At 64.1% G+C, this 57671-nt stretch carries 43 protein-coding genes (2 of these 43 only partly in view); 23 read left to right on the top strand and 20 right to left on the bottom strand.

The features are described from left to right. Positions 1-1150, bottom strand: partial view of a terminase family protein gene (locus KA354_06865; protein MBP7934354.1) — the 5' portion only. The gene continues 203 nt to the left of window position 1, outside the view; only the first 1150 of its 1353 coding nucleotides appear in the window; the start codon lies at positions 1148-1150; its stop codon lies off the left edge, out of view. Between the two features lie 485 nt (positions 1151-1635). Between KA354_06865 and KA354_06860 the strand changes: the two genes are divergently transcribed. The 11 genes from KA354_06860 (at position 1636) to KA354_06810 (ending at position 16160) form a co-directional block, all read left to right on the top strand. Continuing rightward, a complete protein-coding gene (locus KA354_06860) occupies positions 1636-2511 on the top strand; it encodes a TIM barrel protein (protein MBP7934353.1) in 876 nt (291 codons plus the stop codon). 238 nt (positions 2512-2749) lie between these two features. Continuing rightward, on the top strand, positions 2750-4354 hold the full coding sequence (locus tag KA354_06855) for a hypothetical protein (protein MBP7934352.1): 1605 nt from the start codon (positions 2750-2752) through the stop codon (positions 4352-4354). Between the two features lie 111 nt (positions 4355-4465). Next, on the top strand, positions 4466-6247 hold the full coding sequence (locus tag KA354_06850; GenBank protein MBP7934351.1) for an exo-alpha-sialidase: 1782 nt from the start codon (positions 4466-4468) through the stop codon (positions 6245-6247). 29 nt (positions 6248-6276) lie between these two features. After that, on the top strand, positions 6277-7233 hold the full coding sequence (locus KA354_06845) for an SDR family oxidoreductase (protein MBP7934350.1): 957 nt from the start codon (positions 6277-6279) through the stop codon (positions 7231-7233). Between the two features lie 107 nt (positions 7234-7340). Then, positions 7341-9548, top strand: a complete 2208-nt coding sequence (locus tag KA354_06840) for a response regulator (protein ID MBP7934349.1) — start codon at positions 7341-7343, stop codon at positions 9546-9548. Continuing rightward, positions 9545-10225 (top strand): response regulator transcription factor, encoded by a 681-nt coding sequence (locus KA354_06835; GenBank protein ID MBP7934348.1) that lies wholly within the window; start codon positions 9545-9547, stop codon positions 10223-10225. Before KA354_06840 ends, KA354_06835 begins: the two co-directional genes overlap by 4 nt. Positions 10226-10438: 213 nt before the next feature. Then, positions 10439-11107: a hypothetical protein gene (locus KA354_06830; GenBank protein ID MBP7934347.1), complete on the top strand. Its 669-nt coding sequence runs from the start codon at positions 10439-10441 to the stop codon at positions 11105-11107. A 79-nt stretch (positions 11108-11186) separates the two neighbouring features. Continuing rightward, on the top strand, positions 11187-12350 hold the full coding sequence (locus KA354_06825) for a hypothetical protein (protein MBP7934346.1): 1164 nt from the start codon (positions 11187-11189) through the stop codon (positions 12348-12350). Between the two features lie 483 nt (positions 12351-12833). Then, positions 12834-13502, top strand: coding sequence for a hypothetical protein (locus KA354_06820; GenBank protein ID MBP7934345.1), 669 nt, complete (start codon positions 12834-12836; stop codon positions 13500-13502). A gap of 79 nt (positions 13503-13581) precedes the next feature. After that, positions 13582-14748 (top strand): hypothetical protein, encoded by a 1167-nt coding sequence (locus KA354_06815; protein MBP7934344.1) that lies wholly within the window; start codon positions 13582-13584, stop codon positions 14746-14748. Between the two features lie 281 nt (positions 14749-15029). Further along, on the top strand, positions 15030-16160 hold the full coding sequence (locus KA354_06810; protein MBP7934343.1) for a hypothetical protein: 1131 nt from the start codon (positions 15030-15032) through the stop codon (positions 16158-16160). 61 nt (positions 16161-16221) lie between these two features. On the opposite strand, the gene KA354_06805 is transcribed toward KA354_06810, so the two are convergent. Together KA354_06805 and KA354_06800 are read right to left on the bottom strand one after the other, a co-directional pair. Continuing rightward, positions 16222-17091 carry a 4-hydroxy-tetrahydrodipicolinate synthase gene (locus tag KA354_06805; GenBank protein MBP7934342.1) on the bottom strand — a complete coding sequence of 290 codons (870 nt, stop codon included), beginning with the start codon at positions 17089-17091 and terminating at the stop codon, positions 16222-16224. Between the two features lie 190 nt (positions 17092-17281). Beyond that, positions 17282-18001, bottom strand: a complete 720-nt coding sequence (locus KA354_06800) for a pyridoxine 5'-phosphate synthase (protein ID MBP7934341.1) — start codon at positions 17999-18001, stop codon at positions 17282-17284. A gap of 259 nt (positions 18002-18260) precedes the next feature. Here KA354_06800 and KA354_06795 point away from each other — a divergent pair, with 259 nt between their 5' ends. Next, positions 18261-19271: a hypothetical protein gene (locus KA354_06795; GenBank protein MBP7934340.1), complete on the top strand. Its 1011-nt coding sequence runs from the start codon at positions 18261-18263 to the stop codon at positions 19269-19271. A gap of 143 nt (positions 19272-19414) precedes the next feature. Here the strand turns inward: KA354_06795 and KA354_06790 are convergent, their stop codons facing one another. The 11 genes from KA354_06790 to KA354_06740 all read right to left on the bottom strand — a co-directional run bounded on the left by KA354_06790 (position 19415) and on the right by KA354_06740 (position 34188). After that, positions 19415-20431, bottom strand: a complete 1017-nt coding sequence (locus tag KA354_06790) for a sugar phosphate isomerase/epimerase (protein MBP7934339.1) — start codon at positions 20429-20431, stop codon at positions 19415-19417. A gap of 4 nt (positions 20432-20435) precedes the next feature. Continuing rightward, a complete protein-coding gene (locus tag KA354_06785) occupies positions 20436-21431 on the bottom strand; it encodes an SMP-30/gluconolactonase/LRE family protein (GenBank protein MBP7934338.1) in 996 nt (331 codons plus the stop codon). Between the two features lie 86 nt (positions 21432-21517). Further along, complete coding sequence (locus KA354_06780) at positions 21518-22600, bottom strand: DUF362 domain-containing protein (GenBank protein MBP7934337.1); 1083 nt, start codon at positions 22598-22600, stop codon at positions 21518-21520. An 18-nt stretch (positions 22601-22618) separates the two neighbouring features. Further along, positions 22619-23902: a DUF2088 domain-containing protein gene (locus tag KA354_06775; protein MBP7934336.1), complete on the bottom strand. Its 1284-nt coding sequence runs from the start codon at positions 23900-23902 to the stop codon at positions 22619-22621. A 239-nt stretch (positions 23903-24141) separates the two neighbouring features. Further along, on the bottom strand, positions 24142-26175 hold the full coding sequence (locus tag KA354_06770) for a prolyl oligopeptidase family serine peptidase (GenBank protein MBP7934335.1): 2034 nt from the start codon (positions 26173-26175) through the stop codon (positions 24142-24144). A 299-nt stretch (positions 26176-26474) separates the two neighbouring features. After that, complete coding sequence (locus KA354_06765) at positions 26475-27893, bottom strand: MFS transporter (protein MBP7934334.1); 1419 nt, start codon at positions 27891-27893, stop codon at positions 26475-26477. A gap of 75 nt (positions 27894-27968) precedes the next feature. After that, the gene (locus tag KA354_06760; protein ID MBP7934333.1) at positions 27969-29471 is read right to left on the bottom strand and encodes a glycerol-3-phosphate dehydrogenase/oxidase; all 1503 of its coding nucleotides are present in this window, start codon (positions 29469-29471) and stop codon (positions 27969-27971) included. A 113-nt stretch (positions 29472-29584) separates the two neighbouring features. Beyond that, the gene (locus KA354_06755) at positions 29585-30430 is read right to left on the bottom strand and encodes an HAD-IIA family hydrolase (GenBank protein MBP7934332.1); all 846 of its coding nucleotides are present in this window, start codon (positions 30428-30430) and stop codon (positions 29585-29587) included. 10 nt (positions 30431-30440) lie between these two features. Beyond that, complete coding sequence (locus tag KA354_06750; protein ID MBP7934331.1) at positions 30441-31883, bottom strand: MFS transporter; 1443 nt, start codon at positions 31881-31883, stop codon at positions 30441-30443. Then, on the bottom strand, positions 31859-33238 hold the full coding sequence (locus KA354_06745; protein MBP7934330.1) for a sn-glycerol-1-phosphate dehydrogenase: 1380 nt from the start codon (positions 33236-33238) through the stop codon (positions 31859-31861). The genes KA354_06750 and KA354_06745 overlap by 25 nt, the downstream gene beginning before the upstream one ends. Before the next feature lie 26 nt (positions 33239-33264). After that, positions 33265-34188 (bottom strand): glycerophosphodiester phosphodiesterase family protein, encoded by a 924-nt coding sequence (locus KA354_06740; protein MBP7934329.1) that lies wholly within the window; start codon positions 34186-34188, stop codon positions 33265-33267. 261 nt (positions 34189-34449) lie between these two features. On the opposite strand from KA354_06740, the gene KA354_06735 reads away from it, so the two are divergent. Next, positions 34450-35049, top strand: a complete 600-nt coding sequence (locus KA354_06735) for a glycerol-3-phosphate responsive antiterminator (protein ID MBP7934328.1) — start codon at positions 34450-34452, stop codon at positions 35047-35049. Between the two features lie 20 nt (positions 35050-35069). On the opposite strand, the gene KA354_06730 is transcribed toward KA354_06735, so the two are convergent. Both KA354_06730 and hemL read right to left on the bottom strand, forming a co-directional pair. After that, on the bottom strand, positions 35070-37088 hold the full coding sequence (locus tag KA354_06730) for a PAS domain S-box protein (GenBank protein MBP7934327.1): 2019 nt from the start codon (positions 37086-37088) through the stop codon (positions 35070-35072). A gap of 75 nt (positions 37089-37163) precedes the next feature. Continuing rightward, positions 37164-38486, bottom strand: a complete 1323-nt coding sequence (gene hemL / locus KA354_06725; protein ID MBP7934326.1) for a glutamate-1-semialdehyde 2,1-aminomutase — start codon at positions 38484-38486, stop codon at positions 37164-37166. A gap of 281 nt (positions 38487-38767) precedes the next feature. Here hemL and dnaA point away from each other — a divergent pair, with 281 nt between their 5' ends. The 4 genes from dnaA to gyrB all read left to right on the top strand — a co-directional run bounded on the left by dnaA (position 38768) and on the right by gyrB (position 44531). After that, positions 38768-40096 carry a chromosomal replication initiator protein DnaA gene (dnaA, locus tag KA354_06720; protein MBP7934325.1) on the top strand — a complete coding sequence of 443 codons (1329 nt, stop codon included), beginning with the start codon at positions 38768-38770 and terminating at the stop codon, positions 40094-40096. A 330-nt stretch (positions 40097-40426) separates the two neighbouring features. Continuing rightward, positions 40427-41527 carry a DNA polymerase III subunit beta gene (gene dnaN / locus KA354_06715; protein MBP7934324.1) on the top strand — a complete coding sequence of 367 codons (1101 nt, stop codon included), beginning with the start codon at positions 40427-40429 and terminating at the stop codon, positions 41525-41527. A 2-nt stretch (positions 41528-41529) separates the two neighbouring features. Further along, positions 41530-41907 (top strand): DUF721 domain-containing protein, encoded by a 378-nt coding sequence (locus tag KA354_06710; protein ID MBP7934323.1) that lies wholly within the window; start codon positions 41530-41532, stop codon positions 41905-41907. 2 nt (positions 41908-41909) lie between these two features. Next, entirely contained in the window at positions 41910-44531 is a 2622-nt protein-coding gene (gyrB, locus tag KA354_06705; GenBank protein MBP7934322.1) for a DNA topoisomerase (ATP-hydrolyzing) subunit B, read from the top strand. Positions 44532-44917: 386 nt separating this feature from the next. Here the strand turns inward: gyrB and KA354_06700 are convergent, their stop codons facing one another. Together KA354_06700 and KA354_06695 are read right to left on the bottom strand one after the other, a co-directional pair. Then, complete coding sequence (locus tag KA354_06700; GenBank protein ID MBP7934321.1) at positions 44918-46450, bottom strand: sugar ABC transporter ATP-binding protein; 1533 nt, start codon at positions 46448-46450, stop codon at positions 44918-44920. Then, entirely contained in the window at positions 46425-46697 is a 273-nt protein-coding gene (locus KA354_06695; GenBank protein MBP7934320.1) for a helix-hairpin-helix domain-containing protein, read from the bottom strand. Before KA354_06695 ends, KA354_06700 begins: the two co-directional genes overlap by 26 nt. Positions 46698-46885: 188 nt before the next feature. Between KA354_06695 and KA354_06690 the strand changes: the two genes are divergently transcribed. From KA354_06690 to KA354_06675, 4 genes are read left to right on the top strand one after another with little or no spacing between them, the layout of a single operon-like run. Next, entirely contained in the window at positions 46886-48271 is a 1386-nt protein-coding gene (locus KA354_06690) for a sugar porter family MFS transporter (GenBank protein MBP7934319.1), read from the top strand. Further along, complete coding sequence (locus tag KA354_06685; GenBank protein ID MBP7934318.1) at positions 48268-51804, top strand: PAS domain S-box protein; 3537 nt, start codon at positions 48268-48270, stop codon at positions 51802-51804. The genes KA354_06690 and KA354_06685 overlap by 4 nt, the downstream gene beginning before the upstream one ends. A 13-nt stretch (positions 51805-51817) precedes the next feature. Further along, positions 51818-52888, top strand: coding sequence for a response regulator (locus tag KA354_06680; GenBank protein ID MBP7934317.1), 1071 nt, complete (start codon positions 51818-51820; stop codon positions 52886-52888). A gap of 18 nt (positions 52889-52906) precedes the next feature. Continuing rightward, a complete protein-coding gene (locus tag KA354_06675) occupies positions 52907-53230 on the top strand; it encodes a DUF962 domain-containing protein (GenBank protein ID MBP7934316.1) in 324 nt (107 codons plus the stop codon). On the opposite strand, the gene KA354_06670 is transcribed toward KA354_06675, so the two are convergent. Both KA354_06670 and KA354_06665 read right to left on the bottom strand, forming a co-directional pair. After that, complete coding sequence (locus tag KA354_06670) at positions 53202-53987, bottom strand: type II secretion system protein (protein MBP7934315.1); 786 nt, start codon at positions 53985-53987, stop codon at positions 53202-53204. The two genes, KA354_06675 and KA354_06670, sit on opposite strands and share 29 nt — an antisense overlap. Positions 53988-54003: 16 nt before the next feature. After that, a complete protein-coding gene (locus KA354_06665) occupies positions 54004-55020 on the bottom strand; it encodes an NAD(P)/FAD-dependent oxidoreductase (GenBank protein ID MBP7934314.1) in 1017 nt (338 codons plus the stop codon). 428 nt (positions 55021-55448) lie between these two features. On the opposite strand from KA354_06665, the gene KA354_06660 reads away from it, so the two are divergent. Next, a complete protein-coding gene (locus KA354_06660) occupies positions 55449-56390 on the top strand; it encodes a ParB/RepB/Spo0J family partition protein (protein MBP7934313.1) in 942 nt (313 codons plus the stop codon). A gap of 49 nt (positions 56391-56439) precedes the next feature. Beyond that, positions 56440-57671 carry the 5' portion of a Gfo/Idh/MocA family oxidoreductase gene (locus KA354_06655; protein ID MBP7934312.1) on the top strand. It continues 37 nt past the right edge of the window, so the window shows 1232 of its 1269 coding nt (coding positions 1-1232); it begins with the start codon at positions 56440-56442; its stop codon lies off the right edge, out of view.

The raw sequence follows: 57671 nt of genomic DNA, 5'->3' as shown, positions 1-57671 counted from the left end.
ATTCGTCCGCCGGAATCCGAATCGTGCCTTCCTCAACACGCAGACGAAGACCACTCGCCAACGAGTCCTTGACCATCGCGCTGAACTGCACCGCCTCCACCCGCCCCGACCCAAACCGCTCCATGACCGCCTCGGCCAGCGGCATCCCCATACCCCCGGCGTCGATGCAGCACCGGCAGACACGCCGCAGCTCCAGCAACCGGAACAAAACCTCAACCTGCCCCCGGAAAAGCTCTCCCCGGCTCTCACGCACGCCACGCGTGATCAGTACGCCTTCGCATCGCTCCACAACCCACATCACCGTCAGGTCGCGATGCCGACCAATGTCCACGCCGACATACAGCGGCCCCTTGCAGGCGGCCAGCAAGCCCTGGTCGAAACCCCTCTCCAGCCCCGGATCCTCAACCCGCTGGATCTGCTCATAGGTCAGAAAGGCCGACTCTTCGTCAAGAAACTCGCACCCGAACTCCTGGCGGTAAAGCTCGTCATCGTGCATCGAGCGACGAATCTGCCCGGCGTCGATCTCGAGCCCCGCGGCAATGGCATCATCCAGCGTCACGATCGAATGCGCAAACTGGTCGTTGTCACGCAGCTCCGCAAACAGGTTGTCACGCCCTTTGGGCGTCGAGGCCACGTCAAGCTCCCCACCACCGCGAAGCACCGTCGGGAACACGGCCGCCCAGATCTCCCGGTCCTCACGGTGCATCGCAAACTCGTCCAGAAAAACGTCACCGGTGAATCCCCGGGCCGTGATCGGATTCGCCGGCAGGCCAATGACCCGAACACCATTGGGCAGCTCGATCGTCAATTGCCGAAAACGGGTGCCCGCGAAATCACGACTCCCCTGGAAACTGGCGGCCAGATTGAGCGCCCGGCAATGCTGCCGAACCTTCAGCATCAGCTCCCGACTCTGACGCTCACCGGCCGAAAGAAAAACCTGCGTCCGCCGCCGCTCAATTCCCCGCAACAAACGGCGAAGCGACTTGGTGAAGCTCTTGCCAATCTGCCGCGACCAGCAGCACCAGCTGAACCGGGCAGGTGATTCAATGTCCCGCTTCTGGTACTCCAGGAGCGGGAGGAGCGGCCGAACAACACCCGACTCCCGGACCAGCCGGCTTGTTGTCAGCGCGTCGGAGGTGCCTTCGGTCATGCCTGTATGCCTCAGCAGCAGACAACACACCGGCCGTCCCCTCGCCTCGGCAAACCGCGGACCGCCCAGACGTGGACCACCCCATTGGCTTCGTTTGGCGCTGGCGCTTTTCGGCATCTGAGCTCGAAATCGCGGATTCGACCACTGCGTCCACCCATTGGCTTCGTTTGGCGCTGGCGCTTTTCGGCGTCCAGACCCTCGAACACGAGCCGTGAACGAACCCGTCACCGCCCCAGTGAAAAACAAGCCATGAATAACACGACGCCCGTCCCGGAAAACCACCCCCCGACCCTGACACCCCTCCACGTCGTTCCGCAACCGTCGCCCCGCTCCACGACGACCCCCCGCACTACCCTCGGCTTGCCTTTCAGTGCGAGTCCGAGCATAGTGATACGCGTGAACCGGAGCGGGTATGAGGGATACCCTGGCAGAGCCGGCCGGAACCGGCAAATCCGGCCTCCGCAAGAACCCCTTCGAGGTGAATCATGTCCAAGACTCGCGTTTCGCGTCGGTCAGTGATGGGTTGGATGGCCACCGGGATCGCCGGCGGAGTGGTCGCGGCCCAGGCGGGCGCGGCTGACGAGCCGCCAACCGCAAAACCCAAGGGACGGATCCGCCAGTCCGTCTCCCGGTGGTGCTACAACGGCAAACTCAGCTACGAGGACCTGTGCAAACACGCCGCCCGCATCGGCTACCAGGCAATCGACCTGATCGGCCCCGACGAATGGGCCATGGCCAAAAAACACGGGCTGACCGCCTCCATGGTGCCCGGCGCCGGCAGCATCGGCGACGGACTCAACCGCCGCGAAAACCACCCACGCCTCGAGGCCGAGTTCCGCAAGAATATCGACCTCGCCGCCGACGCGGGCCTGCCCAACGTCATTACCTTCTCCGGCAACCGCAAGGGACAGGCAGACGACGAGGGCATCCGCAACTGCGTCGAGGGCCTCAAGCGAATCATCGGCTACGCCGAAAAGAAAAAAATCAATATCTGCATGGAATACCTCAACAGCAAGGTCGATCACAAGGACTACCAATGCGACCACATCGCTTTCGGTACGGCCATCGCCAGACAGGTCGGGTCCCCCCGCTTCGGCATTCTCTACGACATTTACCACGCCCAGATCATGGAGGGCGATATCATTCGCACCATCCGGGCCAACCACGAGTACATCCTCCACTACCACACCGGCGGCAACCCGGGACGCAACGAGATCGACGAAAGCCAGGAAATCAACTACACCGCCGTCATGAAGGCCATCGCCGACACCGGCTACAAGGGTTTCGTGGGACAGGAATTCGTCCCCAAAGGCGATGCCCTGAAAGCCCTCGAACAAGCGTTCAGGATCTGCGACGTCTGATGACCTCGATGCAGACCGTCCGGCACAGTGACCGGCCACGCGCGACGCTCCCGTCCAACCGGCAGCGCCGCCCAACCTCCGCAAGCCTTGCCACAGGCCCGACCGCCGGTCCCCCCGACGCCTCGGCTCAGACCCCGCCGGCGAAAACGGGAACCGGCGGCCGGCTGCGACCACCGAACCCGAACGCCCGACTTGCCGGCTATCAAGCCTTCGACCCGATCCGCAAAAGGAGAAAAGAATGAACCTCCTCACCTCCGCCTCCTCGTCCCTGATGCTCTCCTGGCTCTGGCTCACCCTCGCTCCAGCAGCCAACACCGACCCCCCCCCCACCCCGGCCAACAGCCCCCTGGACATCGCCGACCGCCGGCAGGTCTTCATCGACCAGACATTCCTCCAAAACGCCCGCGGCATCGAACTGTGCGTCCACCCGCCCCGCAAGACCGGCGAAATGACCATCCGGCCCGAACATCCCTGGGAAAAAGGCGGCATCGGACCCTACAGCAGCGTGATGAAACTCGGCGACACCTACCACATGTGGTACCACGCCATGGACACCGCGCACTGGGACACCGGCAAGACCAACGGGGCGGTCTGCTACGCCCGGTCCAAAGATGGTATAAAGTGGGAAAAAACTGTAATCGGACTCACCGAGTACCAGGGCCGAAAAGACAACAACATCGTCTTCGGACACGGGGCTTCCGGGGTACGCATCGGCCAGGACGGCGGAATGGTCTTCCACGACCCGCTCGCCCCAAAGAACGAACAGTTCCGCCTGGCCATCCGCTACGGCGAGCTGGGCGAGGGCGTCCACCTGTTCTCCTCACCCGACGGAATCCACTGGAAACCCACCCACCAGGCCGTGCTCAACGCCCGACCGCAAACCAAGGGCCACCATCTCGACTCCCAGAACGTCATCTTCTGGGACGACCAGATCCGCAAGTACGTGGCCTACATGCGCAAGAACGTCACCGAGAAGGGCTCCCAGGGACGATCCATCGCCCGCGGCGAGTCCGACACCCTCGCCTTCCCACCGGTGCAGGATCTGCCCGTCGTCCTCGGACCGGACCGCAATGACCTGTTCCACGGCGAAAACCAGGTCGTGGACTACTACATGAGCGCCACAATCAAGTACCCTTGGGCCGAAAACGCCTACTACATGTTCCCCACCGCCTACTACCACTACATCGGCGGAGTCCTCGCCGAGTTCCCCCGGGAGCTGCCCATGAACGCCGGGCCGCTGGATACGCAGTTCGCCGCCAGCCGCGACGGCGTCCGCTGGGAACGGTACCGCCGCCGGGCATTCGTCCCCCTGGGCATCAAAGGCGATTTCGACTGGGCGTCGGCACGGGTCGTCTGGGGCCTCGTGCCCGACCTGAGCGGCCGCGAAATGTTCCTCTACTACCGGGGCAGCGACTGGCTCCACGGCTGGGACCGCAACGAACGCAACAAGCAACTGCTCACCGAGGCCGGACTCGGCGCCGATCAGAACATCGCCGTCCTCAGCCGCCTCGTGCTTCGCCGCGACGGATTCGTCTCCGCCCGCGGAGCCTACACCGGCGGCGAGTTCACCACCTGCCCGCTGATCTTCAAAGGCAGCCGGTTGCTCCTCAACGTGGATACGTCCGCCACCGGCATCGTCCAGGTCGGCCTCCTTGACGCCGACGGCTCCGCCCTCGATCACTTCGCCCCCGAGAAATGCGACCTGATCCACACCGCCAACGAGATCAGCCGCGTGGTCACCTGGCAACGCCACAGCGATGTGAGCTCCCTGGCCGGCAAAAGCGTCCGGCTGCGATTCCAGGTCCGAGACGCGGACCTCTATGCGTTCCAGTTCCAGCAATGAACGCCAAACGAGAGAAAAGCCCGGGCCCCGCGCCCAAGGGCTTCCAGAGGAGTGTTATGGTGGGTATTGGAGGTAACACAACGTGACCAGGACAACGGAGATGGCGACGTCATGAAACCCCCACGCCCATGGATGGCCGCGTGCCTGCTGCTGCCAGCCGGCTGCAGCCTCGGCCCAGACCCTCGCGATATCCGCTATGGGTCGCCCATCCCCGACGAGGGCTACTGCGACCAGCCCTACGTCATCGTCACCCGCGAGGGCCACTGGCTCTGCGTGCTCACCACCGGCAAGGGCGAAGAAGGCCAGGGCGGACAACACGTCGTCTCAACCATCAGCACCAACCACGGATCCAGCTGGTCGAAACTCACCGACATCGAACCCGCCAACGGACCCGACGCCTCGTGGGCAACACCACTCATCACCCCCACCGGCCGGGTCTACGCCTTCTACAACTACAACGGCGACCGCGTCGGACCCCAAACCCTCGGCGGCAAGAAGATCAACCGCTTCGACATGCTCGGCTGGTACGCCTTCAAGTACTCCGACGACGGCGGCCGGACCTGGTCCAAGGAACGTTATCGCCTCCCCGTCCGACTCACCGATTGCGACCGGACCAACGACTGGAAAGGCAAAGTCCAGATCCTCTGGGGCATCGACAAACCCGATACCTGCGGACCCTCCGCGCTCTTCGCCTTCACCAAGCTCGGAGCCTACTTGCTCGACCAGGGCGAAGGATGGCTGTTCCGCTCCGATAACATCCTCACTGAACCCGACCCCAACAGCATCAAATGGCTCATGCTCCCCGAGGGAGAACAAGGTATCCGCGCCCCCGAGTTCGGTTCCGTCCAGGAAGAACACAACATCGTCCCCCTCGCCAACGGCGACCTCTACTGCATCTATCGCACCACCACCGGCCGGGCCGTCCATACCTACAGCCGCGACCGCGGACGAACCTGGAGCAAACCCGAGATCGCCACCTACACGCCCGGCGGCCAGCCCATCAAACAGCCCCGGGCCTGCCCGCGACTCTTCCGGGCCCGCAACGGTCACTACCTCCTCTGGTTCCATAACCACGGGGGCCGAGACTTCCTCGACCGCAATCCGGCTTGGATCTGCGGCGGCATCGAACGCGAAGGACACCTCCTTTGGTCACAACCGGAAATCCTGCTCTACGACCGCGACCCGGCCACGCGAATCAGCTACCCCGACCTGATCGAACAGGAAGGCCGCTATTGGATCACCGAAACCCAAAAGAGCATCGCCCGAGTCCATGAAATCGACCCGACCCTCCTCCACGGAGCGTGGAACCAGCAAAACAACCGCCAGGTCGCCCGCAGGGGCTTGATCCTCGACCTCGATCTGTCCGCCGGCAACCAGACCCAGGTCCACATCCCACTACTGCCCAACCTCGCCACCGGCGGCGGCTTCACCCTCGACCTGACCCTGAAACTCAACCGCATCACCCCAGGCCAAGTCATCCTCGAAACACAGAACCACCGCGGCCGAGGATTGACCCTGGTCACCGGTTCGGACGCCACCGTACGAATCGAGATGTGCGACGGCCTCAACCGGGCCACCGGGGAGTGCGATCCCGGCTCCCTCATCCCCGGCAGATACCACCACCTCACCGCCATTGTCGACGGCGGACCCAAAATCATCACCTTCGTCGTCGATGGCCGATTGTGTGACGGCGGCCCGACTCGGCGAAGCGGCTGGTCCAGGTTTCCATCCGAGCTGGCCAACGTGAACGGCGACCAAACCCTGCGCCTGGCCACCTCACTCGATGGCCAACTGTCCGTACTTCGCGTCTACGACCGATATCTGCGCACTTCAGAGGCGGTCGCCAACGCATTGTCATTCAATACGCGGGCCGCAGGTGCCGATAAACACTAAAATCCCTGTGTTGCCCTTGAGGATCGTCCATGGCTAAACAAACCATCCTGGTCACCGGCGGGGCCGGCTTCATCGGCTCGCACCTGTGCCTCCGGCTGTTCGAGGAGGGCTGCCATGTCATCTGCCTGGACAACTACTTCACCGGCCGGCGAGATAACTTCGGCGACCGATACCAGGAGTTGATCCTCAGCGGCCGCTTCGAATTCGTCCGCCACGACGTCATCGACCCCATCGTCCTGGAAATCGACCGCATCTTCCACCTGGCCTGCCCGGCCAGCCCGGTCCACTACCAGTACAACCCGGTCAAGACCATCAAGACCAACGTGCTCGGCACCTACCACATGCTCGGCCTCGCCAAACGGGTCAAGGCTCGCATCCTCCTGGCCAGCACATCCGAGGTCTACGGCGACCCCCAGGTGCACCCTCAGCCGGAAACCTACTGGGGACACGTCAACCCGATCGGCGTGCGGAGCTGCTACGACGAAGGCAAACGCGTGGCCGAAACCCTGATGATGGATTACCACCGTCAGCACAACCTCGCCGTTCGCATCGCCCGGATCTTCAACACCTATGGGCCGAACATGGCCGTTAACGACGGCCGTGTGATGAGCAACTTCATCTGCCAGGCCTTGCGCGACGAGGCCATCACCGTCTACGGCAACGGGGAACAGACTCGCAGCTTCTGCTACGTCTCCGACCTGGTCGACGGCCTGATGCGACTCATGGACAGCGACACCACTGAGCCGGTCAACCTCGGCAACGATCGCGAAGTGTCCATGCTCGACCTCGTCAAGGGAATCGAGACCACGCTCGGCCGGCCACTCAAGACCGTGAGCCGACCACTGCCGCCCGACGACCCCGCGCGGCGACGACCCGACCTGACCCGGGCCCGCACGCTGCTCGGCTATGAACCGCACGTGCCGCTCGAAGAAGGCCTGCGACGGACCGTCGCCTATTTCCAGCAGGTCTTGAGCGCGCCACGCTAACGAGCGGCCGCCAGACAGGCGATACTTGATTAGGCAGGATCCGCGCGCCCATCGCCATCAGCGTTATCGGGCGTCGCAGGCAGAACGCCGGGGACGGACAGAATCGAATGTCGCTGAGATGGAAAGTCGCTTCGCTCCTCACCGTGGTCTACGCATTGTTCGTGGTCACCACGGACCTCGTCCAGCGCGCCATCATCATGCCCAGCTTCGAACGCCTCGAAAACGAGGCGGCGATCACGGATATCAACCGGGCCAAGGACGCCATCCGCACCGAGCTGAACCACCTTTCCCTGTTCCTCGGCGATTGGGCCGCCTGGGACGATACCCGCGATTTCGTCAGCGGGCAGGATAATCAGTACCAGGCCAAGAACCTGATGCCTTCAACCTTCATCACCAACCGTCTGAACCTCCTCTGGATGGGCGACCTCAGCGGCCGCAAGGTCTGGAGCGGCGTCTACGAGGTCCCGTCCATGAAGGAGGTACGCCTCCGAGAATTCGCGGCGGAACGATTGGATTCGGACAGCCCGCTGCTGGGGCACCGCGATCCGGGCAGCCTGGTCACCGGACTCATGATCACCGAGCACGGACCCCTGCTGGTGGCGTCCCGACCCGTGGTCAGCAGCAACAACGAAGGACCCATTCGCGGCACCATGGTGATGGGCCGGTTCCTCGACCTCAAGTTGACCCAGTCCCTCGCCATCCAGACACAAGTGACATTCACCGCCCGGTCCGTCCAGGACAACCACCTCCTCCCGGCAGAACGAGAAGCCTTGGCTCAGTGCTCCAGAAAAGGCGCACCCACCCTGCAGATCAGGGACAACCAGCACCTCGACGTCTACGCCACCTTCCCCGACCTGCGTGGCCAGCCGGCGCTCCTGCTCAAGGCCGAGATCCCCCGAGCCATCACCTCCCGGGGACGGATCGCGATGGGCTTCGCCGCAGTCTCGCACGTCCTAGCCGGGGCGATCATCGTCCTCCTGGTCTGGATCACGTTTCAGCGCCTGGTGGTCAAGCCCGTGACCGCACTCACCGACTACGCCCTCCGAACTGGACAGGGCGCCGAGGGGCCGAAGAAGCCGCCCCTGACCTCCAAGGACGAGATCGGCACGTTGGCCCGCGAGTTCGGCACCATGGTCGCACGCCTGGACGAGCGCAATCAGCAACTCCTCCAGATGCAGAAAATGGAGGCGGTCGGCCAGCTGGCCAGCGGCCTGGCCCACGATTTCAACAACCTGCTCACCGTCATCCTCGGTTGCGCCGCCAGACTCCGGAGGTCCAATCCGACCGCCGCCGACCTGTCCGAAGCGGTCAACACCCTCGAGGAAGCCGCCCGCCAGGGCCAGACCATGACCCACTCCCTGCTCACCTTCGCGCATCGAATGCCGATCGAGAAACACCCCATCGATCTCCGGGCGGCGATCCCGGGCGCATCCCAGCTCTTCCGACATGTACTCCCGGCCTCCGTCAGGCTCTCCATCTCCGCCGACGGTAACGGGCCCCTGTGGGTCAACGGCAACGCGACCCACCTCCAGCAGGTGCTCCTGAATCTGGCCATCAACGCCCGCGACGCCATGCCCGACGGGGGAGAACTCGCCATCACCGTCGCCGGAGTGAAGCCCGGCGGGGATGCCGCCGCCAACACCGCGGAACAGCCGGAGCAAGGTTGGGCCCGCATCACGGTGGCCGACACCGGGACCGGCATCCCTCCGGAAATCCGCCCGCAGATCTTCGACCCGTTCTTCACCACCAAGCCGCGCGGCCACGGCACCGGCCTCGGCCTGGCCATCGTCCACGGAATCATCGAGGATCACAACGGCCGGGTCGAGGTCGAATCGGAAGCCGGCGTCGGATCATCGTTTAGGATCTTTTTGCCTCTAATTGAGGTCGAGCCCACCTTCTCGTCTGATGCCGAGCTCCAGGCCCTGCCCACCGGCCAGGGCGAGGCGCTCCTCCTGGCCGAGGACAACCGGCACGTTCGCGAACTGGCTTCATCCGCCCTGCGGTCCTTCGGCTACCAGGTCATCCATGTGGCCGAGGGCCCCTCGGTCCTGAGCCGCTATCGCGAACACGCTGACGAGGTGCGCCTCTGCATCCTGGACATCGATCTGCCGGGTTGCACCGGAACCGATTGCCTGCGCGCCCTGCGCCGGGCGGGAATCCGCACCCCCGCTATCCTCATCACCGGAAACCCCAACGCCGATCTGGACGACGACCTGGTGGAAAATGCAATCCTACTCTACAAACCGTTCAGCATGGCCGACCTGGGGCGACAAGTCCAGCGCATGCTGAAACGAGACCAGGAGTCGAAAGAATGAACCAGAGCCAGACCACAGTATCCAGCCATCGCAAGTCGATCCTGATCGTCGACGACCACGCCCTGGTGCGGAACATGCTCGCCGACTGCATCGCGGCCTCTACCGATCTGTGCGTCGCCGGCGTGGCCTGCGATGCCGAAACCGCACTCAACGAGGCCATCCGGCTGAAGCCCGATATCGTGCTCATGGATATCGATATGCCCGGAATGCTCTGCTTCGACGCCGCCCGCATGATCCGGACCCGTTGCCCCGATACCCGAATCCTCTTCCTCAGCGCCTTCTTCCACGACCGCTACATCGAACAGGCCCTGGCCGTCGAGGCCTCCGGTTATGTGACCAAGAACGAACCGCCCGAGGCCCTGCTCAAGGCCATCCGAACCGTCGCCGCCGGTGAATCCTACTACTCCGCCGAAATCCTGGCCCGCGTCGTGGTCACCTCCGACGGCGTGTCCCTGCCCGAGAGCCGCCACAGCCGGACTTCCACCCTCACCCAGCGCGAACTCGAGATCCTCCGCTACCTGGTCCGCGGCCTGGCCAAGAAGGAAATCGCCGAACTCATGCACATCAGCGTCAATACGGTGAATCGCCACACCGACAGCATCATGACCAAGCTCGACATCCACGACCGCGTCCAGCTCGCATGCTTCGCGATCCGCGAGGGCCTCGCCGAGGCGTGACCGATAAAAGCTCGGCGGCCGCATCGATGCGACGCGCGATATGGCCCATTTGCACTATTCCGCCCGCTAGGCCCTACATCGTAAGTTCTCACCGGTGTTCGTGTCCGCAACACCGCGCGGACGACAGCGGTCCAGGATGGACGATCGTCGTTCCTCGACGCCGGCGTTCGGACGCATTCGTGGGGCAACGGGCCTTTTGGGGAGGGAAAGAACATGGTGGGGAATAAGATCAACGGCATCGGGTCGAGCATGGGAGCACTCTCGGCCGGTCTCGCATTGGTGGCGGTCTTGTGGCCGGCACCCAGCGTGCTCTCCGTTCAAGAGTTCAGCGAGCCCGCCACCCGGGTCGAGGAGGACTGGGTCCTGGTGCTCAATGAGCCCGACGACGCCATCACCTCACCCCAGTTCCATACGGTCATGTCGCCGGTGGGCAACCTCGAGGGTTCCTACGCCCAGGTCCTGTGGAATTACCGGGAAGCCCCGGGGTTCGTCGCCGGCGGCCTCCAGCTCCAGGGCTGGAACGGCGAGCAGATAGTCAACAGCAAGACCGTCCGCGTCACCCCGCTGAGCACAACCGCGGAGACCATTCGATGGACGCAGGTCCTCGAAATCGTCGAAGGGGAACTGTTCTTCGACATCGTCAACGGCCAGTCAACCACCTGGGGCTGGTTCGGTCGGGACATGCGTCTCCAGCAGGCAGGCACGGCCTCCGACTTGAACGCCTACAACACCCAGGTCTCGGTGAACAACTCCTGCATCACCTACGGCAGCAACCGCGTGACCCAACTGGTCATCACCGAGGTGCGCTGGTACGGGGAGAGCGGCCTGCTCTATACCGACAGCACGCCCAAGGTCATTTCCGCCGTCTCTGCGGTCGAATGAGCGAGCCTCGAAGCGCCATCAGGCTCCTGTATCAGTCTGTAGGGACCGCATGATCGAAAGAAGCAAGGAGACGTCGAGAATGAAACCTCAAGCACCAAAGACCAGCCATCGAACCCATCGCCGCGGAACGGCTGTGGTCCTCACCGCGGTCAGCCTGACCACCCTAATCGGCTTCGCTGCTCTGGCTGTTGACATGGGCATCCTCTACAACGTCAAGGCCGAGCTCCAGCGCAGCGCGGACTCGGCGGCGATGGCCGCCGCCTGGCAACTCCTGGATCCGGAGAAGCTCATGGGCCTGCCGGACATGTCCGAGGAGATCAACGCCGCGATCAGCGAGGCTACGGCCTACGCGGCCAGGAACAAGGTGGCCGGAGCGGCACCCGGCCTGCGGAGTGCTGACGTAGTGGTCGGCCATCTCGACAATCCCAGCAACCTCGCCGAGCAGATGTCGACCGACGATCCCAACACCTACAACGCCGTGGAAGTCACGGTCCGCCGGGACGCTCTCCAGAACGGCCCCATACCGCTGCTCTTCGGCCAGATCTTCGGCTTGAACAGTGCCGACGTCAACGCCAAGGCGACAGCCGTTTTCAAGGACGGCGTGGTCGGCTTCAGGACCACCAGTTCAACGGACACCGTCCAGCTACTGCCCCTGGCCCTCCACCGAAATGTCTGGTACAACCTGATGGCCCGGGGAACCACCAACGACAACTACAAGTACGACGAGGAGACCGGAACGGTCCTGTCATCCCCCGACAACATCCTGGAAGTCAACCTGTACCCAGGTTCGGGTGCCGGTCAGCTCCCGCCGGGCAACTTCGGGACGGTGGACATCGGCTCCGCGAACAACAGCACCGCCACCCTGTCCCGCCAGATCCGCTACGGGATCAATGAGACCGACCTGGCTTACCACGGTGGCGAACTCAAGCTCAGCGAAAGCGGCACATTGCTGCTCAACGGCGACACCGGACTCAGCGCCGCCATCAAGGACGATCTCCAGTCCATCATCGGCAAGCCCCGCATCATCCCGCTGTTCACGGAAGTGACGGGTAACGGCAACAACGCCATGTACACGATCGTGGAGTTCGTGGGCATTCGAATCATGTACGTCAAACTGACCGGGGCAATGAACAACAAGGCCGTCATCATTCAGCCGGCCTATGTCACCGAAGAGGGAGCCATCACGACGACCGGCTCCGGCACCAGCTACTTCGTCTACCAGCCCGTCCGTCTGGCACGCTAAACCACCAGGCGACCGCGGTAGACTCTTCGTACCTGACGCTCCATACACACATGGCCTGACGGCACCGGGCGCGCTCTGCACCCGGTGCCATGCCATTGGGCTACCCTTCGGCCATGGCTCAGTCACGCCGCCGTGGCCGGTAGCGGACGACCCCGATCGAAGACCTGTCCGGCGCACTTCGAACGACGCGTTGCCGCTTCTCCTTTGAGGAGCTCGACATCACCAGGGGTTCAACTTACCCGTCTTACCACCCAAAGGGGGCTGGCCGAGGTGTGGCCGATAATACCGCGGCGGATGCGCTCGCGGCGCGCCCAGTATGGCCCATAGAGACTATTCCGCCTGCTGGACAACACATCGTATTTTAACACCGGTGTCTCGGACACCACGAGGACGACGAAACCTCGGGAAGACGTTCGATCGTCTCTCGGAGCAGGCGTACAGAGGCGTTGATAGGGCGACGAGCCTTATTGGGAGGGAATGAACATGGCGAGGAAGAACACAAGAGGTTTCTGGTCGAGAAGCAGGTCGATCTCGTCCGGCCTTGCGTTGATGGCGGCTTTCTGGCCAGCACCCAGCCTACTCTCCCTGACGCAGTTCACTGAATCCGTAACCCGCGTCGAGGAGGACTGGGTCCTGGTGCTCAACGAGCCCGACGATGCCATCACCTCGCCTCAGTTCCACACGGTCATGTCGCCGGTGGGCAACATGGACAGTTCCTACGCCCAGGTTCTGTGGAACTACCGGGAAGTCCCCGAGTTCGCCGCTGGCGGCCTTCAGCTCCAGGGCTGGAACGGCGAGCAGATGGTCAACAGCAAGACTGCCCGCATCATCCCGCTGAGCACGACCGCCGAGACCATCCGATGGACGCAGGTCCTCGAAATCGTCGAAGGGGAGTTGTTCTTCGACATCATCAACGGCCAGTCGACCACCTGGGGCTCGTTCGGCAAGGACATGCGTCTCCAGCAGTCGAGCACGACCTCCAACTTGAACGCCTATAACACCCAGGTCTCGGTCAGCAACTCTTGCGTCACCTACGGCAGCAACCGCGTGACCCAGCTGGTGATCATCGAGGTGCGCTGGTACGGAGAGGGCGGCCTGCTCTACACCGACAGCACGCCCAGGGTCATTTCCGCCGTGTCCGAGGTCGAGTGAGTGATCATGGGACTGTCACCGGATTCCCCTATCAGTCGGTAGGGACCGCGTGATCGAAAGAAGCAAGGAGACGCCGAACATGCAACCCCAGTCGCCAACCCCCGGTTGTCAGACTTCCCGCCGCGGAACGGCCGTCGTCCTCACCGCGATCAGCATGACCGTCCTGGTGGGCTTCGCCGCCCTGGCCGTGGACATGGGCATCCTCTACAACGTCAAGGCCGAGCTCCAGCGCACCGCAGACTCCGCCGCCATGGCCGCCGCCTGGCAGCTCCTCGATCCGGAGAGGCTCATGGGCCTGCCGGACATGTCCGAGGAGATCAACGCCGCGATCAGCGAGGCCAGCGCCTACGCGGGCAGGAACAAGGTGGCCGGGGAAGCGCCGAGTCTGCGGACTGCAGATGTGGTCGTGGGGTACATCAGCAACCCCAACAACCTCGCCGAGGAAATCACGACCGGAGATCCCAGCACCTACAACTCGGTGCAGGTCATTGTCCGCCGGGACTCCCTTCAGAACGGCGCCATCCCGCTGCTCTTCGGCCGGATCTTCGGCCTCACCAGTGCCGACGTCACTGCCAAGGCCACGGCGGTGTTCAAGGACGGCGTGATCGGCTTCAGGACCACCAGTCCGGCCGACACCGTCGACATGCTGCCCTTTGCCCTGCACATCGACTCCTGGAACAGCCTGATTCACCCGGCCGGAGCCATCCTCGACAACTACTCCTACGACAAGGCCGCCCAGACGGCGACGGCCACTTCTGACGGCATCCCGGAATTCAACCTGTACCCCGGGGCGGGTGCCGACCAGCTCCCGCCGGGTAACTTCGGGACAGTCGACCTGGGCGCGCCCACCAACGCCACCACCGCGATCGCCAGACAGATCGTCTATGGACTCAACGAGACCGACCTGGCTTACTTCGGCGGCGCAATCAAGCTCGGTGCCGACGGCACGTTGTTGCTCAACGGGGACACCGGCCTGAGTGCAGGGTTCAGCGATGAACTCGCCGCGATAGTTGGCAAGCAGCGAATCATCCCGATCTTCTCGCGCGTGGACGGCTACGGCGAAAACGCGATGTTCACCATCGTGGGATTTGGCGGCATCCGAATCCTCAACGTCAAACTGACCGGAGCAATGAATAAGAAGCAGGTGGTGATTCAGCCGGAGTATTTCGTCGAGGACGGGGCCATCGCGACTACCGGTTCAGGTACCAGTTATTTCGTCTACCAGCCTGTACGCCTGGTACGTTAGGCGGACGCGGTAGACTCATCGTATCCTGACGCTCCACACACATGGCATAGTGGCACCAGGCGCACCCTGCGTCTGGTGCCATGCCATTTTCGCCCCGGAGCCATGTTCGAACACGGCTCTCGGCGGCATGCCGACCCCCGCGGCACGGTACCCTCTCCTCGGCACCCGGCTCGGCGGTCGGCTACCCCGGAAGTGCCTGAACCGGCCTCCATGGTTATGATCCGGTTGGCCGGCCTGACATCGCCAGGATGCCAGCCTCGCCGAACCAGAGGAGGAACCTGATGCCTACACGGGCAGCCATCGAGCCTCTATCTGAGGCCCAGGAGTGGACAACCGCCCTCAAGCGATTCTGTCGGCCCCTCGAGTTCTGCCCCGACTTTCCCGACATCGCCCGACGGTTCGAGGCCTGGTGGGCTCATGATGCGATCGACCGCCCGATCTTCATAGCCACCGCCAACACCAACCCTGCCCGGCCGATCAACCGCCGACTCGATCTGCTCCATCAGCCGGATGACTGGCTCGAAGCCAAGCGGGCTGACCTTCGCCAGCTGCACCGCATCGGCGATGCCTTGCCGAGTGTCCGCGTGGACTTCGGACCGGTGCTCCTCGGAGCTCTGTTCGGCGGGCGGCTCGAGTTCGGCTCGGACACTGCCTGGACCCATGCCTTCATCGACGACGACTGGTCCAACGAGCCCGACTGGACCGTCCGCCAGGATAATCCCTGGTACCAGCTGCTGGGGAAGCTGGTGGATCTGGTGAGCGCCGATGCTGCGGGGCGCTACCTTGTCTGCACGCCCGACCTGGGCGGCTCGGCGGATGTGCTGCTCAACCTCCGCGGCGCGACCGGTCTGTGCCTGGACGTCATTGACCGGCCCGAGCGCCTTTGTGCCGCCATCAACCGGATCTACCCCGCCTGGCGTCAGGTGTTCTCCGATCTGTACCGGGGGGCGACCCGACGCGGGGCCGGCCTGATCCACTGGCTCGGTTTGTGGTCCGACCGCCCGTACGTGATCCCTGCCTGCGACTTCAACGCCATGATCAGCCCGCGGCAGTTCCGGGGCCTTTGCCTGCCGGATATCGCTCGCCAGGCAGCCACCGTGGGGCGGGCGGTCTTCCACCTCGACGGCCCCGACGCCGCCCGGCACATCGATGATATCCTCGAGGTACCGGACATCCAGGCCATCCAGTTCACGCCGGGCGCGGGCACACCCTCGGCCGTACCCTGGCTGCCCATGTTCCAGAAGATCCAGGCCCGCGGGCGTTCGCTGCTGGTATTCTGCCCACCGGGCGAGGTTCTCGAAGTCTGCCGCGGGCTCCGCTGGGAAGGGCTGGCAATCCTGTTGGAGGCCCCGTTGACGCCGCCCCAGCTCGACGATTTCCTCGCTCACACCCTCCGGAAGCTCACGAAATGAGCCCGGCGAGGCGTCCCCTCTCGTCGAACCGGGCAGCAATCGCGTTGTTCCAGGCAACGGCCTACAGGCCGTATTCGGTCAGGGCGGCGGCGAGCTTCTCTCGGTTGGCCGGGGCCATCTTGGTCAGCGGGAGGCGCATTTCGTCGGAAATCATGCCCTTGATGGCCATGGCCGTCTTGATCGGGATCGGGTTGACCTCGAGCGTGAGCAGGCCCTTGGCCAGCTTGAACATCTTGTGATGCCAGCGGCGGGCGATGTCCCAGTCGCCGCCCAGGGCGGCGTCGGTCAGGGCCTTGACATCCTTGGGAACGATGTTGGCCAGGACGCTGACCACCCCCACCCCACCGATGGCCATCAGCGGGAGGGTCATGGAGTCGTCGCCGCTGAGGATGGCAATGTCGCTCTTGCTCATCAGGTCGCTGGCCGAATCCATGGCACCGGTCGCGTGCTTGACCGCGACGATGTTGGGGAAGTCCTTCCGCAGCCGGGCGATGGTGTCTGCCGCGATCTCGACGCCGCAGCGGCCCGGGATGTTGTACAGCACATGGGGGAAGTCGACCGCCTTGGCGATGGCCGCGAAGTGCTGATAGAGGCCCTCCTGGGTCGGTTTGTTGTAGTAGGGAGCGACCTGGAGTGAGCCGTCGGCGCCGTTCTTCCTGGCCTCGAGGGTCATTTCGATGGCCTCGGCCGTACTGTTGGAGCCGGTTCCGCCGAGGACAGGGATGCGGCCCTTGGCCCGCTTGGCCACCTTAGCGATGACCTCGTTGTTCTCCTCGTGGGTCAGCGTTGGGCTCTCGCCGGTCGTACCGCAGGGTACGAGCACGTCGGTGCCGGCGTCCACGTGGAAGTCAACCAGGGCTTCCAGGGTCTTCCAGTCCACGCTGCCGTTTTTGAACGGCGTCACCAGGGCAACCATGCTTCCTTTGAACACGATCGGATTCCTTACGTTAGGGACATCCAGGGACAGCTTCGCCGGCCCGCGCCGGCCTCTCCCAGGTGCTCACGCACCGAGACCCTGCTGACAACCGATGAGCGTCCCCGGAAAACAAGCGGTGGCGGGGGTCGGCGACGCGAGGCACGACAGGGAGAGTTTGTACCGAATCGGGGCGAAAAGATCAATCTCAATCGTCGCCAATGAGAGCTTTCATTTCCCGCACGGCCTTGCGGAGCCCGACAAAGACTGCCCGGGCGATGATCGAGTGGCCGATGTTGAACTCCTCGAAACCCATCAGTGCGGCCACCGGCTTGATGTTCGTGTAGGTCAGGCCGTGGCCGCCGTGAACGAGGATATCTCGGGAGTGGCCGACCTCGATGGCGGTGTCCAGGTGTTTTAGGGCGGCGCGCACGGCCCGGGGGCCCTTGGCGTGGGCGTACTCGCCGGTCCAGAGTTCGACCGCGTCGCAGCCAGCGTCGGCCGCGGCCCGGACCTGGTCGGGGATCGGCTCGATGAAGGCGCTGACCTCGATGCCTTTGCCGCGCAGGGCCTCGACCGCCGGCCGGACCCGCCTGGCCAGCCGGACGACGTCCAGGCCGCCCTCGGTGGTCAGTTCCTCGCGCCGCTCGGGGACCAGGGTGCACTGGTCGGGCTTGAGCTGCCGGGCGATGGCCACGATCGCCCGGTTGATCGACATCTCCATGTTGAGCTTGCAGGTGACGACTTCCTTGAGCAGGCGGGCGTCGCGGTCGTTGATGTGCCGCCGGTCCTCGCGAAGGTGGAAGGTAATCCCGTCGGCCCCACCGAGTTGGGCCTCGGCCGCCGCCCAGACCGGGTCGGGCTCGTACGTGCGGCGGGCCTGGCGAACGGTGGCCACATGATCGATATTCACACCTAGTCGCGGCATGGCAGGCCATCCCATCGCAAAAGAGTACTCCTCGGAACGGCTCATGCAGAGCCGAGAAAACCATCCGACGAGCAGCATCATTATATGCCGCTAAGCCAGGCCGTAAACCGCCCCGCTGGCCGTGGGATCTAGACACAGGGAACAAGCGACACGATGATGACCGTCTTCACGCCTCCGGGATCGCCCTGGAGCAACGCCTCTCCCGGAATCGCCCGGTCGCGTGTATTGAGATCCAAGGTCGTTCTTTGAGGGGCCTTGCATGACCATGGTCAACTTCGAGTTGCGGTGCACTGGTTGCGGTGAGACGCTGGCGGGATTGTCGCTCGACGCCTGCTGCGGGAGGTGCGGCTTGCCGGCGAGCCGTTCGCTCAACGTCGCCGCCCTCGACCCCGCAACGGGAACCGTCAACACCAGCGTAGCCTGCGTCGCGTGCGGCTACAACCTTCAAACCCTGGCCCTGGACTCCGTCTGCCCGGAGTGCGCCGCCCCGGTCTGGAAGTCCCTGCGCCCCGACGATCTCCGCTTCGCAGACACCCGCTGGCTCCGAACCATCCGGCTCGGCCTGAGCCTGGCGGCCATGGCGTGCGCTCTGAGCCTCATCCTCCTGTACCTACCGGTGTTGCTCGTACGCTTCGGGGGTCCCGCGACGATCGCATGGTCTCACATCTTCCTCCTGACCTTAGGAGACCGCATCATCTGGTGCATCGGCCTCCTGCTCGTCGCCACGCCCGAACCAACTCGGGAACAGGACCCGCGGGGCTGGCGTCTGAAACACTGGATCCGAATCCTGGGGATCCTCGCCCCGATCGCATGGCTGGTGAACAGGGGCCTGAACCTGCTTCTCCTGCTCCTGAGCCAATGGCACAACCTAGGACCGGCAGTATCCCCGGGTTCCGGCGTGAACGGGTGGTTACTGGCCTGCTCCCTCCTCTTCACGCCACTACGAATCGTCGGCGAGGTGGGAGCGCTGCTCCTGGGTCTCTATCTCCGGGACCTCGCCCGCCGGGAACGAGTTCGGACATGGCCTTTCACCCTCTTTGTCGTCGTCTCCGCACTGGGTGCGGCCGCGCGCCTTCCGCTTGATCCGATCCTCTACCGCCATCTGGCGGCGGCTGGGCGGCTCGCACCATCCGGCAATCCGTGGGACTCCTGGCTGCTGATCACTTCGGGCAGCGCGCAACTCGCAGGGCTTGTTTTCAGCCTCGTCGGCCTGGTCGTGCTGCTCATCGCCCGCCAAATGGTCTCACGAGCCGTCAGGCAACAGGAGTGAGCCCTGCAGGACCGGCCTATCGGCCGGGTGGCGACAGAATCTGAGAAGCTTTTGGAGCCCGCTTCAGGGAACGTAGCCTTGGCGTCCCGCCGGTGCTGGTTCAAGCGGCTTGTCTGTCTCACGGAGTCTGCGGAGATGGGCTCCTATATGCGCTTCAGTGCCTTCTTGATCGCCTCGGATGTGCGACCGACTGCCTGATCGCGCGGCAGATCGCGCAGCGAGGCGTCGAAGGGCTCGGCCGCCACCGGGCCGTCGTAGCCCACCGCAAGGAGGGCCCCGAGGAAGGCACCGATGTCGATCACGCCGGTGGCCGCGGGCAGCGTGCGGCGGTTGTCCACCTGCTGATCGGTCGGAACGCCGGACGGGGCATCGTTGAGGTGCACTGCCACGATGTCCGCGTTGGCCAGGGCCTTGAGGTCGGCCGGTGTCTCGCCGGCGGTGTACCAGTGCCAGCTGTCCAGCAGCAGGCCGACGTTCGGGCAACTGGTCTCGGCGATCAACTCGCGCATCTCCCGCAGGGTGTGGATGAACGGGAAGCGCGAGCGGCTCCAACTGGTCCGCGGGCCGACGTATTCGAGACCGAAGCTGAGACCGCGGTCGCCGAGAATCCGGGCGATCTCCCGGACCCGACGGACGTGCCGCCGGAAATTCTCGAGATAGGTCAACTGCTTGTCCCCGGGCGTGATCCAGGTCCCCACACGCCTGGCTCCGGCACGTTGCAGGGCGAAAGCCGTCTCCGGCAGCTTGTCCAGCAGGCCTTTGAAGTCCTCGTCCGAACGCCCAAACGGCGAGTCGATGCTGGTGGCCCCCCAGACGAGGTTCCTGGCCGCCATACCGTTGCGCAACTGCTTGACGGCGTCCTCGGACATCGAGCCCAACTCGCCGGCCGCTGGCTCGATCGCCTCGAACCCGAATCGAACGGCCAGATCGATCGATTCGCTGAGGCTGGCCCGCACGCCGATCAGGCCCGGGCTCAGGCAGACCTTGAACTTGCGATCTTCGGCCCCGGTGGCCTTGGCATCTCCCGCCGCGGCCCCACCCGGCCTGCCGATACCCGCCGCGGCCGCCGTGCCGAAAGCCACGGCCGCCGAACCACGCAGGAATGCGCGACGAGTGGGAGCCACGGTGAGCGGTAATCCCGGTCTCGAGGTCAGGTGCATGATGTCACTTGCCCCCTTTCTCATTGGCCCCCTGGACGCGCATCTTGACCCTGTAGAGGCATTTACTGGCGTTAATAAACAGCGTCTTGCGGTCCGCGCCGCCGAAGCAGACATTGGCCGACCAGGGCTCGGGCACGTCGATGTGGTCGATCCTCTTGCCGGCCTTGTCGAACACGGTCACACCCTTGCCGGTCAGGTAGACGTTGCCTTCGCTGTCGATGGTCATGCCGTCCGACCCGAGTTCACAGAACAGCCGCTTGTTGGCCAGCGAACCGTTGGGGCGGATGTCGTAGGCGTAGGTGCGGTGCGAGCCGAGATCGCTGATGTACAGGGTCTTGCCGTCCGGCGTGCCGGTGATCCCGTTGGGCGTCTTGAGATCGTCGATGACCCGAATTGGCTCGCCCGGCTCATAGGGCAGGGCCTGGTCGGCATGCTCGCTGTCGTCCTTCGCGGCGGCAGCAGGCTTGTCGGCCGGCTTCGCCGGCTTGCGCCCGGGGAGGTAGTAGACCCCTTCGACATCCTGCTCCTTGGGCCCGCGCTTCCAATAGTCGCGCTTGTACCACGGGTCCGTGAAGTACAGCCCGCCCGACGGCCGGAGCCACACATCGTTGGGCGCGTTGAGCAGCTTGCCCTTGTAGCTCCTGACCAGCACCGTCGTCTTCTTGTCGGGGGTGATGATCCACAGCTCGTTCTTCTCGTCCGCGCACGAGATGAGGTTGCCGAGAGGGTCGAAGACCATCCCGTTGGAGCGTCCGGACGGCTTCATCCAGGTGGACAACTTGCCGTCCACGCTCCACCGGACAATGCGATCGTTGGGCTGATCGGTGAAGAACACGTTGCCGTCCCGGTCGCAGGTCGCCCCTTCGGTGAACTCGAACTCCCCGGAGAGCTTCTCGACCTTGGCACCCGGCGCGGTCACACCGCCCTCGGCGCCCAGGACGGGGGCAACGCAGATCACGGAGGTCAACACGATCCCGAGCGTCAATTTCACAGCGTTCATGTTCAATTCCCTCATGCAGCTTTCGTCGGCCTTTGCCCCGATTCTCCACTCTCCACTTCCCGGCGTGGGGATACGCAAAGCGGGAGTCACCCCAGCTTCTCCGGCACGTCCTTCATTTCACCCATCCAGCGCAGCTCACGCTCGATGTCCGCGTGCATCTTGTACTTGCGGGCGACGTCCGCGGGCTTGGCCCCGCGAATATCGATCTTGGCGAGATCCACGTGCCCGAGGCCGGCCTGGCCGCAGAACTGCAGGTACCCGATCCAGGACGGATCGATGCCCATCGCCTCGACGCCCACGCGGTCTGCGGCAACGTAGTCGGTCGACGCGATGGCCACGCGCGACGGAACCGGGGTCCCGTCGTTGGGCCCGTTGCCCTCCATCCCCTCGTAGCCGTCGATCACCGTTGCCCCCCAGCACGGCTGCAGCCGCTGGGCGGTCATCAGAATGCCAAAGTGCGTCTGGCGGACGCCGCCATGGTAGAGGCGCTTGTCGTTCCACCACTTGCCTTGCCCTCGGGTGCTGTGCAGCGGGGCACCCAGGGCCATATTCTTGATGGAGAGGGTCGCGATCACGGTGTTGTGCGTCTTGAGGATCGCCGAGCAGATGATGTACGCCTCGGGGTCCAGTAGCCGGGCGGCAAGGCGGACGGGGACGGCATGCAGATTGCCATCCAGGATGGTGCATGTCTGGAACTTGGCCTCCTCATTCAGGTCCACCAGGCTGACTTGCAGCGGCTTGTGCTCCGAAAGGGCCTCCGGGTAATGGAAGTGCTCGTAACCCTCCGGGGTGTGGGCGGCCGCCGACTCCGCAATGACCGCCGGCCCCTTGAATCGCGGGGCCAGGAAATCCAGGATGCCGTGGAGCGAATCCACGTGTGTCGAGGCGAGTTGGTTTCTCGTATTTACGATGTTCGGCTTGATGACCACGTACTTCTTCGTCTTGAGCACTGGCAGAATCTGGTCCTCGATCGCCACCAGCGCGTCGCAGACGTTCTGGCGCCGGCGGTCGCCCTTGACGATCGAGACCACCGGGCGGCGTTCGGTTGCGCCGGCCGGCGCCGGCAGCGGGGGTGCGACGGGTGTCTCCTGGGCCAGCAGAAACTTGCCAGACGCCGCCGCGGCCGCGGCGGACCAGATCACACTCCGGCGTGACAATCTGTGTTCCATGGTCGAATCTCCCGTCTGCTACGCAAGCGTCCCCACCGATTTGAACCTGCTCATATCGTTGAGTCGGAAGAGGGTCTCGCCCGCCTTGGACACCATGAGCACGCCCTCGTCCTCACGGCCCCGGTATTCATCGGGGTGGACCTTGGCCGGATCTATGTAGCCGAGGTTGATCTTCCGGCAGCGGGCCTCGGGGATCCGCGTGGCCAGTACGACGTTGACCCGCGGCGTCTCGAGGCCGTTCTCGAACCGACCGACGCCCTTCACGTGGGTACTGTGGGCCAGTACGCCCCAGGGGAAGTGCTTGAACCGGTGCCACTGCTTGGTGAAGTAGTCGCGCACATGGTAGCCGACTTGGTCGATGACCTGGCCATGCGAGTACGAAACCTCGTCGATGTGCGGGGCGTAGATGATCAGCGTGCCGCCGTCGGCCACGATCGGCTCGAGCTTGTACATGCACTTGCCGGCCGTCCAGATGTCGTCGTACATCGGGGGGGCACACGAGAGGATGGTCTTGAACGGCTTCTCGCAGTACTTGACGTGGATCCGGGCGCTGAGTTCGGTGGCTGCCCGCCAGGCCTCGCCCACCGGGCCGCCGAAGATGCCGACCACCTCACTGCCGCTGACCACGTAGCCCAGAAGTGTCCGCTCGATGGGAAGGAGATCGGCCGCGGCTTCGATAGCCGCCCGGACCGGCGTGTCGCGCGTGCCGTTGATGAGCGGGTTGGTGACCAGGGCGCCCAGCCAGTGGGTGAAGTTGATGACCTGCGGAGCAGCAATGCCGGGAAACAGGTACTTGTGCCCGCCAGAGAAGCCGACGACTTCGTGCGGAAAAACAGGCCCGGCGATCACCAGGTGGTCGTACGCCAGGACCAGCTTGTTGATCAGGACGGGAACCTCCATGCTCAACAGGCCGCCGGAGAGTTCCTCGACCCGCGAGCGGGTCAGCATGCCGATCGGGGTCAGGGCCTCAGGCGAGTTCCAGTGATGGTTAAAGACCTGGACCGACGCATATCTGGCGGCACGCTCGCCGCCGACCATCCCCAACAGCTCGTTGATCTTCTCCTCGCTCATCGGCGGGTGAGTGCCGAGGGCGATCAGGAAATCGATGGCCGCGGCCTTGCCCACGAGGGTGTCGGCGATCGCCCTGAACAGCAAGCCCGTCGGCCCGCTGCGCGTGTGGTCGGGGATGATGGCCAAGACCCGTTTGCCCGACAGCCGGGCCCCGCCCAGCGCCTTGGCGACCACCTGACAAATGTCGGCGTCGCTCAACCGCGCCGTTTCCGATCCCTGTGCAACGATCATCCGCGCACCCACCGATCGAACCACACCCGGCCTCACCCTTGGCGGCAGCAAGGAGACCCGGCCGTCACCAAGGCGGCGGTGCACCGCGCACGCCTGCGCCCCCGCCCCGCAGCCCCATCCACTTGCTCATGCCGGACCCCCACATGACCGCATCCCAGTGTACGTGATCGTTCTCCGGTTTGCCACGTCGGGGCGGCACTCGAACGGGCCATCCCCGTGTGGTGAAAGGGACTTGTCCCTCACGGTGATCTCAACACGAACTTGCCTGCCGCCCCCGCGGTCGCGTAGATCGCCCTGACCCGGTTCAGATCCTCATCTTCCTGGCCGATGATCGTGAGCCATCGCGGAGCGAGCATGCCGAGCGATTCGGGCAGGTCACACACGCGGAGCACGTTCAGGAACTGCGGTGCGTCGGGCCGCATGTGACTCAGGGGCGGAGCCACCAATGTCACACCCACAACGCCGGGTTGAAACAGAGCGGCATAGGCCGCCAGGACACCGGCGGCGCCCCGGCCCGCCAATTCGACCGACACAGATCGGACGGCCTGACCGCGAAGGTAACCGGCCGCGGCGGCGACGTCCAAGACCTGGCCGGTCTCGACCGTGTGGCCGATCAACACGTGCGCCCGGCGGACGTAATTCGGCGGACGCTTGGTCGTCCACCGTGTCTCGCCGACGCCGCGGGGGTCACACAACCAGACAACGGCATCCGCGGGGAGCACGTCCTTCACCCAGGCCGGTGGATCGGCGTTCGTGGCTTCGTCGGCGTTCCTCACCACCAGGATGAGCCGTTTCCCCGGGCCAGTCTTCGCCGTCCCATGAAGGCGGAACTCGACACCCTCCTCCGACTTCATCCGGAGCCAGCCGCCGGGCAATGGCTCCACCAGCGTTGCCTCCGGCAAGGTCGACGACAAACGATTGAAGCTGACCTCACGCAGCCTGGCAAGCAGGCCCTGCTTCCAGGCATCGAACTGCCCGCCGGCGGGCAGCTGCACCGTGGCCATGGGCACGAAGCTCTCGTCAATCCGGCCATTCAGGGCATCGGCGGGGATGTCCTTGTCTTCGGGAAAAACACGGAGCCTGGCCGGCTCGATCGGCAAGATGCGGCGGCCGTCCTCCTCCGTCACCAAGTCAACCTCGCTGTCGCCGATCGCCGCGGGATCGCCCTTCAGGTGCATGTTGATGAACCTGTAGGCCGCCTGGCGAAGGTCCTTGCGGTACGCGTGTCCGCCATTGCTCACCACGCTGTCCACGAGATCGCCGGCGCCGAAGTAGCTGTAGAGTTGCTCCAGGCGGTTGGTGATGCGGCGGTTGGCGTCCATGGGGAAGATGCGATCATTATCGCTGTTGACGAACAGGAGCGGCCGCGGGGCGATCAGGGCGGCGATCCGGGTCCACGGCCATCGGAACGTGTTGTAACAGAACATGCAGTCGCAGTGCCCGTTCACCGTGCGGTTGGGGACGTACGAAGCCAGGTCGGCCATACCGCTCACCGGAACGGCCACCTTGACGCGCAGGTCGGCGGCCGCGATCCAGAAGGTCGCCGCCCCACCACCGCTGATGCCAGTCACCGCGATTCGCTCCGCATCGACCTCCGGGCGACTGGCCAGGTAGTCGATGGCCCGAATGCCGTTCCAGCACTCGACACCTGCCGGTGTGTAACCGCGCGAGTGCCACCACCAGCGGCCCTCCCGATAGGTGCCGTGGTGGATGCCCTTGATCTCGCCGAGCTGCAGCGTGTCGAGCGTCAGGCACAGGTAGCCGTGCCGAGCGAACCAGATGCCGTGGGACTGGTACGCCGTTTTGTTGCCGTCCCGCCCGGCGTTGCTGTGGCCGCAGACGTAGAGCACCGCGGGCAGCTTGTCCCCCGGCTTGGCCGACGCCGGGCGGTACAGGTTGGCGGTCACGTACAGCTTCGGGCAACTCTGGAAATGGAGCTTCTCGACCACGTAACCTTGACCGTCGAGCGTGCCGGTGACGACCGGCTGCAGCGGCGTACGCTCCGGCATCGGCGACAGGCCGAGCATGTACAGGTATTGCTCCCTGAGCGAGGGAAGGGCTTTGTTCCAGTCGTCGACCGTCTTGACGCTCTCCAGGAATTGTCCGTCGAGCCGTTCGGCTTCTCGGCCCAGGTAGTCCTGGATCATCTTGTCGCCCGGCTGCTGAGCGTCGGGCGGATCGAACTGCTGAGCGATGAGCGCGGAGGCACAGGAGAGCAGAACCGCGCAAACGCGTGGAGAAAACACGTTCCGAGGCCAGTGACTCGAACGCACGACGGACCTCCTCTCGACCATAGGGCTCGGCACGAATGATAGCCGAATGCCGGGATCACTCCAGCCGCTTGAGGCCGCAAATGACCTCGGCGTCGGGCGAGAATACGTAATCGATCCAGAAAGGTACGCCGCGAGCATGACAACCGGCTGGTCATAACGCCCCGAAGCAAACCGACCACGACATCCGCCGCATGGCCCAACCAGGCAGCCGGGCATTTCCATACCCCAGATCGGTGCTTAAGGCAACGGGGACGACTCGGCCGGCACAACCGCCGGACGGCGGATGGGCGAACCAGGCTTCAGGCTCGGGGCCTGAGCTTCCAGGTGAATGCCAACAAGACGACCGCCAGAGCGGTGCACCCCAGGATGGAGTAAATCACGATTTCCCAGGCCGCCTCGGTTCCATATCGCGGCTTGAAATAGTCCAGCATCCAGCCGAAACCCTGGGCCTGGCAGGTGCGGCCAAGATAACCCAGCAAGCCAATGAAACCGGCGGCCGTGCCGATCGCCTTCTTGCTGGTCAGGTCGAGAGCCTGGATCACGATCAGGTTGATCACCGGATAGATGAAGAAGCCGATCAGGCCGAGCATGACCATGTCCAGCCACAGGTACCCGGCCGGGATAAACAGGATCGCGGTGAAGGCCAACAGGATGGGCGCCATCGAGAGCGTTGCGACCATGCCCCGCCGCCCGCCCACTCGATCGGAAACCCAACCCAGGGCAATCGTGGAGGCAATGCCCGCAAACTCCAGGACCATGACCGCCAGGCCACCCTTGACAAGCGTTGCGTCCTTGACCTCGCGCAGGTACTTGGGACCCCAGTCGAGCATGCTGTATCGGGAAACGTACGCGAAGAAGTTAGCGATGGCCAGCAGCCACACGTACTTGTTGGTCAAGACGTAGTCGACGAAAAGCTCGCCAAAACCCAGTTCTCGTTCGGCATCATCCGAAGCCGAAGCACAGCTCGCGACCGGAGCGGCCTCGTGCTGCTCGGTCTCCGTTGCGACGACCGGTTGGACAGGGAAGCCGCCGCCATGACCCGCGGCATACTCCTCAATCGGCGGCAAGCCGACCGACTGCGGGGTATCACACAACCGCCAGAAGAGGTACAGCGATCCGACCAGAGCCAGCAGCCCGGGCACGAAAAACGCGTACTGCCAGCCACCCAAGTGAAGTGCCGCCCAACCGGCCAGGTAACCCGCCACTCCCCCGCCGACGTTGTGGGCCGTGTTCCAGATGCTGAACGTCAGGCCTCGTTCCTTCTGGCTGAACCAGTGGCCCATCGACCGACCGCAGGGCGGCCAGCCCATACCTTGAAAGAAACCGTTGAGTCCCCAGAGCGTCAGGTGAATCCCGAAGCCCTTCACGCCCCCGAACGCAAAATTGCACAGGGCGGTGAGCAGCAGCCCGAAGGCCATGAAGACTCTCGGATTGCTGCGGTCGGACACCGCCCCCATGAGAAACTTGCCGAGCCCGTAGCTGATCGCGGTGATGGCCAGGATGCTGCCGATCTGGCCGTCGTTGTAGCCGAGGGCCACCTCCATGTCCTTGGAAACCACGGAGATGTTGTTCCGCACCAGGTAGAACGTGGCGTAGCCGAGGTAGGTGGCCTCCATGACCCGCCAGCGATAGCGCGGATAGAGCCGGCGAACCTCGCCGGCCGGCAATCGGGGAAGGTGCGGTGCGGCGGCAAAAAAGGCGCGGATCGCTGAGAACATCCGGGCGATTCTCCTGATTCGCGCCGAGATCAGCGCGGGCTGTCGACTCTGTCCCTCGGATCCGCAAAACGGCCATCACGCCGGGGTGCACGACCGGGTCCCGCCACCCATCGCTCGGGTGAAGGGCCCCTCGCACCAGCGGCCAACTCGGCCAACCGTTGCCCGGTAGCGAGCCAGCTCCTGTTCCTTGCGCTCCACGTTCCAGCCGAGCAGCTCCGCCATCCAGCCGGCCACCTGCTCACCGACCACCTTGGCGTCATGGCGATCGTAGTGCCACCCGCCCCGGCGGAGCATGACGTCGTCAAGGTGCACCGCCCATTCGTTGGAGCAGTAGTGCTCCACCGCCCGGCGGCTCACGTCCGGCGGCACTATACCACTGAGGCCCTCAGTCTCCCAGGACTCCAGGAGCGGAACCTCGGCCGTCCGGCACGCGGTTCGGCCCCGTCCAAGCTGGCCCTCGATACGGTCCACGGCCTGCTCGGCCATCAGTCGATACGTGGTCAGCTTGCCGCCGGCGATGTCCAGCCAGCCAGGCTCCGGCGACCGAATCTCATGGGCCCGGGAGATGTCCGACGGCCTGCCGTTCCGGTCCGCGATCAGGGGCCGCAGGCCGGCCCACGAACTGACCACGTCATGCTCGGAGAGCCGCGCCTCCGGAAAGGCACCGTTGACGACCTCAAGAATGTACCGGGCATCTCCCGGCTCGGTCTTCACGTCCTCGATCGCGCCTCCGTAATCCGTGTCCGTCGTCCCGAGGATCACGCGTTCACCCCAGGGAATCGCGAACAGAATGCGGCTTCCCTCGGTCATGACCACGGCGTCCGGTACGGGCAGCCGATCGCGGTCCACCACCAGATGCACGCCCTTGGTCAGACGCAGCTCGACCGAGCTGTGCTCAACACGATCCGCCCAGGGCCCGGTGGCGTTGACCACGCAACGGGCATCCACGCTCAACTCCTTGCCGCCCAACTGGTCCTGAAGGACACCTTGCCAGGAGCTGCCGCGCGGACGGGCTTGATCGAGCCGGCAGTAGTTGACCAGCACGGCGCCGCTCTTCGTGGCTGACCGCAACGTGTCGATCACCAGTCGGGCATCGTTGGTCAGGCCGTCGTAGTAGCGCACGCCGCCGGTCAGCCGGTTGGTGTCAATGCCGGGCAGGTACTGCTCCAGGCCACGAGCGTTGAACGCGTTGGACCTGCCCAGGTTCCGGCCGCCGCATAGCAGATCATACAGCTTGACGCCGATCCGCAACTTCCACAGGGCCCAGGCTCCCCACGGCGGGCAGCGGTACGTCGGGAACACGAACGCCAGGGGGCCGGACAGATGCGGAGCGATGGAATGGATCACCCGCTTCTCGATACTCGCCTCGCGAACCAGTCCGATGCGCCCCTGGGCCAGATAGCGCAACCCGCCGTGCAGCAGGCGGCTCGATCGACTGCTCGTGCCGAACGCGAAATCGTGCTGATCCACGAGCCCAACCTTCAGGCCGCGCTGGGCGGCGTCCCGGGCCACGCCGGCTCCCACGATCCCGCCGCCGACCACCAACACGTCCAGCGTCGCTCGGCTCAGCTGCGCCATGCGCTCGCCACGACTACCCGTCTTCGTCTCTTCTACGGTCATCTCCAATACTCCCATATCTGCCTGTGCGGCCCGATCCTTCCAGCATCCAGGCCCATCGCCCCCGCACGGCGTCAACTCGGTGACCCGGCCATGGCCCCGGCCTGCTCCCGGGCCTGGGCCAGCATCTCTCCCAGTTCCTTCAGGCTGGGCACGATCACGTCCGGCGGCTCGTGCAGATGCAGGGTGTCATCCACCGTCGCCTCTCCGGTCAGCACCAGCACACCCACGGAACCGGCCCGGCGGGCCATGACCATGTCGGTGTACAGACGGTCCCCGACCATGGCCAATTCGTGCGGCTGCAGCCGGTGCCGGTCCAGGATTCCGCGCAGCATCCACGGGTCGGGCTTGCCCAGAACCGCCTGGGGCGACTGGCCCGTCGCACTCTCAAGGCAGGCGCACACCGCCCCACAGTCCACCAGAACCGTCGGCCGATCCGTCGGACAGATCCGATCCGGGTGAGTGGCGATGAAAGGCTTGCCCCGCTTGATCCACCAGGCCGCCTTGCACAGCCGGGGGTACACCAGCCCGGTGTCAAATCCAACCACCACCCCCTCCGGCTCCTCCTCGTCGCCGACCACGGTGAAGCCGGCCATGGCCAGCTCGCCCTGCAGGCTCGGCGTGCCCAACACATACAGCCGCTTCACCGTCGGAAGCGCCTGGCGAAGGTAGTACACCGCACACCCGGTCGAGGTGAATACCTGTTCACGATCGGCCGGGATACCCATGCGCCCCAGGGACTGGAGGTAATCCACCACACTCTTGGAAGAGTTGTTGGTCAGGAATGTGTAGCCGATCCCCAGCTTGCCCATCCGCTCCAGGAACGGCAACGTGAATTCAAACACGGTCCCGCCCTTGTAGATCGTCCCGTCCATATCCAGGGCGAGATGTCGAACCGATGTCAGCTTCGTCGTACTCATGAGCGTCGACTCACCTCGCGGGGCCCACCGCCCGGCTCTCGCTCGGTCCGTGACCGGCGTTCCAGCACAGCGCGAACAGAACGCTCGCAATGAGACCCGAGACAATGAGCAGGCCGAAGACTGAAGACCACCCGGTATGCTCGGCCAGATAGCCCAAGCCCCAGCCGGAGAGGACTCCACTCAAATAACCGAACAGACCGGTCAGCCCGATGGCGGTGGCGGCCGCTCGCTGCGTCGCCAGATTGGCGGCGATCACGCCGACCAGACACTGCGGACCGTAAATGCAGAAACCCATGGCACCGAGCAGCGCCGCGTTGGCCACGGCCGAGTGAGAAGCGAGCTTCCAGAACAGGGCCACAAACACCGTACACATCAGCATGTAGACCAGACAAGTCCGCCCGCCGTGACTCCGAAAGACCCGATCCGTCAGCCACCCACCAAGCAGCATGCCGAAGACGCCGGCTACCTCGTAGCCCGCCACAGTCCAGCCCGCATGCTGAAGCTTCACCCCCTTCATCTCCGCCAGAATCGTCGGACCCCAGTCGAGCACGGCATACCGAATCGTGTAGACAAAGAAATTCGCCACACTGACCGTCCAGATCAGCGGATTGAGGAACACCTGCCGCACCGTGAACCGCCAGAGATCCCCATCTTCGGTCCCTCGTCTGCACCCGGCCTGCCCGACCGGGCAGGGGTCCAGACCGTCGCCACCCGTGCAAGCCACCACCTGGACCGGGAAACCTCCGGATGGCACTTGCCCGTACTCCTCAATCGGCGGCAGACCCACCGAGCCCGGCGTGTCCCGAAGCCGCTCGACGAGAAACACCGCACCGCCGAAGGCCAGAACCGCAGGCACCAGGAAGCACAGCCGCCAATCGGCGCTGACCAGAAAACTGCATAACAGCAGTGCGGCCGCCGCCCCGATCGAATGCGAGGTGTTCCAGATCGCAAAACGGGTTCCGCGCTCCTCCGGCGCGAACCAGTGAGTGAGACTGCGGGCACAGGGCGGAAAGCCCATCCCCTGGAACCACCCGTTGAGCAGCCAGAAGAAACCCAGCGTATAAACGGCGCTGCTCAGGCCGAAGCAGAGATTCATGACCGCCGAAAGAACCAGACCCAAGGCCATGAAGTACCGCGGGTTGGTGCGATCGCCGAGAAAGCCGTTGGCGAACTTCGAGAAACCGTAAAGAACCCCGTGCAACGTCAGGAACAACCCCAGGTCCGACTTCGTCACCCCCAGGTCTTTCTCCATCATCGGCATGGCCAGGGACAGGTTCTTGCGTACCAAATAGAACAGGGCATAGCCGATCAGACTGGCATACAGGATACGCCGTCGCCAATATCGGTAGTGAGCCTGGACCTCGGCAGCGGGCACCCTTCGCTCCGCAAGCCCCGCAGGCCGAAACAGGTTGACGGCGGCGGCCAACATCAGTGCCCCCCTCGCGTTCGGCATTCGTCCGATCCCACCACCGCCGCCGCCCCCTCACCCACCAGAGGAATGGCATCCAGGCAGCGAACCAGGCATCCGGTCAGTACGGCCACATCCAGCACCGTAAACCGACGCCGGATCTGCTGGGCCTCAATGTAGCTGCGCCGGAGACGAGTGGAATCGATGCCGATGTCCGCCGGATGGTTGGGCGCTCCGGCCGCGCGGAGCATGTCCCCGACTTCGTCAGCCGGGACGAGTTGTTCGTGAAGCTGATGCTGCAGCGCCGGCCAAGCCGTCCGTATCCGCTCGAGCAGGAGCTGCCAGGTCTCCCGATCCATGTGCTTGGCCTGGCTCTCGCGCCACGCCACGGCCCGCAAATCGGCCTTCTCATGGGTCAACTCGACCAGCCGCCTGAGCTCCTCCAGATCGGGCCAGCCGACCGAACCCCCACCGATCCCTGCCAGCGGCTCAGCCATCAGCCGTTCATACAGCAGCGTCACCGCCAAGGTGCCGATCCCGACCTTGTGGCCGTGCAGGGGTGTCCCCCCCCGATAGGTGTGGCCCTGCATGTCCCACAAGTGGCTGAACTGGTGTTCGGCGCCGGAGGCTGGCCGGCTCGACTTGCACCACTGCATCGCGAAGCCGGTCATCATGAGGCCCTCCACCAGCCCCACGATCGTGTCCCGGTCGCCGCGACGCACACACTCCGGATTGCCCGTCCAGTCATGAAGACGCCTGTGCACCAGATCCCACGCCCGGGCATCGATGGGCTCGATATCCAGAGCGTCCGCCAGCAGCCAGTCCGCCCCGGCCGTGGTCTTGGCCAGCAGATCCGCGTAGCCGGCCGCGTTCAGCTCGCCCGGGGCCGCGCAGATCACTTCCAGGTCGGCGATCACCGCCCGCGGCGCCGGGCAGAAAAACGTCTGCTTGGAGCCATCCCGGACCACCGACGCCCCGTACGCCGTGTAACCGTCCATCGATGCGGCCGTAGCCACGACCATGTAAGGCCGTCCACATTCGTGAGCGGCCAGCTTGCTCAGATCGTTGATCGTGCCCGAGCCCACCGCCACGGGAACGCCCCCGCGCGTCTCGATCGCCCGCTTCACCAACTCCACGTGCTCGTAGTCGGCGTGCAGCGAAGGCTCGTCGAATACCAGGGCTTCCGGCAATTCGATGCCCGCCCCGCGCAGCACGCCCGCCACCGCCCCACCGGCCGCCTGGAACGTGTTCGCGTCGGCGACCAGCAGGGCCCGGTCCTCATCAAAACACCGGCCAAAGACCTCCGCGGCCTCCCGCACCACACCATCGCCCAGCCGGAGATCCCGCGTGTCCGTGGCCATCGCCAAGGCCGCTGCAATCCGCTGTTGAATGAGCCTCATGTCCATGGCCGTGCCGCCAAACCCCTTCACTCCCGGCCCCGTGCCCGAAGATACGCCTTCACCGCCTCAACGGCGATCTTCGGATCGTCCGTCGCGAAGGAGTTCACCCCGAGATCCATCAGCCGATGAAAGGCCATCGGATCGCTGCTGCCGGATGGCAGCGTCTGAAAGAGGATCTTCCGTGCCGCCAACTCCTGGCCTACCGACTGCAGAAACGCCGACGAAGGTACGAATGGATCCTCCGCCTTCAGGTCGCCGACCTTCACATGGATCTGCAGCTGATCCACGTACGCGAAATCGACCGCCCGCAACTCCTCCAATCGTTTGCCGAGACTCGCCTCCGTACCCCCCATCCACAGCAATGTTCGAGAGGTCGGCGAAAGGGACTTCCACGCGCGCACCTCGTCGTACTTGGTCGAGGCCTGAATGAGCTGGCCCTCGACACCGTACTCCCGAGCCAGGGCAACCAGTTGGTCCAGCGGCACCTTCTTGATGTCCATGTACAACGACCGCGAAGGCCGCCCGCGCATGGCGGCAAAGACGTCCGCCATCCGCGGAACACGCTGCCCAACAAACTCGTCCCCCCTCCACGCTCCTACATCCAGGGCGGACAACTCCTGCCAGGTCAGGTCCGCCACCCCCTTCTTCTGCAGGACCGGCGAAGCGCCCTTCACCAGCCGACCAAAGTGGGTGTCGTGAAACGCCACCGGCACGCCATCCCGAGTGACGCGAATGTCGGCCTCCGGAACCGTGCCAATCCCCCAGGCCAGCTCGAACGTCGGAAGCGTATTCTCAGGGGCGAGGTTGCCCGCCCCGCGATGGGCTTGAATGATCAAAGCGAACCCGGAATCGCCAACACCCGACGGATGCCGTCCGCACCCGATCACAACGGCCGCCAGCAGAGCCATACCCAGGGCTCCCATCAACCGAATCCCGGTTTCACACCTCATGTGTACCATGACCTCACCCCGCCCCGTCTGCCCACCCGCCAGGGCAACAACCCAAAACCGAACACGCCACCTGCGACGGCCGCTCGACACCTGAACACCGTCGCCGTTCTCGATCCGGCGCGCGCAAAAAAACCCTCGCGATCGCGTCGCGAGGGCCTTTCTCTTTATTCTCTGGCCCACCAGGCGATAGACACTGGCTTCAAGTTGTCACTACTCATACACTAACACGCTGATCCATCAATGTCAACCTGGGACCACGCCATGAAGAAGGACCGCCGCCACCAGCCAATCGAGAGATGGTTCGCAAAGCCGATCATCCCAGTGGTCTGGGACGTCGGCCAGATGGACTGCACTTCCTTGGCCCAGGCCAGCCTCATTTTCCTGCAGGGCGGCGAGCTGGCGGCGCTGCCCGGCGTGCTCGAGGGTCTCACTCGCCCGCCCCTCACCGACATTCCCCTCATGCTGCACATCGATCTTCTTGCCGGCCTGACCAGCGATGAACCTGGCCTGCGCTACCTGGTGGGCCACAAGCGAATCGACGGCATCATTACCGTCCGCTCCCACCTCATCGCCGCCGCCCGGCGAATGGGCCTGGCGGCCATTCTCCGGCTTTTCCTTCAGGACGGACGGGCCGTTGACCGCGGCCTGCACATCATCGACCAGGCCCACCCCGACGTGATCGAGCTGATACCCGGCGTGGCCGCCATCGAAACCGCCGCCCAGTTCAGTGCCCTGCCCATTCCACGCATCGCCGGCGGCCTGGTCCGCAGCGCCGATCTGGCTCAACGCATCCTGGCGAGCGGCTGCCGAGCCGTCAGCACGAGCAACGAGCAGCTGTGGAACCTGAATACCACGCCGTGAGCCGCGCCCCCTCCGCCCGATCACGCCCCCTCCCTCGGCCCCCTGCTGTCCAGGATCGCCCGAATCGCCCTGGCCAGCGACATGAGCGTGAACGGCTTGTGCAGAAAACCCGCCACTCCCGGACGGCCTTCCGTATCGCTGATGCGCTCATCACCGGTGGTAAGCACCACGGCCACGTGCGGACAGCGCTCGGCAACGAACGCCGCAATCTCCCAGCCGTTGCGCTCCGGCATGCTCACGTCGCAGAGCACCAGATCAACGTCCTCGGCATTATGTTGCAGAAAAGCCAGCGCCCCGTCCGCGTTGCCGTGGGAGACCGCGCAGTATCCCAGCGATGACGCCATCTGCTCGATGGTCCGAGCCACCGGCGCCTCATCGTCAACGATCAGAATCGTCTCCGAGCCCCGTGGCGGCCGTTCCCGCCGGGGCAGGTCCGCCGACGCCTGCAGGGCCGTCTCCGGCTCATTCGAGGCCGGCAGCCACACCGAGAAGGTGGAGCCGCGGCCAAGCTCAGTCTCTACCGAGATGTGGCCACGGTGGCTCTCGATAATGCCGTGCGCGACCGAGAGCCCCATGCCCCGGCCCATCTCCCGGGTGGTGAAGAACGGTTCGAAGATCCGCTCGCGCAGCTCCAACGCGATACCGCATCCCTGGTCGACCACCTGAAAAAGGATGTACGGCCCGGCCGTCAACCTCAGCTCGCCGGCCTGGGCCTCGTCCAGGTCCACCGCGCGGGTCACGATCGCGATCCTCGCCGGCGGCTGGCTGGCCTGGACCGCGTTCAGGCAGAGATTCATGACGATCTGCTCGATGCGCGGCGGATCGGCCACCACCGTGGGCAGGTCGCCGGCCAGATCAAGACGGAATCCAATCCCGGACGGCGCTGCCCGCTCCAGCATCGGGACCATCGATCGAATCAGCCGGTTCAGGTCCGTCGCCACAGGCTTCTGCAAACCACCACGGGCATAAGCCAGCAAATGCCGGGTAAGCGATGAACCCCGCTCGGCAGCTTCGACGATATCAAGCATCGCCTCCCGGACTTTCGGCGGCAGAGACGACTCTCTCTGCACCACCGACGCATTGCCCAGGATCACCGCCAGGAGATTATTGAAATCGTGGGCTACTCCCCCGGCCAGCTGACCGATCGCCTTCAGCTTCTGAATCTGGTAAAGCTGGTTCTCCAGCCGGGCCCGCTCCTCCTCGGCTCGCCGCTGTTCAGTCAGATCCCGCAACGTCCCGATCACGCCAATCGCCCGCCCGCGCTCGTCCCGAAGAAACCACACCTCCATGTACGCCGGAAAAGGGGTGCCGTCGCGCCGCGCGTGCCAGATCTCACCCCTGAAAGAGCCCGCACGATCCGCCTCCTCGTTCGCGGCCAACACCGCATCCATCTGCTCCGGAGTGTGGAAGATCGCTATCTGCTCCCCGACGACTTCCTCCGGGGTGTACCCGTGGGCCAGCGCAAACGCCTGGTTCACGAAGAGAAGCCGCCGCTTGAGGTCAACGATCGCAATCCCTTCACCGACCTGCTCAATCGCGAGAGACAACAGACGACTGTGCTCCTCCGTCCGCGTCCGGCGAGTGATGTCCGTGATGTACCCCTCGATGGCAATGAGTTCCCCGCTCGGCGCGTACACCCCCTGCCCATTGTCCCATAACCACTTCTCCTCCCCATTCGCCGCCGTGATCCGAAAAGTGGTGTGGAATGGCTTCCGCACCTTCACGGCTTCCTGGACCACTTCCCAGATCCGCTCCCGATCCTCGGGATGGATCAGGTCCGCGCTGCTGATTCGGGCATTGCCGACCAGATCCGCCGCCGGATAACCAGTCAGCTTCAACACCTGCTCGCTCAGGTACAACATCGTCCGCAAGCGGTCGTTCCGGCAGCGATAGACCATGCCCGGCAGATTGCTGATCAGGGTCGACAGCACTCGCTGGCTCTCGGCCAGCGTCGCTTCAACTCGTTCCTGCTCCGCCAGCCGGGTCTGGAGCTCCTGAACACGAGCCTTCAGTTCCGCGATCGTCGGGTTACGCTTCACATCCAGGGCTTCCTTGTGACTTCAGTTCTCCGCCGAGGTGAGCATACGCCCCGCTGGCGGCTCAAAACCGGGTTTTCACGCCGCCCAACCCGCGACGCGGGCAAACGCCCTTTCCGCCGCCGCGAGGGTTTCGTCAATCTGCCTCTCGGTGTGGGTCAGGGATACGAACGCAGCCTCGAATTGGGCTGGTGGGAGGTAAAAACCTCTATTGAGCATCTCCTGGAAGAAAAGACCGTAAGCGCGGACATCGCTCTTTTTTGCACTCGCATAGTTCGTGACCGGACCCGCCTGAAAGAACACGGTGCTCATGCTGCCCACGCGGTTCTGACAGATGGGAACGCCGGCAGCCCGGGCCGCCGCCCCAAGGCCATCCGCCAGACGGGCGGAGAGACTCTCGAGCCGGGCATACACCCCCGGCTCGTGCAGCGCCTCCAGCGTGGCCAGCCCCACCGCCATCGCCAGCGGGTTGCCAGCCAGTGTGCCAGCTTGGTAGACCGGGCCCAGTGGGCTCAGCCACTCCATGATCTCACGCCGGGCCCCATACGCCCCCACCGGTAGCCCGCCACCGATGATCTTTCCAAGGCAGGTGATGTCCGGACGCACGCCGTATCGCCCTTGAGCACCCCCCAACCCTACCCGATAACCAGTGATGACCTCATCAAAAACCAGAAGAACGCCGTATTCGTCACACAGCGAACGCAGACCCGCAAGGTAACCCTCGGCCGGTGGAACACAGCCCATGTTGCCCGCAATCGGCTCCAGGATAAACGCCGCAATCGACCGCCCGTGGGCCGCAAACAGCGCCCCGGCTGAACCAAGATCGTTGTAGGGCACCCGCAACGTGCCCGCCGCCATCGCCGCCGGGACACCCGCCGATGAAGGCGCGCCGAAGGTCGTCGCACCCGAACCCGCTTCCACCAGCAGCCCATCGGCATGACCGTGGTAACAGCCATCACACTTCACAATCAGATCCCGCCCCGTAAACCCCCGAGCCAGACGAATGGCGCTCATCGTCGCCTCGGTACCCGAGTTCACGAACCGAATGACCTCGATAGACGGAATATCGGCAATGACCCGCTCAGCAATGGCCGTCTCCTGCGCCGTGGGGGTGCCAAAACACCACCCCTTGCAGAGAGCTTTGCCCGCAGCGGCCTTGGCCCGCTCATCAACGTGACCCAGGATCATTGGACCCCAGCCACCTACATAGTCAACGTACTCGTTCCCGTCGACGTCGACCAGAACCGCCCCTTGCGCCCGACTCATAAAGCGAGGAACACCCCCCACCGCCTTGAATGCCCGAACCGGTGAGTTGACCCCACCCGCCAGGACCTTCTGTGCCGCTGCGAAGGCGAAGGTGGATCCTCCCTCAGGCCGCAAGCCCTTCAAGCTCCCAGCCATACCCGAACCAGCGTCAACTGAATCTTCCCTCGGTTTCATTTGGGCAACATCATACCGTCCGACCGGCTAATTCGTGAAGATCCCTTATATGGAGGCCACACCCATTCCGCCCCCTATATTTTGTGGCTGGCTTTTTCGCATCGGACCGGTATAATCGCGCTCGGTGGCTGTCACGAGTCTTTGCAGCTTTAACTACTTACCTTATATACACTTAAGGATCATTGGCATGCCCGGCTCGGTTGACGCTGCTCAGATCGTAGACGGGGCTATTGAATCAAGCTATGGGGAACGTCAGCCCACGTATCTGGAGTGACATTCTCCTCGCGCTGCGCAGCGAGTGTCCCGAACTAGCCCGGCCCTGGTTTAACACGCTTGAGCCGACCGATCTCCAGTTCGGGGTCATGCGGGTTCGTACACCCACCGAAACCCAGCGGCAGTATCTCCGCCAGCAGTGCCAGGTCGCCTTCAACCAAGCTGCTCAGACGACGCTCAACCGCTTGGTCACCGTAGAGTTCGTGGCTCCTACTGAGACCACACCGCCCGACCGCCCTCTGTCCTTCGAGGAGGAGGGCGACAAGCCCATTCTCAACCCTGACTACACCTTCGACAACTTCGTGATTGGGCCCAATAACCGCCTCGCCCATGCGGCCAGCGTCGCCGTCGGGGACGCCCCAGGACGAGTGTACAACCCCCTCTTCCTCCACGGTAGCGTGGGCCTTGGCAAGACGCACCTCCTCCAGGCGGTCTGCCATCGTCTGTTCACCAATGGCAACGGCCACGGACCTCGCATCCTCTATCTGACCTGTGAAACATTCACCAACCACTTTGTCGAAGCCATCGAACGCGGCGCTCTCCATCAATTCCGCTATCGGTACCGTCATGTCGACGCTCTAGTCATCGATGACATCCAGTTTCTAGGAGCCCGCGAGCGCAGCCGGGAAGAGTTTTTCCACACCTTCAACACTCTCTACCAATCTCAGAAGCAGATCATCCTCTCCGCAGACGAGGCTCCCAATGGTATTAACGGCCTGGAAGACCGCCTCGTCAGCCGATTCAGCTGGGGCTTGGTGGTCAGGATCGACCCTCCTTGCCTTGAGACACGCATGGCGATTCTCCACAAGAAAGCCACCCTTCGGTGCGCCGAGCTCCCAGAAGACGTCATCCACTTCATCGCCGCCACCGTAGAGTCTAACACCCGTGAACTCGAGGGCGCCTTGACGAAAGTCCTCGCTACCAGCCAGCAATACGGCGGACTCGTCAACCTCGACATCGCCAAGAAGGCCCTTGGCGACCACCTCTCCACTTCCCGCCGCTTGATCGGGATTACCGATATCTTGGAAGTTGTGACCCAGCACTTCAACGTCCGGGCCGCTGACCTCCAGGGAAAACGCCGCAACCGATCTCTGGCGTTCCCTCGACAGATCTGCATGTACCTCGCCCGAGAGCTCACCGCTATGAGCCTGGAGGAAATCGGCGGCTACTTTGGAGGGCGCGACCATACCACCGTCTTGCACGCCACTCGTACCATTGCTGAACAGCGGACCCAACAGGCCGACCTCCACCACAGCCTGCTGCAACTCACCGAGGCCCTTCACCACCGTATCCCCTGATCCTTTCGAGCACACACCACGGGCCTCTTCAACGGTGGATAAACTGTCCCGTTTGCGGTATCCTGACACCCAAACTTGAGGAGCCCGGCAGAGCCATTGCTGCCGAACCGAATGCCGCTGGCAAACGCCACCTACTTGCCAACAGGTTATCCACAAGGCTCGTGGCCCGGATAAAATGTGCAAGTGATGATAGGAAAGATGGTTAGAGCTATCGTGGCCCTGGCTTACGCACAACTCACAGGCCCTACGACCCCTATCTTCCTTTCAATGAGCTTTAGTAGGAGATAGGGACGCTCGAGACCTCCACTTGATGGAAGGAGCCGGTACGTTATGCACGCCATCGTTAACCGCAGTGGGTTAGTGGAAGTCCTGAATCTGGCCACCAGCGTTGTGGCAAGCCGCACCCCTAAAGATATCCTTAAGTGTGTTCGCCTCACGACCACCGATGACGGGCTGCTCATCAGTGCAACAGACCTGGAAGTCGGCCTCCGAGGGGTGGTACGTCAAGTCGAGGTGAGGAGCCCTGGTGAGTCACTACTGCCTGCAGACAAGCTGATGCAGATTGCACGCGAGAGCGTGGACGAGACCCTGAGCATCGAGGACGATGGTGAGAAGTGTCATATTACAGGTCAGGACAGCGTCTTTGATATCTATGGACATGATCCTCATGAGTACCCGCCGGTGCCGGATCTCGAGGGGCCGGGGGACCTGGAGATCGACAGCCAAGTGCTCCACCGGTTGATTGAGCGGACGGTGTTCTCGGTAGCAAAGGAGAATACGCGTTACGCGATTAATGGTGTATTATGGGAGAAGCGTGGTCAGAAGCTTGCGTTGGTAGCGACGGACGGGCGGCGGCTGGCGTGGGCAACCGGTAGCGCAGAGCGAGTCAACGCCGACGATGATCGCAAGATGATCGTTCCAGCCAAGACGGTCTCGATCCTTCAGCGTGTTCTAGGTAGCATCGAGCGGGAAGTGGCTGTTCAGTTTAGTGATAATCAGGTTCTTGTGGCTGGGGCGGGGTACACGGTAAGCTCAGCGCTGGTTGAGGGGCATTTTCCGCCATACGAGGAAGTGATCCCTCAGGATAACGACAAGCGTATCGAGCTGCCGACGGAGAGCTTCTTGAGTGCTGTTCGGCGGGCCTCACTCCTGGCGAATGACCAGTCCAAGGGCGTCCGGCTGCGTTTTGGTGATGGCAAGCTGGTGCTCACCAGTCGGGCTCCCGAACAGGGTGAGGCAACCGTGTCGATGGCGGTCGACTATGCGGGTCCGCCTCTGGAGATTGGCTTTAATCCGGTGTTCCTGACCGAGGCACTTCGGGTGGCGGCGTCGCCGGTGGTGACCGCGGAGCTAAAGGACGGAACGCGCCCGGGTATCTTCCGGGTGGGCGGTGATTTCGTTTACTTGGTGATGCCGGTCAGTCTGGTGTGAGAATGCGTCGAGAGACACGCCGGCTGGGGTGGGTGCAGCGCAACCGCGGGGAGCGGAAGGGTGCGGAGGCAATCGGGGTATGGGCGGGACGGGTGGTGAGCCACCACCTGCTGGCCTTGCCGGCTTGGCGCCGTCGGTTGCTTGGCGTGCTGGAAGAGTGTCTGGGGGCGGATTGGAACAGCTGCGTGGTGGAGGTCGATCTGGGGGATGGAGTCCTGAGGCTTGGTGTGAGCGAGCCGGCTCGTTTGTATCAGCTTCGGCTGCGCTGGGAGCAACACCTCCTCGCGGTGTTGCACGCAGAGTTGCCCGCAGCAGGTATTCACACTATTAGGTGGTTTATAGTAGAACCGAGTGATGACGTGGAAGGACAGTTGGACTAGCGATGAGTGATGAGGTCAAGGAACCGCAAGGTACTGTCAACTCGAGGCCGGCGGCTGATTTGTCCGATGCCCCGGTAGAGCAAGCGGCGGCGCCAGCGGAGAGCGGCGGGCAGTACGATGCTGATAGCATCCGGGTTATGGAGGGCTTGGAGGCGGTCCGGAAGCGGCCGGCGATGTACATCGGCGACACGGGTCTGGCCGGACTTCACCATCTGGTCTATGAAGCGGTTGATAATGCGATCGATGAAGCGATGGCCGGGTACTGCAATCAGATCTCGGTCATCTTGGGGGCGGACGGCAGCTGCACCGTCGTGGACAACGGCCGCGGGATCCCTGTCGGCCCGATGAAGCATCAGGACCCGAAGATCAACGGCAAACCGGCGGTAGAGGTGTGTATGACCGTGCTCCACGCGGGGGGCAAGTTCGACCGCAGCAGCTACAAGGTTTCCGGGGGATTGCATGGCGTGGGGATCAGCGTGGTTAACGCTCTCTCGGAGTGGCTGCGCGTGCAGATTCGCCAGGCTGGTAAGATCCACGAGATGGCGTTCGCGCGGGGCAACACGGTGATGCCCCTCAAGGTGATCGGGGACGCGAGCGGAACGGGAACCCGGGTGCGGTTCAAGCCGGATGGGGAGATCTTCGAGGATTGTGAGTTCCGAAACGACACCCTCCGGGGTCGGCTGCGCGAGCTGGCGTACCTGAATGAGGGCGTTCGGATCGTACTCTCCGACGAGCGAACCGGGAAAGAGGAGACGTTCCACTTTGACGACGGGCTCCGGCAGTTCGTCGAGCACCTTAATGAAGGCAAGGAAGCCCTGCATCGCAAAGTGATTGCTCTGCATGCCGAGGACCCGGCGGCGCGCCTGGTGGCCGACATCGCTATGCAGTGGAACGATGGCTACAACGAGAACGTCTCATGCTTCGCCAATAACATCCGCAACATCGACGGCGGCACGCACCTATCGGGATTTCGGGCGGCCCTGACGCGCACGCTCAATGCCTATGCCAAGCGCGAAAACCTGATCAAGGGAAACCTCAATGCCACCGGGGAGGATTTCCGCGAGGGCCTCACCGCGATCATCTCGGTCAAGGTCCCGGAGCCGCAGTTTGAGGCCCAGACCAAGGTCCGGCTGATGAACCCCGAGGTCGAGAGCTTCGTCGAGAAAACGGTGAATGACCAGTTCGGGATCTTCCTGGAGGAAAACCCGGCGGATGCCAAGCGAATCGTGACCAAGGGCATCCAGGCCGCCACGGCTCGGGAGGCGGCGCGCAAGGCCCGCGATCTGACCCGCAAGAGCGCCCTCAGCTCTGGAGGAATGCCCAGCAAGCTCTGGGACTGCAGCTCGCGCGACGCGGACGCCACCGAGATGTTCATCGTCGAGGGGCAGAGCGCCGGCGGCAGCGCCAAGGGCGGCCGGGACTCCAAGTTCCAGGCCATTCTGCCGCTCAAGGGTAAGATCCTCAATGTCGAGAAAGCCCGAATCGACAAGATGCTGAGCCATGAGGAGATCCAGACACTGATCGTCGCCCTCGGCTGCGGGATCGGTGTGGATGAGTTCGACATCAGCAAGCGGCGCTACGGGAAGATCATCATCATGTGCGACGCCGACGTCGATGGCAGCCACATCCGCACGCTGCTGCTGACTTTCTTCTTCCGGCACATGCGACCCCTCATCGAGGGCGGCCACCTCTACGTCGCCCAGCCGCCCCTGTACTTGATGAAAAAGGGACGCAAGGTTGAGTATGTGCTCAACGACGCAGTACTCAACGCAAAGCTGCTGGAGTGGGGCCTCGACGGCACGTCATTGGTGGTCAAGGGCGATGGGCAGCGCGAGGTCACAGCTGCCGAGCTGGGCAGACTGTGCAAGCTGCTCGGCCGAATCGCGGAGAAGGCTCGAATCCTCCGTCGGCGCAACATCGAGCTGCGTGACCTGCTGACGCGCCACCTCGATGAGAACGGCCGACTGCCGTCGTATCGGGCTACGGTCTATCGGCCGAACGAGCCGGAGCCGACCGAGTACTTCGGCTACAGCGACGAGGAGTTTGAGGCCTTCTGCGAGGAGGAGCGCAGACGGCTGGGCGAGGTCGTCGTGGTCGAGACTGGCAGCGGCATCGGAACCGGAGGCAACGGTCACGGCACCGAGCACCGTATTCTCCGCTCGGATCTCAGTGAGTGCCAGGCCCTCGAGGAGATCCTCGGTGACCTGCGAGCGATGGGTTTCACCGTCGACGAGTACTTTCTGGAGCGGGTGGAGCAGGTGGACGGTACGCTACCCCCGGCGCGGTTCGTCCTCCAGCGCAGGGAAGACATGCCCATCGAACTCGAAAACCTCAGCCAACTGGTCAAGGCCGTGCTCGACATGGGAAGCCGCGGCGTCGAACTGAAGCGCTTTAAGGGCTTGGGCGAGATGAACTCCGACGAACTGGCCGAAACCACCATGATCCCCGAACGCCGAAGCATGCTGAAGGTGGTCGTCTCCAACGAGTCCGACGACCCGGAACTCTATGACCTGGACGCCCGGGAGGCGGACCGAATCTTCTCCATCCTCATGGGCGACAACGTGGACGCCCGCCGGGAGTTCATCGAGACCAACGCCCTCCAAGTCAAGAACCTGGATATCTGACCAAGCAGCGGAACGGCAACCGGTGGGCAGATTTACCCGCGCGTGGGAGAGGCTTCCGGGCACTATTCCCCAACTACGGACCGCAGGGACTCTCCCCAGGCTCGCGTTTCCCGCCATAAACCCGTGCCATATAACAATTTAATCGATTTAACAACATTATCGCCCCGGCTGGTACGGCACGTGCAATGATGGGGACCAGTAGGAGGCGAGAAGCTTCTGCGACGGACAGCTTCGCGGAAGGTTGTGGGCTGGTGAGGACTCGCTGGGGAGATGAGGTCTCGCCGTTCCCGGCTGGTCCGTGAAGCTGTCATTGGCTTCAACCGGTGAGGGTCGCAAGTTTGGGGAGAACTTGCGGCCCTCGCTCGTTTTGAAGGGGTCCGGACCCATTAGCGGGTCGCTGCGGCGGGCTCGGTAACGCCGGCCATCAAACGCATGATGGCCTCCTGGGTGGCTTGGCCGCGGGTAAGCTCGCCCATCCGTCGGCCAGCCCGCAGAACCACGATTCGCGTGCTCAGGTTCAGAATCTCCGGCAGTTCCGAAGAGATCAGGAGAATCGCCGCCCCATCGCGGGCGAGTTCATCGATGAGGGCGTGGATCTCCGCTTTGGCCCCGACGTCAACACCGCGCGTAGGCTCGTCGATGAGCAGGATGCCACACTCGCTGGCCAGCCACTTGGCCATGGCGATCTTCTGTTGGTTGCCCCCGGACAACGAGGACACGGCGGTGTCCATATGCGGGGTCCGCACCCGTAGTCGGTCGAAGTACTTGCGCGTGAGGAGACGCTCAGAGTTCGCCCTCACCACGCCCAACCGGCTCAACCGATCGAGGATCGGCAGGCTCAGGTTCGCCCGCCCGCCCATACTCAGCACCAAACCCTGGGTTTTGCGATCTTCAGGCAGGTAGCCGATTCCGAGGGCCATCGCTTGGCGAGGCGAGCGAACCACGCGTTTCCGACCGTCGATGAAGATGTTTCCACTCGACTTGGAGTCCAGCCCAAAGATGGCCTGGGCAATCTCGCTGCGTCCCGCGCCGACCAGACCGGCCAAGCCGACAACCTCTCCGGACCGCACACTGAAGGAGATACCCCCGAACTTGCCGGGCGAGGTGAGGTTCTCAACCCGAAGTCGCTCGGTGCCGGGTGAAGCCGCGAGGTGCTCGGGGAAGTAGTCCTTCACCGGTCGCCCGATCATCAGCTGCACGATTCGCTCCATGGTCATGCCGGCCACCGGTGCGGTTTCGATGTGCTGCCCGTCACGCAGCACGGTTACCGCGTCACACAGCCGGAAGATCTCCTCCAGACGGTGGGACACGTAGATCAGGGTGGCTCCGCGCCGCTTGAGGCGGTCGACCAGTTGGAAGAGGCGCTCAACCTCGGCGGTCGCCAACGAGCTGGTGGGCTCGTCCATCACGATGATGCGGGCCCCTGTGCCTACAGCCGCCGCGATCTGGACTATCTGTTCCTGGCCGGTGGAGAGGGAGGCGATGGGCAGATCGACGTCGATGTCGGCCCCAATTTCGGCGAGCATGGTCCGGGCGCGGCGGCGCATTGCCGAGTGGTTGAGCAGCCCGAACCGGGTGGGGAGATTGCCGAGGCAGAGATTCTCCGCGACGGTCAGGTTCGGACAGAAGCACAGCTCCTGGTGGACCATGCCGACGCCGGCCCGGACGGCGTCCAGGGGCGACGCGAAGCGCACCGGTTTCTCGTCGAGGTACAGCCCGCCTTCGTTGGGGAGATGAATCCCGGCGACAATCTTGCCCAGGGTAGACTTGCCTGCCCCGTTCTCACCGAGGAGAGCGTGGCAGTGCCCGGCTTGGATCTGGAAGCTCACCTGCCGGAGGGCGGTGACCCCGGCAAAGAACTTGGAGATGCCGTCGAACCGGAGGATCGGGACGCTAGCGGCGTTTTGAACCGGGGGCATGTGTGTCCTTCCAACTCCACCACTTGAGCAGCCTGGGCTCGTGTCGGTCGTGACTGGCAAAGTAGACCGCACACCGGAAGACGTAGAGCACGCAGCGATCGATGGGCGCACCCCGCAGCCGACCGAGGCGGCGGTACATCTCCTCGGGATCCTGCCCGCGAAGATCGCGCACTCGTCCGTATCCGAGCTGAATGAGGTCCTCGGCCATGCGCGGGCCGACGCCTGGGATCGTCCGTAAGTCGTGCATCCACCGGACATGGTAGCGCGAACGGCAGGCTTGTACAAGCACTGCCGGTTGCGGTACGCTGGTGGTCACTTACCTTGGAATGGCAGTACCCGGCCCAATGCGGCCCGACGCTTCGGAGGCCGTGGCCGCAGGTCGGATCTCCGCCGCCGGTTTGTCCTTCAGGTCAGGGAGCGGTAATCATTGTGGCCATGGAAACGCACCAACAAGAAGGGAATGCCAGTTACGTTTTCCTTCTGGTCCTCGTGGCGGCCATGGGTGGCCTGCTGTTCGGATATGATACGGCCGTCATCTCAGGTGCGATCGGCTTCCTGCAGCAGCACTTCGAACTGGATGAGCTGCAGAAGGGGTGGGCGGCGTCCTGCGCTTTGGTGGGCTGCATTCTGGGGGCGGCTGGCGCCGGCGTGCTGAGCGATTGGGCGGGTCGCAAGAAAGTGATGCTCCTGGCCGCAGGACTGTTTTCGGTTTCAGCCGTCGGGGCGGCGATCCCGGTTGACCTGACGACCTTCGTGGTGGCACGGGTGTTGGGCGGCATCGGCATCGGCGTCGCTTCGATGACCTCGCCTCTCTATATCGCGGAGATCTCCCCGGCTGGAGCTCGCGGCCGGCTGGTTTCAGTGAACCAGTTCGCGATCATCTCCGGCATGCTCGTGGTGTATCTCGTGAATACGCTGATCGCCCGGAGCGGAAATGAGCACTGGAACATCGCCCAGGGCTGGCGGTGGATGTTTGCGTCCGGTCTGGCACCGGCGGTGGTCTTTGGCCTGCTGGTGCTGTTCATTCCCGAGAGCCCGCGCTGGCTCACCAAACGAGGCCGGTCGGACGAGGCCTTGGTGGTGCTAACCCGCGTGGGCGGTATGGATCGTGCCCGTGCGGAGTTGGCCGAGATCAAGGATGCGATTGCCCATGAGGGCAGCGCCGTCGCCCTTCTGTTTCGCCCGGAGGTTCGAGCTCCACTGGTGATTGGGGTCGTCCTGGCGGTGCTTCAACAGGTCACCGGCATCAATGTCGTGCTCTACTATGCGCCGGAGATCTTCAAGAGCGCCGGCATGGAGACGTCGACGGCCCTGAATAACACGGTGATTGTCGGCGTCGTCAACCTGGTGTTCACGGTGGTGGCTATCTGGGTCGTGGACCGGGTGGGGCGCCGGCCGCTGCTGCTGGCAACTTCGATCGGCATGGGAGTGTCTCTCACCTTGCTCGGCGGGGCGTTTGTTCTTGGCCGGCTCGGAGGCCCGGGGGTCCTGGTCTTCGTGCTGGGCTACGTGGCCTCCTTTGCGGTGGCGATGGGGCCGGTGGTCTGGGTGGTGATGTCCGAGATCTTCCCGACCCGAATTCGCGGCGTGGCGATGTCCATCGCGACCGTGTGCCTGTGGGTGTCGTGCTTCGCAGTGTCGCAGTTCTTCCCGCTCATGCTTGCGTGGCTGGCGGGGTATGTGTTCTTCGTGTACGCAGCCATGTGCGCCGTGGCTTTCATGTTCGTACTGCTGTACGTTCCAGAGACGAAAGGCAAGTCGCTGGAGCAGATTGAACGCGGCTGGGTGCCTCGGTCGGGGTCTGAGGTGACCGTGGAATGACCGCCCTGTCGGCAAACCAGTTGGATCGCCAGCGGTTCCTGCAGGCGCTCGAGCAGCTGGGCCCGCACGAGCATCTCTGTCTGATCTACGAGACGCAGGAGGAGCAGTTCGGGGCGGCGATTCCGTTCATCCGCATGGGGATCGAGCGCCACGAGAAGTGCGTGTACATCGCCGATGAAAACAGCGCCGAGACCGTGCTGGCCGCGATGCGGGCCGACGGAATCGCGGTCGACGCGGCCACGCGGTCCGGCGCCTTGGTGCTGGCTACCCGCCAGGAGACATACCTCCGCGAAGGCGGCTTCGACCCCGACCGGATGATGGCCTTCCTGGCGGAGGCGACCCGAACCGCGTTGTCCGAGGGCTACACCGCCCTCCGCGTTACCGGGGAGATGACCTGGGTGCTGGCCGGCGATGTCGGTTCGGGCCGCCTGATCGAGTATGAGGCAAAACTGAACCGCCTCTTCCCCGTCGAGCCGTGCTTGGCCATCTGCCAGTACAACCGCTGGAAGTTCCCGGCAAATGTGATCGCGGGCGTCATTCGGACTCATCCGCTGGTAGTCTATCGCGAGACGGTGTGCCGCAACGCCTATTACATCCCCCCCGAGGAGTCCCCGGGCGAGCGGGGAACCGAGTGCGAAATCGAGCGGCTGTTGAACAGCATCCGCGATCGCGAAGCCGCGGAGATGGAATTGAGCCGTACCAGGCTCGAGCTCGAGGAAAGAGTGGCCCAGCGCACGGCGGAGCTGCGCGAGGCCAACCAGCAGCTGCGGCATGAAATCGTCAATCGCACCCAGGTCGAGTCCGCGCTCCGCGACAGCAACGAGTTGCTGGAGGCCATCTTCGCCCAGACCCACCAGGCCATCGCTTACCTTGATGTGGACCTGAAGCTGGTGCGGGTGAACGAGACATTCGCCGAGATTGGCGGACACGAACCGGACTCCTTCGTCGGCAGGAGTCTCTTCGATTTCTTTCCTGACCAACAGAGTGCCGAGCTGTTTCGCCGGGTCGCCGAGACGGGCGAACCCTACGCCGCCTCGGCTTCTCCGTATGTCTTTGCAGACCACCCCGAGCGGGGTACCACCTACTGGGATTGGACGTTGACGCCGATCCGCAATCCCACCGGGAAGGTGGTGGGGCTGGTCCTCTGCGTACTGGATGTGACGGCCCACAAGCTCGCCGAACTCCACCTCGTGGATAAGGAGCGGGACGTGACCGCCCTGGTCAGCGCCCCGACGGATGTGGCCATGCTGCTGGACGCCCGCGGCACCATCCTCGAGGCCAACGAGACCATCTGCCGGCGGCTGGGGCTGGAACGAGGCAAGGTCGTCGGCGCCTGCTTGTGGAACCTGGTCGCCGCCCCGATGGCCGCCGACTGGGCTAGGTGGGTGGAGGAGGTATGTAGATCTGGACGACCGGTTCGGTTTGAGGACGACCGTCAGGGCATATGGTACGACAATGTCCTGTGGCCGATCCGCGAGCCTTCCGGGCAGGTCGTGCGGGTGGCGCTGCTGGGCCGCGATATCACCGAGCGACGACGGGTGGAAATGGAGATCCGGCGGCTGTCGAGCTTCCCGCAAGAGGACCCCTCTCCGGTGATGGAACTGGGACCTGCCGGGGACATCACCTATCAGAATCCGGCCTGCGGGAGATACCTGGTGCATCTGGGGCTGCCGCTCGACCAGCCCGAGCTGCTGCTGCCGACCGGCTTCCGCGACTTCGTCCGGCAGTGTCTTGGCGAGCACCGCGATGTCGTGGTGCGAGAGCAGACGGTGAAAGACGTCACCCTGAGCTGGTCATTCCACCCCTTGGTGGGCCACGATCTGGTTCACGCCCATGGACAGGATGTAACCGACCGCAAACTGGCGGAGCGGACGCTCAGCAAGGCGCGCGACGAGCTCGAACGGCGCGTTCTGGCCCGAACCGCGGATCTGGAGGAAGCCAACCGTTTGCTGCGGATGGAGATCGCCGAGCGCCGCAAGGTCGAGGAGGCCCTGGAGGAAAGCCAGGAACGCTACCAGGTCATGCTGGCTTCGGTCAGCTCCTATCGGTACGCGGTCGATACGCGCGACGGTGTGGCGATCCGGACCGAGCACGGGGCGGGCTGCGCGGCCGTCACCGGCTACACCCCCGGAGACTATGCCCGCGACCCGCATCTGTGGTTCACCATGGTCCATCCCGAGGATCGCCCCGCGGTCCGCGACCACATCAATCGACTGCTGAGCGGGGAAGACGTCCCGCCTATCGAGCACCGGATCATCCACCGCGGAGGATCCGTGCGCTGGATCCGCGACACCATGGTGCCCCACCGCGACACCGAGGGACGGATGGTCCACTACGACGGAATCGTCGAGGACATCACTGAACGCAAACAAGTCGAGCAGGAGCGGGAGGCGACGCTCTCGCTGCTGGAAGCCACGCTGGAGTCCACCGGGGACGGTATTCTGGTCGTCGATCCGAACGGCCGGATCCGGCTGGCCAACAAGAGGTTTCTGGTTCTCTGGGGAATCAGCGCCGGATCACCACCAGCCCAGAACCTCGCCGCTTTCCTCGAACATGCCGGGCAGGAAGTCAGCGACCCCGGCGCGTTCCTGGCCCGGATGAGCGAGGTGAACGAGCGCTCGGCCCAGGACAATCGCGGGGCGGTGGAAACCGTCGACGGGCGGGTCTTCGAGTGCTCCTGCCTCCCCCAGTACATCGGCCGGCGGCGGGCCGGGTGGGTCTGGAGCTTCCGCGATGTCACCGACCGAACCCGGGCCGAGCGGGAAGTGGCCCGCCATCGGGCCAATCTGGAAGAGCTCGTCGAGAAGCGAACGATGGAGCTCGAAACCTCCCGAGAGCAGCTTGTGCGGGCGGAGCAGCTGGCGTCGATCGGCACCCTGGCCGCGGGAATCGCCCACGAGATCAACAACCCGGTGGGTATGATGCTGCTGGCGGCCCAGGCGGCAATGCGCTATCGCAGCCACCCCCGCGGACCGGAGCTCATCGAGCAGTCGCTGAACCGCATCGTGAGCAACGCCCGGCGGTGCGGACAGATCGTGCGCGGCGTCCTCCAGTTCGCCCGGCAGGAGCCGACCGAGAAGTGGTCCGCCAGCCTCAATTTGGCGGTCACCGCAGCGTGCCAGGCGGTGTCGGGTTACGCCCGGGATCGCGACACGGCCCTGGAGACCGACTTGGCCGCGGATCTGCCCAACGCGATCATCAATCCCATGCAGATCGAGCAGGTCGTGGTGAACCTGGTGAAGAACGCCGTCGAGGCGGCAGAGGCGGGCGGGCGGGTCAGCATCCGAACCGCCCGCGGATCGCTCGGCGCTCGATTGGTCGTGCAGGATTGGGGTCGGGGCATGACCGACGACCAACTCAAGCACCTCTTCGATCCCTTCTACACGACGCGCCAACACCGCGGCGGGACCGGTTTGGGCTTGAGTATCGTGCACGGTATCATCACCGAGCACGGCGGGTTGATCGCGGTGGATAGCCGACCGGGTCGCGGCACGACGTTCACCATCGATCTGCCCTGCGCGGCGGTCGTGTAGACGGAGGTTGCCCGTGGCGAAAGTCCTGATCGTTGACGATGAACGCGATTACCGTGAGCAACTGGAAATCATCCTCTCACATGCGGGCTACGAAACCCGCAGCGCCGGCAACGGACGCGACGCGATCGATATCGGCGCCCGATTCCGCCCCGATGTGCTGGTCGCCGATTGGATGCTGAAAGACGCCATTCACGGATTGCACGTGTCCGCGGCCCTACGCGTGGTCTGGGCAAGCCTGCGGACCATCTTGATCACCGGCTTCGCCTCGAACGATCTGCGGTCGGAAGCGAACCAGGCCGGCTTGTACGGCTTCGTGGAGAAACCCTTCGAGCTGGACGAGATCGTTGACGCCGTCCGCCAGGCGGTCGAGGCTCCGGAGCGACCGGTCACCATTCCCCCCGTCGGCGTCCTGGAGGTCGATCCGGCCGGATCGATCGTCTACGCCAACCGGCGAGCCCGGGAGCTCTTCCTGGACATCGACGCAGGCGTCGAAGCGGCCAGTCTCGCGGCCGTGTTCGGCGAGCAGGGCGTGCCCAATCTCGACGCGGCCATCGAGCGCTGGGTCGTCGCATGCCCCCGGTCCAGGCGGCACCTCAACTGGCACCTCCGCTCCCAAAGCCCCCGCGGCCCCGGAACGCGGCTGGTGGTGATGCTCCTGCCCGAAGACCCCCATCACCTCGGCAACCAGCTGGTCCAGATCCTGCTCGAGATCAAGGGTGAGAGGCCGAAACGGTGGCCGTTCAAGGGCCGGGTGCTGGCGATCGACGACGACCGCTTGATCCGGCAGCTTCTCCATTCCGTGCTCGAAGCCGCGGGCGCCGGGGGATATGTGGCCGAGACCGGGGCCGAAGCCATCCGCCTCCTGGAAACCGACCAGGGCATTCGCTATGTGGTGATCGACTACGAGATGCCAGGCGTCGACCTGCCCGGACTCGTGCAGAAGATGAAGAGTATCCGGCCCGATCTGGAGCTGATCGGAAGCAGTGCGACCGAGCGGCGGGCCGAGTTCCATGCGCTGGGCATCGATCGGTTCATCTTCAAACCCTGGCGGCTCGGAGACCTGGTCGCCGTCCTGGAGCCGTAGGACCCGAGGGGAGACGACATGGCCGAGTGGTGGACACGGTATCTGCAACGTCATCAGCATGTGGCATCGCGGATTCTGCACGCGATCGGCATTCCCACGACCCTCGCCGCCCTGGTCCTGGCCGGTGTGCAGCTCGCCCAGTGGCGCTGGGACCTGTGGTGGCGACCGGCCACCCTGCTCGGGCTGGGCTATCTGCTACAGTACGTCGGCCATCTGATCGAAGGCAACGACATGGGTGAGGTCGTGCTGCTCAAGAAGTGGCTCGGCAAGCCCTACGTGGCCGTGTCGCCGCGCTTCCAGGGCCGGCCGGGTTTCACTCCTCAATCCACCCCCAGATCCTGAAGAAATCCTTCACGTTCCAGCCCGGGCCGGAGAGCTTGCGCGGATCCATCGAGACCTCCGCCGCATGGAAGTCGAGAAAGCCGACATTGAAACGGTTCTTGCGACCGTGCCAGCCCCTCCCCTGCGACGCCGCCCGTCCCGCAGGCCACGGCAGGGTGCGCGGATCACCCAGTAGAAAATGGAGGTTCCCCTCCTCGTACATCACGATCGTGGCCGGGTGAGACCGTGATTTCTGGCTCTTGCGGGCGAACTCCCCGTGGGTGTTCATGTAGTAGCTGTTGCCGCATATGTGGTAGATGCTCCGCCCCATGGTCAACTCGTAGAGCGGCGTCCCCTTGTCCGAGGGGCATTCGAACACGCCGACCCGGTCCTCGGAGGGAACGCCGGCGTACATGAACTTGCTCAGCGGGCGGTTGTACCATTCGACCTGCGGGAAATGCAGCGAGCCGCGCCGTCCGCCCCAGATGCAGTTCCCCTCGATGTAGCGGTAGGTCTGGCGGTTGTCCGTGAACGCGAAGATCTTATCGGCCGGACCGATGGGATACCAGTCGCGGTTCTGGCTCATGTACATCCCGGTGGCCGAACCGATCTGCTGGAGATGCGAAAGGCAGACCACCGTCCGGCTCTGCTCGCGGGCCCGTGTCAGCGCGGGAATCAGGATGGCAATGAGCAGCGCGATGACGGAAACCACGACCAGGATCTCAATGAGCGTGAAGCCTCGATGCGGGTGCCGCTGGCGATGAGTTGTCCCGGGCATGCCTCACCTGCTTCCGTTAGCCCACTGCCTTCCGCTGCTTGGGCACCAGGGCCGACGAATGACCGGGAAAACTCTTGCTCGCCGGGTCAATGAAGGCCTTCGCGTGGTTCACCGCCGTCGCCGCCTCGCCGAAGCCGGTGACGATGAGCTTGAGCTTGCCCGGATAGCTGGCCACGTCGCCGGCCGCGAACACTCCGGCCATGCTGGTCTCCATCCGGCTGGTCACCACGATGCCGCTCTTGTCGAGATTCAGACCCCATTCGCGAATCGGCCCGAGCGAGGTGCTGAACCCGATGCTGATCAGTATTTCGTCAACTTCTAAAAACCTCTCCTCGCGGGTCCGGTTGTCGTAGATCGTGGCGGCCTCGACACGGTCCCGGCCGTGTACGGCCTTGAGTTCGTGAAACGTCAGCAGACGGACCGGCGATGCCCGCAGCTTGGCGACACTGTCCTCGTGGGCCCTGAAATCGGCCGCCCGGTGAATGGTGGTGATGTCCTGGGTCACGCGCAGCAGGTTCAAGGACCAGTCCACCGCCGAATCCCCCCCGCCGATGATCAGAACCCGCCGGCCACGCCAGTCGGCCAGGTCCCGTACGAAGTAGCTCACTCCCTTGCCCTCGTATCCGTCGAGATCGAAGCCAGGCAGCCGCTTCGGCGTGAACGCCCCGGCACCCGCGGCAATCACCACGCTGCGGCTCGGGTAACCATCGCGATCCGTGTCCAGCCGCAGAAGGCCAGGCTCTCCGTGGGTCAGGCGGAGAACCTGCTCCCCCAGCACGACCGTGGGCCCGTAAGCGGTCATCTGGCGAATGAGCTCCTCCACCAGCGTCTTCGCGAGGATGGCCGGGAAACCAGCCACATCATAGATGATCTTGTCCGGGTACAGGGTGGTCAACTGCCCCCCAAGCAGCTCCAGGCTGTCGATGATCCGCACCCGCATGCCGCGGAGCCCCGCGTAGAAGGCGGCAAAAAGACCCGTCGGCCCCCCGCCCACAATGGTGACGTCAAAAACCTCGCCTGAACCTGCCGACATGGGCCCGCCCGCGTGGAACCAAGACGCCCGGCCCCGGACGACATATCCGGGCGTCCGAGCCATCCCGGTATTCTAAGGGTCGGCGGCCGGGGAATCGACCCGCCCGTTAGCCTCTTAGTGTTATTTAGATTCTTAAAGATCTATATGCGGCGAGGGAGGGCCCGCGCCCCCCACCGTCTTTTCCCCCCTTCTTCACTGTTTCACGTGAAACAAACCAGCACACCGGCCCCGGGAACGGCCCATCCGAGGACAAACCCACGCCAAACGCCCTCGCCGACGCCTTACCCCGGGAATCAGGTTGCCCTCGTCTTCCATGTGAAACCAGCAGATTCTGTCTTGATCGACCGATCTCGCTCAGTTAGGATCCCAAACTGGTCGCTACGAATACGCTTGTTGAAGAGAACCGCACCTGTCCCGGAGACCTGAGAATGCCCCATCACCCACCCCCTCGACGCCTCGGACGCGGCCTAAGCGCCTTGCTCTCCATCACCGATGTGACCGGACAGGAAACGCCTGCTCCAAGCCCCGCCCAACCTGCGGACCCGACCACAGCCTCCTCCAACCCTCTCATGATCAAGGTCAATCAGCTACGCCCCAATCCGCGCCAGCCCCGCCAGGAACTGCCTGCCGAGCATCTCCAGGCCTTGGCCGGCTCGATCGCCAAAACAGGCGTGATCCAGCCTATCGCCGTCCGCCCCGCCGCCCCGGGAACCTACGAGATCATCGCCGGTGAACGCCGCTGGCGGGCAGCCCAGATGGCCGGCTTGACCGAAATCCCCGCCATCATCCGCGAGGCCACCGATGAACAAATGCTCGAAATGGCCCTCGTCGAGAACATCTACCGCGAAGACCTCAACGCCATCGATCGGGCATTGGCCTACAAACGCTATTGCGATGAGTTCAAGATCCCCTCCGAGGAGGTGGCCAAACGCCTCGGCGAAGACCGGTCCACAGTAGCCAACTACCTCCGCTTGCTTGAGTTGCCATCCGAAGTTAAACGAATGGTGATCGATGGCCAACTGGCGATGGGACACGCCCGATGCCTCCTTGCCTTGCGAACACCGGCGGATGTCATCAGGGTGGCTCTACAGTGCCGCGCGGAGGGATTATCGGTCCGGGCCGTCGAGAAGATCGTCCAGGACAAACTGACCGCCCGGTCCGCCGCGACCAGTCACCGGGGATCGGCCACCGCCGAGAAACGCCCCTTGATTCGTGAACTGGAGGAAGCTTTCATCCGCGCTCTCGGAACCAAGGTCGAAATCAACGAGTCGCGCCGCAAGGGCAAAGGGAAACTGATCATTCACTATCGCACGCTCGAAGATTTCGACCGGATTTGCGAACGGCTGCGGATCCCGACCGGGGAGATGTAGCTGAGGCACGAGAACCCTCTTAAAAGATCTTAAAGGAGCTTTTCGGGCGATGGGCAGCGGGAGACGGTGGAATCGTCGCGAGGTGCTGAGATTCGGTGGGGCGGTCGTGGCCGCGGCGGCGGCGAAACGGCGTACCGAGGCCAGGGGGGCGGCGACCCTGCCCGCGGGCGAGCGCATCACCGTGGGAGTCATCGGCGTCGGCGGGCGGGGGAGCAGCCACCTCGAGGCATTACGGGTCCGGGGCGACGTGGCCGTCCTCGCGGTGGCCGACGTCGACCGGGGGCGACGTGAGGCCGCGGCAGCCAGGGTGGCAGGGGGGTGCGCCAGCTACAACGACTACCGCGAGTTGCTCATCCGGCCAGATATCGATGCAGTGGTAATTGCCACCCCTGACCATTGGCACGCCCTGAACGCGATCGACGCGTGCGAGGCGGGCAAGGATGTCTACTGCGAGAAGCCGCTGTCGCTGACCATCAGGGAAGGGCGGGCAATGGTCAAGGCGGCGCGGCGGACGGCGGCCGTGTTCCAGGTCGGCTCCCAGCAGCGCTCCGACCGCCGGTTCCGCCGGGCATGTGAGCTCGTGCTCAGCGGTCGGATCGGAAAACTCGAGCGGATTGTGACTCGAATCGGCGAAGGTCCCGTCGGGCGGTGGTCTCCCAGGATGGACCCGCCACCTGGGCTGGACTGGAACTTCTTCGTCGGCCCGGCCCCGTGGGCCGACTATACCCCGAACCGATGCTTCGATTCGTTCCGGTGGTTCTATGACTATGCGGGCGGTATGGTCACCGACTGGGGCGCTCACCACAACGATATCGCCCAGTGGGGCAACGGAACCTCATTCACCGGGCCGGTCAAGGTCGAACCCATCTCGGTCGAATTTCCGGCCAAGGGACCCTACGAAACGGCCATGCGCTTCGAAACCAGGGCCACCTACGCCAATGGCGTGGTGTTGACCACAACCAGCACCGGCAACGACGTCGAATTCCATGGCACCGACGGCTGGGTCAAGGTCAATCGCGATCGACTGGAGACCAGCCGCCCGGAAATGGCCAAGGACCCGCCGGGAATGGGCGATGTGCGGCTGTATGAAAGCCCCGGCCACCTGACGGATTGGATCCAGTGCATCCGCATCCGCAGTCGCCCGCTCTGCGACGTCGAGATCGGCCACCGCTCCGTGACGGCTTGCCATTTGGCCAACATCGCCCTGCGTAACGGGCGAGCGGTGCAGTGGGATCCGGAGAGGGAAGAGATCATCAATGATCCGGGATTGAGTCGATGGCT

The organism is Phycisphaerae bacterium, from assembly GCA_018003015.1.
Taxonomy (GTDB): domain Bacteria; phylum Planctomycetota; class Phycisphaerae; order UBA1845; family PWPN01; genus JAGNEZ01.
This window is presented reverse-complemented; position numbering and strand designations above follow the sequence as displayed.

What these genes read in the sequence shown, in the direction of transcription:
- KA354_06750 (MBP7934331.1), bottom strand. Translation starts at nt 31,883, where the DNA reads ATGCCGAACGCGAGGGGGGCACTGATGTTGGCCGCCGCCGTCAACCTG.
- KA354_06695 (MBP7934320.1), bottom strand. Translation starts at nt 46,697, where the DNA reads ATGCACGACTTACGGACGATCCCAGGCGTCGGCCCGCGCATGGCCGAG.
- KA354_06710 (MBP7934323.1), top strand. Translation starts at nt 41,530, where the DNA reads ATGCGTCGAGAGACACGCCGGCTGGGGTGGGTGCAGCGCAACCGCGGG.
- KA354_06735 (MBP7934328.1), top strand. Translation starts at nt 34,450, where the DNA reads ATGAAGAAGGACCGCCGCCACCAGCCAATCGAGAGATGGTTCGCAAAG.
- KA354_06825 (MBP7934346.1), top strand. Translation starts at nt 11,187, where the DNA reads ATGAAACCTCAAGCACCAAAGACCAGCCATCGAACCCATCGCCGCGGA.
- dnaA (MBP7934325.1), top strand. Translation starts at nt 38,768, where the DNA reads ATGGGGAACGTCAGCCCACGTATCTGGAGTGACATTCTCCTCGCGCTG.
- KA354_06755 (MBP7934332.1), bottom strand. Translation starts at nt 30,430, where the DNA reads ATGAGTACGACGAAGCTGACATCGGTTCGACATCTCGCCCTGGATATG.
- KA354_06850 (MBP7934351.1), top strand. Translation starts at nt 4,466, where the DNA reads ATGAAACCCCCACGCCCATGGATGGCCGCGTGCCTGCTGCTGCCAGCC.
- KA354_06660 (MBP7934313.1), top strand. Translation starts at nt 55,449, where the DNA reads ATGCCCCATCACCCACCCCCTCGACGCCTCGGACGCGGCCTAAGCGCC.
- KA354_06785 (MBP7934338.1), bottom strand. Translation starts at nt 21,431, where the DNA reads ATGAACGCTGTGAAATTGACGCTCGGGATCGTGTTGACCTCCGTGATC.
- KA354_06760 (MBP7934333.1), bottom strand. Translation starts at nt 29,471, where the DNA reads ATGGCGCAGCTGAGCCGAGCGACGCTGGACGTGTTGGTGGTCGGCGGC.
- hemL (MBP7934326.1), bottom strand. Translation starts at nt 38,486, where the DNA reads ATGGCTGGGAGCTTGAAGGGCTTGCGGCCTGAGGGAGGATCCACCTTC.
- KA354_06740 (MBP7934329.1), bottom strand. Translation starts at nt 34,188, where the DNA reads ATGAGGTGTGAAACCGGGATTCGGTTGATGGGAGCCCTGGGTATGGCT.
- KA354_06765 (MBP7934334.1), bottom strand. Translation starts at nt 27,893, where the DNA reads ATGTTCTCAGCGATCCGCGCCTTTTTTGCCGCCGCACCGCACCTTCCC.
- KA354_06670 (MBP7934315.1), bottom strand. Translation starts at nt 53,987, where the DNA reads ATGCCCGGGACAACTCATCGCCAGCGGCACCCGCATCGAGGCTTCACG.
- KA354_06690 (MBP7934319.1), top strand. Translation starts at nt 46,886, where the DNA reads ATGGAAACGCACCAACAAGAAGGGAATGCCAGTTACGTTTTCCTTCTG.
- KA354_06745 (MBP7934330.1), bottom strand. Translation starts at nt 33,238, where the DNA reads ATGAGGCTCATTCAACAGCGGATTGCAGCGGCCTTGGCGATGGCCACG.
- KA354_06815 (MBP7934344.1), top strand. Translation starts at nt 13,582, where the DNA reads ATGCAACCCCAGTCGCCAACCCCCGGTTGTCAGACTTCCCGCCGCGGA.
- KA354_06665 (MBP7934314.1), bottom strand. Translation starts at nt 55,020, where the DNA reads ATGTCGGCAGGTTCAGGCGAGGTTTTTGACGTCACCATTGTGGGCGGG.
- KA354_06685 (MBP7934318.1), top strand. Translation starts at nt 48,268, where the DNA reads ATGACCGCCCTGTCGGCAAACCAGTTGGATCGCCAGCGGTTCCTGCAG.
- KA354_06800 (MBP7934341.1), bottom strand. Translation starts at nt 18,001, where the DNA reads ATGCCGCGACTAGGTGTGAATATCGATCATGTGGCCACCGTTCGCCAG.
- gyrB (MBP7934322.1), top strand. Translation starts at nt 41,910, where the DNA reads ATGAGTGATGAGGTCAAGGAACCGCAAGGTACTGTCAACTCGAGGCCG.
- KA354_06675 (MBP7934316.1), top strand. Translation starts at nt 52,907, where the DNA reads ATGGCCGAGTGGTGGACACGGTATCTGCAACGTCATCAGCATGTGGCA.
- KA354_06830 (MBP7934347.1), top strand. Translation starts at nt 10,439, where the DNA reads ATGGTGGGGAATAAGATCAACGGCATCGGGTCGAGCATGGGAGCACTC.
- KA354_06835 (MBP7934348.1), top strand. Translation starts at nt 9,545, where the DNA reads ATGAACCAGAGCCAGACCACAGTATCCAGCCATCGCAAGTCGATCCTG.
- KA354_06840 (MBP7934349.1), top strand. Translation starts at nt 7,341, where the DNA reads ATGTCGCTGAGATGGAAAGTCGCTTCGCTCCTCACCGTGGTCTACGCA.
- KA354_06820 (MBP7934345.1), top strand. Translation starts at nt 12,834, where the DNA reads ATGGCGAGGAAGAACACAAGAGGTTTCTGGTCGAGAAGCAGGTCGATC.
- KA354_06775 (MBP7934336.1), bottom strand. Translation starts at nt 23,902, where the DNA reads ATGATCGTTGCACAGGGATCGGAAACGGCGCGGTTGAGCGACGCCGAC.
- dnaN (MBP7934324.1), top strand. Translation starts at nt 40,427, where the DNA reads ATGCACGCCATCGTTAACCGCAGTGGGTTAGTGGAAGTCCTGAATCTG.
- KA354_06795 (MBP7934340.1), top strand. Translation starts at nt 18,261, where the DNA reads ATGACCATGGTCAACTTCGAGTTGCGGTGCACTGGTTGCGGTGAGACG.
- KA354_06845 (MBP7934350.1), top strand. Translation starts at nt 6,277, where the DNA reads ATGGCTAAACAAACCATCCTGGTCACCGGCGGGGCCGGCTTCATCGGC.
- KA354_06860 (MBP7934353.1), top strand. Translation starts at nt 1,636, where the DNA reads ATGTCCAAGACTCGCGTTTCGCGTCGGTCAGTGATGGGTTGGATGGCC.
- KA354_06855 (MBP7934352.1), top strand. Translation starts at nt 2,750, where the DNA reads ATGAACCTCCTCACCTCCGCCTCCTCGTCCCTGATGCTCTCCTGGCTC.
- KA354_06790 (MBP7934339.1), bottom strand. Translation starts at nt 20,431, where the DNA reads ATGCACCTGACCTCGAGACCGGGATTACCGCTCACCGTGGCTCCCACT.
- KA354_06810 (MBP7934343.1), top strand. Translation starts at nt 15,030, where the DNA reads ATGCCTACACGGGCAGCCATCGAGCCTCTATCTGAGGCCCAGGAGTGG.
- KA354_06780 (MBP7934337.1), bottom strand. Translation starts at nt 22,600, where the DNA reads ATGGAACACAGATTGTCACGCCGGAGTGTGATCTGGTCCGCCGCGGCC.
- KA354_06700 (MBP7934321.1), bottom strand. Translation starts at nt 46,450, where the DNA reads ATGCCCCCGGTTCAAAACGCCGCTAGCGTCCCGATCCTCCGGTTCGAC.